57 protein-coding genes (2 of these 57 cut by a window edge) are annotated in these 55,582 nt (G+C 67.6%); 28 read left to right on the top strand and 29 right to left on the bottom strand.

The genetic code is table 11. The features are described from left to right. The 3 genes from J0J01_RS21335 to J0J01_RS21325 all read left to right on the top strand — a co-directional run. Positions 1–193, top strand: the final stretch of a protein-coding gene (locus J0J01_RS21335) for a hypothetical protein (RefSeq protein WP_296384341.1). Its footprint begins 725 nt before the window's first position; the window shows 193 of its 918 coding nt (coding positions 726–918); its start codon lies beyond the left edge, outside the window; its stop codon occupies positions 191–193. 111 nt (positions 194–304) lie between these two features. Beyond that, positions 305–478: a hypothetical protein gene (locus J0J01_RS21330; protein ID WP_296384339.1), complete on the top strand. Its 174-nt coding sequence runs from the start codon at positions 305–307 to the stop codon at positions 476–478. Between the two features lie 61 nt (positions 479–539). Next, complete coding sequence (locus J0J01_RS21325; RefSeq protein ID WP_296384337.1) at positions 540–740, top strand: hypothetical protein; 201 nt, start codon at positions 540–542, stop codon at positions 738–740. Here J0J01_RS21325 and J0J01_RS21320 read toward each other — a convergent pair. From J0J01_RS21320 to ugpC (J0J01_RS21305), 4 genes are all read right to left on the bottom strand, one after another. Then, positions 704–1,612: a carbohydrate ABC transporter permease gene (locus J0J01_RS21320; protein WP_296384335.1), complete on the bottom strand. Its 909-nt coding sequence runs from the start codon at positions 1,610–1,612 to the stop codon at positions 704–706. The genes J0J01_RS21325 and J0J01_RS21320 overlap by 37 nt on opposite strands. Then, positions 1,605–2,561 carry a sugar ABC transporter permease gene (locus tag J0J01_RS21315; protein ID WP_296384333.1) on the bottom strand — a complete coding sequence of 319 codons (957 nt, stop codon included), beginning with the start codon at positions 2,559–2,561 and terminating at the stop codon, positions 1,605–1,607. Before J0J01_RS21315 ends, J0J01_RS21320 begins: the two co-directional genes overlap by 8 nt. 12 nt (positions 2,562–2,573) lie before the next feature. After that, on the bottom strand, positions 2,574–3,902 hold the full coding sequence (locus J0J01_RS21310; RefSeq protein ID WP_296384331.1) for an extracellular solute-binding protein: 1,329 nt from the start codon (positions 3,900–3,902) through the stop codon (positions 2,574–2,576). Between the two features lie 158 nt (positions 3,903–4,060). Continuing rightward, positions 4,061–5,113 (bottom strand): sn-glycerol-3-phosphate ABC transporter ATP-binding protein UgpC, encoded by a 1,053-nt coding sequence (gene ugpC / locus J0J01_RS21305; RefSeq protein ID WP_296384329.1) that lies wholly within the window; start codon positions 5,111–5,113, stop codon positions 4,061–4,063. Between the two features lie 190 nt (positions 5,114–5,303). On the opposite strand from ugpC (J0J01_RS21305), the gene J0J01_RS21300 reads away from it, so the two are divergent. From J0J01_RS21300 to J0J01_RS21275, 6 genes are all read left to right on the top strand, one after another. Continuing rightward, positions 5,304–5,696, top strand: coding sequence for a DoxX family protein (locus tag J0J01_RS21300; protein WP_296384327.1), 393 nt, complete (start codon positions 5,304–5,306; stop codon positions 5,694–5,696). A 151-nt stretch (positions 5,697–5,847) separates the two neighbouring features. Next, positions 5,848–6,888: a tripartite tricarboxylate transporter substrate binding protein gene (locus J0J01_RS21295; protein ID WP_296384325.1), complete on the top strand. Its 1,041-nt coding sequence runs from the start codon at positions 5,848–5,850 to the stop codon at positions 6,886–6,888. Further along, positions 6,834–7,661 carry a tripartite tricarboxylate transporter substrate binding protein gene (locus J0J01_RS21290; RefSeq protein ID WP_296384413.1) on the top strand — a complete coding sequence of 276 codons (828 nt, stop codon included), beginning with the start codon at positions 6,834–6,836 and terminating at the stop codon, positions 7,659–7,661. Before J0J01_RS21295 ends, J0J01_RS21290 begins: the two co-directional genes overlap by 55 nt. An 11-nt stretch (positions 7,662–7,672) precedes the next feature. Beyond that, positions 7,673–8,011: a Lin0512 family protein gene (locus tag J0J01_RS21285; RefSeq protein ID WP_296384322.1), complete on the top strand. Its 339-nt coding sequence runs from the start codon at positions 7,673–7,675 to the stop codon at positions 8,009–8,011. A 10-nt stretch (positions 8,012–8,021) separates the two neighbouring features. Next, positions 8,022–8,366, top strand: coding sequence for a Lin0512 family protein (locus tag J0J01_RS21280; protein ID WP_296384320.1), 345 nt, complete (start codon positions 8,022–8,024; stop codon positions 8,364–8,366). Further along, positions 8,366–9,145 (top strand): glutathione S-transferase family protein, encoded by a 780-nt coding sequence (locus tag J0J01_RS21275; RefSeq protein ID WP_296384318.1) that lies wholly within the window; start codon positions 8,366–8,368, stop codon positions 9,143–9,145. Before J0J01_RS21280 ends, J0J01_RS21275 begins: the two co-directional genes overlap by 1 nt. A 125-nt stretch (positions 9,146–9,270) precedes the next feature. On the opposite strand, the gene J0J01_RS21270 is transcribed toward J0J01_RS21275, so the two are convergent. The 3 genes from J0J01_RS21270 to J0J01_RS21260 all read right to left on the bottom strand — a co-directional run bounded on the left by J0J01_RS21270 (position 9,271) and on the right by J0J01_RS21260 (position 12,120). Beyond that, a complete protein-coding gene (locus J0J01_RS21270; RefSeq protein WP_296384315.1) occupies positions 9,271–9,795 on the bottom strand; it encodes a UGSC family (seleno)protein in 525 nt (174 codons plus the stop codon). Positions 9,796–9,809: 14 nt separating this feature from the next. Then, on the bottom strand, positions 9,810–10,865 hold the full coding sequence (locus tag J0J01_RS21265) for a hypothetical protein (protein ID WP_296384313.1): 1,056 nt from the start codon (positions 10,863–10,865) through the stop codon (positions 9,810–9,812). Between the two features lie 178 nt (positions 10,866–11,043). Continuing rightward, positions 11,044–12,120 (bottom strand): LLM class flavin-dependent oxidoreductase, encoded by a 1,077-nt coding sequence (locus tag J0J01_RS21260; protein ID WP_296384311.1) that lies wholly within the window; start codon positions 12,118–12,120, stop codon positions 11,044–11,046. 56 nt (positions 12,121–12,176) lie between these two features. Here J0J01_RS21260 and J0J01_RS21255 point away from each other — a divergent pair, with 56 nt between their 5' ends. Continuing rightward, complete coding sequence (locus J0J01_RS21255; RefSeq protein ID WP_296384308.1) at positions 12,177–13,790, top strand: gamma-glutamyltransferase; 1,614 nt, start codon at positions 12,177–12,179, stop codon at positions 13,788–13,790. Between the two features lie 112 nt (positions 13,791–13,902). Next, positions 13,903–14,124, top strand: coding sequence for a hypothetical protein (locus tag J0J01_RS21250; protein WP_296384305.1), 222 nt, complete (start codon positions 13,903–13,905; stop codon positions 14,122–14,124). A 314-nt stretch (positions 14,125–14,438) separates the two neighbouring features. Here the strand turns inward: J0J01_RS21250 and J0J01_RS21245 are convergent, their stop codons facing one another. Continuing rightward, entirely contained in the window at positions 14,439–14,768 is a 330-nt protein-coding gene (locus tag J0J01_RS21245) for a DUF4286 family protein (protein WP_296384303.1), read from the bottom strand. A 75-nt stretch (positions 14,769–14,843) separates the two neighbouring features. Here J0J01_RS21245 and J0J01_RS21240 point away from each other — a divergent pair, with 75 nt between their 5' ends. The 11 genes from J0J01_RS21240 to ugpC (J0J01_RS21190) all read left to right on the top strand — a co-directional run bounded on the left by J0J01_RS21240 (position 14,844) and on the right by ugpC (J0J01_RS21190) (position 26,716). Then, entirely contained in the window at positions 14,844–16,454 is a 1,611-nt protein-coding gene (locus J0J01_RS21240) for an ABC transporter substrate-binding protein (protein ID WP_296384301.1), read from the top strand. Positions 16,455–16,580: 126 nt separating this feature from the next. Continuing rightward, positions 16,581–17,516, top strand: a complete 936-nt coding sequence (locus tag J0J01_RS21235) for an ABC transporter permease (RefSeq protein ID WP_296384411.1) — start codon at positions 16,581–16,583, stop codon at positions 17,514–17,516. Further along, positions 17,513–18,337 (top strand): ABC transporter permease, encoded by an 825-nt coding sequence (locus J0J01_RS21230; protein ID WP_296384299.1) that lies wholly within the window; start codon positions 17,513–17,515, stop codon positions 18,335–18,337. Before J0J01_RS21235 ends, J0J01_RS21230 begins: the two co-directional genes overlap by 4 nt. Continuing rightward, a complete protein-coding gene (locus tag J0J01_RS21225; RefSeq protein WP_296384297.1) occupies positions 18,334–19,314 on the top strand; it encodes an ABC transporter ATP-binding protein in 981 nt (326 codons plus the stop codon). The genes J0J01_RS21230 and J0J01_RS21225 overlap by 4 nt, the downstream gene beginning before the upstream one ends. After that, entirely contained in the window at positions 19,307–20,275 is a 969-nt protein-coding gene (locus J0J01_RS21220; RefSeq protein ID WP_296384295.1) for an oligopeptide/dipeptide ABC transporter ATP-binding protein, read from the top strand. Before J0J01_RS21225 ends, J0J01_RS21220 begins: the two co-directional genes overlap by 8 nt. Before the next feature lies 1 nt (position 20,276). Further along, positions 20,277–21,113: a serine hydrolase domain-containing protein gene (locus J0J01_RS21215; protein WP_296384293.1), complete on the top strand. Its 837-nt coding sequence runs from the start codon at positions 20,277–20,279 to the stop codon at positions 21,111–21,113. A 5-nt stretch (positions 21,114–21,118) separates the two neighbouring features. Then, positions 21,119–22,348: an adenylate/guanylate cyclase domain-containing protein gene (locus J0J01_RS21210; protein WP_296384291.1), complete on the top strand. Its 1,230-nt coding sequence runs from the start codon at positions 21,119–21,121 to the stop codon at positions 22,346–22,348. A gap of 122 nt (positions 22,349–22,470) precedes the next feature. Continuing rightward, the gene (locus tag J0J01_RS21205) at positions 22,471–23,769 is read left to right on the top strand and encodes an extracellular solute-binding protein (RefSeq protein ID WP_296384289.1); all 1,299 of its coding nucleotides are present in this window, start codon (positions 22,471–22,473) and stop codon (positions 23,767–23,769) included. A gap of 35 nt (positions 23,770–23,804) precedes the next feature. Beyond that, complete coding sequence (locus J0J01_RS21200; protein WP_296384287.1) at positions 23,805–24,731, top strand: sugar ABC transporter permease; 927 nt, start codon at positions 23,805–23,807, stop codon at positions 24,729–24,731. 25 nt (positions 24,732–24,756) lie between these two features. Beyond that, positions 24,757–25,608 carry a carbohydrate ABC transporter permease gene (locus J0J01_RS21195; protein ID WP_296384286.1) on the top strand — a complete coding sequence of 284 codons (852 nt, stop codon included), beginning with the start codon at positions 24,757–24,759 and terminating at the stop codon, positions 25,606–25,608. 7 nt (positions 25,609–25,615) lie between these two features. After that, positions 25,616–26,716, top strand: coding sequence for a sn-glycerol-3-phosphate ABC transporter ATP-binding protein UgpC (gene ugpC / locus J0J01_RS21190; protein ID WP_296384284.1), 1,101 nt, complete (start codon positions 25,616–25,618; stop codon positions 26,714–26,716). A 47-nt stretch (positions 26,717–26,763) separates the two neighbouring features. Here ugpC (J0J01_RS21190) and J0J01_RS21185 read toward each other — a convergent pair whose 3' ends face one another. Genes J0J01_RS21185 through J0J01_RS21140 form a run of 10 tightly spaced genes read right to left on the bottom strand, consistent with a single transcriptional unit; the run spans position 26,764 to position 36,426 of the window. Then, positions 26,764–27,624, bottom strand: a complete 861-nt coding sequence (locus J0J01_RS21185) for an HAD family acid phosphatase (protein WP_296384283.1) — start codon at positions 27,622–27,624, stop codon at positions 26,764–26,766. Next, positions 27,621–28,580, bottom strand: coding sequence for an adenosine deaminase (gene add, locus J0J01_RS21180; RefSeq protein ID WP_296384280.1), 960 nt, complete (start codon positions 28,578–28,580; stop codon positions 27,621–27,623). Before add ends, J0J01_RS21185 begins: the two co-directional genes overlap by 4 nt. Further along, positions 28,577–29,362 carry a phytanoyl-CoA dioxygenase family protein gene (locus J0J01_RS21175; RefSeq protein ID WP_296384277.1) on the bottom strand — a complete coding sequence of 262 codons (786 nt, stop codon included), beginning with the start codon at positions 29,360–29,362 and terminating at the stop codon, positions 28,577–28,579. The genes add and J0J01_RS21175 overlap by 4 nt, the downstream gene beginning before the upstream one ends. After that, a complete protein-coding gene (gene deoA, locus J0J01_RS21170) occupies positions 29,359–30,696 on the bottom strand; it encodes a thymidine phosphorylase (protein ID WP_296384275.1) in 1,338 nt (445 codons plus the stop codon). Before deoA ends, J0J01_RS21175 begins: the two co-directional genes overlap by 4 nt. A gap of 4 nt (positions 30,697–30,700) precedes the next feature. Further along, positions 30,701–31,507 (bottom strand): purine-nucleoside phosphorylase, encoded by an 807-nt coding sequence (locus J0J01_RS21165; RefSeq protein ID WP_296384273.1) that lies wholly within the window; start codon positions 31,505–31,507, stop codon positions 30,701–30,703. Further along, positions 31,504–31,893: a cytidine deaminase gene (locus J0J01_RS21160; RefSeq protein WP_296384271.1), complete on the bottom strand. Its 390-nt coding sequence runs from the start codon at positions 31,891–31,893 to the stop codon at positions 31,504–31,506. The genes J0J01_RS21165 and J0J01_RS21160 overlap by 4 nt, the downstream gene beginning before the upstream one ends. Position 31,894: 1 nt before the next feature. Further along, positions 31,895–32,818, bottom strand: a complete 924-nt coding sequence (locus tag J0J01_RS21155; protein ID WP_296384269.1) for an ABC transporter permease — start codon at positions 32,816–32,818, stop codon at positions 31,895–31,897. Between the two features lie 10 nt (positions 32,819–32,828). Beyond that, positions 32,829–33,899: an ABC transporter permease gene (locus J0J01_RS21150; RefSeq protein WP_296384267.1), complete on the bottom strand. Its 1,071-nt coding sequence runs from the start codon at positions 33,897–33,899 to the stop codon at positions 32,829–32,831. Then, a complete protein-coding gene (locus J0J01_RS21145; RefSeq protein WP_296384265.1) occupies positions 33,896–35,437 on the bottom strand; it encodes an ABC transporter ATP-binding protein in 1,542 nt (513 codons plus the stop codon). Before J0J01_RS21145 ends, J0J01_RS21150 begins: the two co-directional genes overlap by 4 nt. Continuing rightward, the gene (locus J0J01_RS21140) at positions 35,434–36,426 is read right to left on the bottom strand and encodes a BMP family ABC transporter substrate-binding protein (RefSeq protein WP_296384263.1); all 993 of its coding nucleotides are present in this window, start codon (positions 36,424–36,426) and stop codon (positions 35,434–35,436) included. The genes J0J01_RS21145 and J0J01_RS21140 overlap by 4 nt, the downstream gene beginning before the upstream one ends. A 104-nt stretch (positions 36,427–36,530) precedes the next feature. Here J0J01_RS21140 and hydA point away from each other — a divergent pair, with 104 nt between their 5' ends. After that, the gene (hydA, locus tag J0J01_RS21135) at positions 36,531–37,976 is read left to right on the top strand and encodes a dihydropyrimidinase (protein WP_296384261.1); all 1,446 of its coding nucleotides are present in this window, start codon (positions 36,531–36,533) and stop codon (positions 37,974–37,976) included. Position 37,977: 1 nt separating this feature from the next. Here the strand turns inward: hydA and J0J01_RS21130 are convergent, their stop codons facing one another. The 10 genes from J0J01_RS21130 to J0J01_RS21085 form a co-directional block, all read right to left on the bottom strand. Next, the gene (locus tag J0J01_RS21130; protein WP_296384259.1) at positions 37,978–38,649 is read right to left on the bottom strand and encodes an isochorismatase family protein; all 672 of its coding nucleotides are present in this window, start codon (positions 38,647–38,649) and stop codon (positions 37,978–37,980) included. Positions 38,650–38,829: 180 nt separating this feature from the next. Beyond that, positions 38,830–41,685 carry an FAD-dependent oxidoreductase gene (locus J0J01_RS21125; RefSeq protein WP_296384257.1) on the bottom strand — a complete coding sequence of 952 codons (2,856 nt, stop codon included), beginning with the start codon at positions 41,683–41,685 and terminating at the stop codon, positions 38,830–38,832. Between the two features lie 60 nt (positions 41,686–41,745). Continuing rightward, positions 41,746–42,039, bottom strand: a complete 294-nt coding sequence (locus J0J01_RS21120; RefSeq protein WP_296384255.1) for a helix-turn-helix transcriptional regulator — start codon at positions 42,037–42,039, stop codon at positions 41,746–41,748. A gap of 86 nt (positions 42,040–42,125) precedes the next feature. Next, complete coding sequence (locus J0J01_RS21115; RefSeq protein WP_296384254.1) at positions 42,126–43,619, bottom strand: amidohydrolase family protein; 1,494 nt, start codon at positions 43,617–43,619, stop codon at positions 42,126–42,128. 16 nt (positions 43,620–43,635) lie between these two features. Beyond that, positions 43,636–44,799: an LLM class flavin-dependent oxidoreductase gene (locus J0J01_RS21110; protein WP_296384252.1), complete on the bottom strand. Its 1,164-nt coding sequence runs from the start codon at positions 44,797–44,799 to the stop codon at positions 43,636–43,638. Between the two features lie 142 nt (positions 44,800–44,941). Then, on the bottom strand, positions 44,942–46,396 hold the full coding sequence (locus J0J01_RS21105; protein WP_296384250.1) for an amidase family protein: 1,455 nt from the start codon (positions 46,394–46,396) through the stop codon (positions 44,942–44,944). Beyond that, entirely contained in the window at positions 46,386–47,045 is a 660-nt protein-coding gene (nthB, locus tag J0J01_RS21100) for a nitrile hydratase subunit beta (RefSeq protein ID WP_296384248.1), read from the bottom strand. The genes J0J01_RS21105 and nthB overlap by 11 nt, the downstream gene beginning before the upstream one ends. Beyond that, positions 47,042–47,647 (bottom strand): nitrile hydratase subunit alpha, encoded by a 606-nt coding sequence (gene nthA, locus J0J01_RS21095; protein WP_296384246.1) that lies wholly within the window; start codon positions 47,645–47,647, stop codon positions 47,042–47,044. The genes nthB and nthA overlap by 4 nt, the downstream gene beginning before the upstream one ends. Before the next feature lie 9 nt (positions 47,648–47,656). Beyond that, positions 47,657–48,850: an MFS transporter gene (locus J0J01_RS21090; RefSeq protein ID WP_296384245.1), complete on the bottom strand. Its 1,194-nt coding sequence runs from the start codon at positions 48,848–48,850 to the stop codon at positions 47,657–47,659. Between the two features lie 43 nt (positions 48,851–48,893). Then, positions 48,894–51,122 (bottom strand): arylsulfatase, encoded by a 2,229-nt coding sequence (locus J0J01_RS21085; protein ID WP_296384244.1) that lies wholly within the window; start codon positions 51,120–51,122, stop codon positions 48,894–48,896. 38 nt (positions 51,123–51,160) lie between these two features. On the opposite strand from J0J01_RS21085, the gene J0J01_RS21080 reads away from it, so the two are divergent. From J0J01_RS21080 to J0J01_RS21060, 5 genes are all read left to right on the top strand, one after another. After that, positions 51,161–51,925: an alpha/beta hydrolase gene (locus J0J01_RS21080; protein WP_296384242.1), complete on the top strand. Its 765-nt coding sequence runs from the start codon at positions 51,161–51,163 to the stop codon at positions 51,923–51,925. 4 nt (positions 51,926–51,929) lie between these two features. Beyond that, a complete protein-coding gene (locus tag J0J01_RS21075) occupies positions 51,930–52,646 on the top strand; it encodes a DNA-3-methyladenine glycosylase I (RefSeq protein WP_296384240.1) in 717 nt (238 codons plus the stop codon). 55 nt (positions 52,647–52,701) lie between these two features. After that, positions 52,702–53,442, top strand: coding sequence for an aspartate/glutamate racemase family protein (locus tag J0J01_RS21070; RefSeq protein ID WP_296384238.1), 741 nt, complete (start codon positions 52,702–52,704; stop codon positions 53,440–53,442). A 79-nt stretch (positions 53,443–53,521) separates the two neighbouring features. Continuing rightward, the gene (locus tag J0J01_RS21065) at positions 53,522–54,166 is read left to right on the top strand and encodes a TetR/AcrR family transcriptional regulator (RefSeq protein ID WP_296384237.1); all 645 of its coding nucleotides are present in this window, start codon (positions 53,522–53,524) and stop codon (positions 54,164–54,166) included. Further along, a complete protein-coding gene (locus J0J01_RS21060; RefSeq protein ID WP_296384235.1) occupies positions 54,163–55,314 on the top strand; it encodes an aromatic ring-hydroxylating dioxygenase subunit alpha in 1,152 nt (383 codons plus the stop codon). Before J0J01_RS21065 ends, J0J01_RS21060 begins: the two co-directional genes overlap by 4 nt. A 59-nt stretch (positions 55,315–55,373) precedes the next feature. Here J0J01_RS21060 and J0J01_RS21055 read toward each other — a convergent pair whose 3' ends face one another. After that, positions 55,374–55,582, bottom strand: partial view of a group III truncated hemoglobin gene (locus tag J0J01_RS21055; RefSeq protein ID WP_296384234.1) — the final stretch only. Its footprint extends 229 nt past the window's final position; 209 of the gene's 438 nt are visible here — the last part of the coding sequence; its start codon lies off the right edge, out of view; the stop codon is at positions 55,374–55,376.

The following is a 55,582-nucleotide window of genomic DNA, read 5'->3' as shown; positions in this document are numbered from 1 at the left end:
GGCCTCGTTCGTCAATGACTGGCAGGGCCCCAAAGGCGCCCTGGTGCTCGGGCTGAAGCCCGCCAAGACTGCGGGCCTGTCGGACCTCGACAAGGTCATGGAGCCCAACGCCCTGGTCGATATTTTCGGCCTCAGCGCGAGCTATCCCGGGACACGCGACGGAGCGGCCAAGGCGGGCCCGGCGAGCAAGTAAAATCCGTTATTATTCAGCACGTTAGAGATCGCAACTCTCGTCCCTGCCCAATCGTTTTCTCTCCAGCGGCGGCCATTGGGGCCGCCGTCTTGCGCACGAGGAGAGGAAACCATGAACGACCGGAACAATCCGAACCAGAACCCGTCGCAACAGCCCCCGAGCGAGCAGCAGCGCGAACAGCCCCAGCGCGAGCAGCAGCAGCGCCAGAATCGCAAGCCAGGGAACAAGAAGGGCGAGGCACAGCAGCCGAACCCGAACCCCAATCAGGGCGATATGAACCACTGACGCCCTTCAGACGTTGGAATGCCCGCCCGGTGTGGCGGGCATTCCTCTTTGGAGCCGTTCCATGCCCGACAAGCCCGAGACGCCTGCCGACATTCCGCCGACGCCGCCGACGCCGGGCAAGATCCAGCCGATCCCGCCGGAGATGCCGCCCAACGAAGTGCCTTGGCCGGAGATCCAGCCGCCGATACCGCATCCCGGCGGGCCGCCAAGCCCGGCGGCTCGGCCCTACTCCTTCACGGCGCCGGTCAGCGACGAGACGTAGTAGTCGACGAAGAAGGAATAGAAGATCGCGACCGGCAGCGAGCCCAGCAGCGAGCCCGCCATCAGTGCGCCCCACTGGTAGACGTCGCCCGACACCAGCTCGGTCAGGATGGCCACCGGCACGGTCTTCTTCTCGCTGCTCTGGATGAAGGCCAGCGAGTAGATGAACTCGTTCCAGCTCAGGGTGAAGGAGAAGATGCCGGCCGAGATCAGGCCCGGCACCGCGAGCGGCAGAGTGATGCGGCGCAGGATCTGCAGCCGCGTCGCGCCGTCGATCAACGCGCACTCTTCCAGCTCGTACGGGATCGATTTGAAGTAGCCGATCAGCAGCCAGGTCGAGAACGGCACCAGGAAGGTCGGGAAGGTCAGGATCAGCGCCAGCGGCGAATCGAACAGGCCGAGCTGAAAGACCGTGGTGGCGAGCGGAATGAACAGGATCGAGGGCGGCACCAGGTAGGCGAGGTAGATGCCCAGGCCGACATACTGGCTGCCCTTGAAGCGCAGGCGCTGGATCGCATAGGCCGCCAGCACGCTGGAGAACAGCGACAGCACGGTCGAGCCGACCGCCACGCCCATCGTGGTCAGCAGCCAGCTCGGATAGGCCGTCTCGAACAGCAGGTGCTTGATGTGGCCCAGCGTCGGGCTGCCGATCCAGAAGGGATTGTACTTCTTGTAGTCGTAGAGCTCGGCGTTCGGCTTGAAGGCCGTGATCGTCATCCAATAGAACGGGAACAGCAGCACGATGACGAAGCAGGCGAGCGGCAGGTAGATCGTCACCATCCGCCGCGCCTTGTTGTCCCACGCCATCTGCTCGGGGACGACGGTCGCCTTGCCCGAGGGGGTCTCGGCCTCGACCTTCACGACGTCAGTCATTGGCCTCTCCCTGCTGCCACTTGCGGCGCGCCAGCGCGAAGTAGCTGAACAGAGTGGCGACCACCAGGAACGGGATCATCGACACCGCGATCGCCGCACCCTCGCCCAGCTCGCCGCCGGCGATGCCGCGCTGGAAGGCGAGCGTCGCCATCAAGTGCGTGCTGTTGATCGGGCCGCCGCGGGTGATGGCATAGACAAGCTGGAAGTCGGTGAAGGTGAAGATGATCGAGAAGGTCATGACGATCGCGAGGATCGGCAGGAGCAGCGGGAAGGTGATGTAGCGGAAGCGCTGCCAGGCGGTCGAGCCGTCGAGCAGCGCCGCCTCGTAGAGCGACGGCGAGATGGTCTGCAGGCCGGCGAGCAGCGAGATCGCCACGAAGGGGATGCCGCGCCAGATATTGGCCGCAATCAGCGACCACCGGGCAGGCCAAGTGGTGCTGAGGAAATCGAACGGCTTCTCCCGGATGCCGAGCACGTCGACCGCGAGATAGGAGAAGATCGAGAACTGCGGATCGTAGAGCCACCAGAAGGCCAGCGCCGACAGCACCGTCGGCACGATCCACGGCAGCAGGATGATGGCCCGCAGCAGGCTCTTGAACGGCACGTGGTTGTTCAGGAGCAGGGCGAGCCACAGCCCGAGCGCGAATTTTCCGAAGGTCGCCACCGCCGTGTAGAACACGCTGTAGAAGACCGCGCTCCAGAATTGCGGGTCCTCCATCAGGTATTCGAAGTTGTCCCAGCCGACCCACTGGCCGGTGCGGCCGATCTTGGTGTCGGTGAACGACAGCCAGAGGCCGAGGCCCAGCGGATAGGTCAGGAACACGGTCAAGAGCCCGATTGCCGGAAACAGGCAGGCCACGACCAGGAACGGCTTGTAGTCGAAAAGACGCGCGAGCCAGCCGGGCTGCGGCCGCGCGCGCGTCCAATCGGTCATGGTGGCGACGGTCATCGGTTCGCCGGATTAGCGGTAGTAGCGGCGGGTACGGCGCTCCGCTTCCTTGACCGCGTCCTCCGGCTTGACCTGGCCCGAGGCGACCGAGGAGCACATCTGCACCAGGATGTACTCGGCGGCGACGGTGCCGGCGGCCTGGGTGATCGGGCCCTTGTAGCCGGTCCAGAACTGGTTGTTCATGCCGTCCTTGTAGACCGCGATCTTCGGATCCGACGTCCACACCTTGCTCTCGCCGTAGGCCTTGAGCGGATGCGCCCAGTAGCCGAGGCAGCCGGTCAGCCACGGATCGTACTGCTCGGCCTCCATCATGAAGGTGAGGTACGCCTTGGCCGCGTTCTGGTACTTGGAGTGCTTGAACAGCATGGCGTTCAGCACCAGCGCCGACTGCGGCTGCTTGCCGATGATGCCCTGCATCAGCGGCGCATGGTCTGTGTCGTCGGCGATCGCCTTGGTCGCCGGGTCGTTCTTGAGCGCGAAGTACATCGACACGCCGTTGGCGGTCAGGAACAGCTCGTTCGCCGCATAGGCGCGGTTGTTGCTGACGTCGTTCCACGAGAGCGTGCCCGACACGAAGCTCGGATAGAGCTCCTTCAGGTAGTTCAGCGCGTTGAGGGTTTCCTTGCTGTTGATCGCGACCTTGCCGGCGTCGTCGACCAGGAAGCCGCCGTGGCTCCAGATCAGCCAGTTGGCGAAGCCGTTGGCGTCGCCGACCGCGTTGCCGAGCGCGAAGCCCGCCGGCTTGTTGTTCTTCTTGAGCGCCTGGCAGAGCTTGAGGAAGCCCGCGTGGTCGTTCGGGATCGCATCGAAGCCCGCTTCCTTGACCGCCGATTTGCGGTAGACGATCGGGCCGGTCGAGCCGCCGAACGGCAGGCCGATCCAGTTGTTGCCGCCGGCCTTCTTGCCGTACTTCTCGGCGAGGAACTGCCAGCCGCCGTACTTCTTGCCGAGATACTCGGCGACGTCGGAGAGCTCGGACACCTTGTCGGAATAGACGTGCGGATCCTCGGCCCAGCCCAGGATGACGTCGGGGCCGGCGCCGGTGTTGGCCGACACCGCCGCCTGCTGGCGCAGGTCTTCCCAGCCGACGAAGTCGACCTTGACCGAGATGCCGGTCGCCTTGGTGAACTTCTCGGTGTTGGCGCGGAAGATCACCTCGTCGGGCTCGACGAAACGGGCGGGACGCAGGACGCGCAGCGAGGCGCCGTTCTCCGGCGTCAGCTTGGGAGCGGCGACATTGGCCACCGGAATGCTCTGGCCCGTCGCCTGCCGCGCCAGCGCCAGAGCCGCCGCCATTGCGCCGAATGCCATCGCCTCGCGGCGCCGAATGATGAACACCATTTTAAGTTTCCTCCTCTTACTCTCCTCCCCCGTCTGCGGGGGAGGTGGCGCGGTAGTCCGCGACGGAGGGGTCATGGGCCTCAGTATTGGCGAGAGTCATGACCCCTCCGTCCGCGTAAGACGCGGACACCTCCCCATCAGAATGGGGAGGGTAATCACTACAACCTCATCCCGGACTGCTGGTCGAACAGATGCACCAGCGCCGTGTCGGGACGCACCGGCAGGATCTCGCCCGGCTTGGCCGAGACGCGCTCGCGGAAGGCGCCGATCACCGGCTGGCCGCCGATTCGCATCAGCACCTGGGTCTCCGAGCCGGTCGGCTCGACCACCTGCACGGTCGCCGGGATGCCGCCGCTGTCGAGCTGCAGATGCTCGGGCCGCACGCCGTAGATCGCCGGGCCTTCCTTGGGCTTCGAACCGTTGACCGGCAGCGGCCATTCGGTGCCGTCGTCCATGCGCAGCCTGCCGCCGGTGACGATGCCCTTGACCATGTTCATCGCCGGCGAGCCGATGAAGCCCGCGACGAACAGGTTGGCCGGCTTGTCGTAGAGGTCGAGCGGCCGACCGGCCTGCTCGATATGGCCGTTGTTCATCACCACGATCTTGTCGGCCATGGTCATGGCCTCGATCTGGTCGTGGGTGACGTAGACGGTCGTGACCTTGAGCCGCTGGTGCAGCTCCTTGATCTCGGCCCTCATCTGCACGCGCAGCTTGGCGTCGAGGTTGGAGAGCGGCTCGTCGAACAGGAAGACCTGCGGGTTGCGCACGATGGCGCGGCCCATGGCGACGCGCTGACGCTGGCCGCCGGAGAGCTGGCGCGGGAAGCGGTGCAGGAGCTGCTCGAGGCCGAGAATCTTCGCGGCGCGGCCGACTTCCTGCTCCATCACCGACCGCGGCGCCTTCGCCAAGGTCAGCGAGAAGGCCATGTTGTCGAACACGGTCATGTGTGGATAGAGCGCGTAGTTCTGGAACACCATCGCGATGTCGCGATCCTTGGGCGGCACGGCGTTGACCACCTTGCCGCCGATCGCGATCTCGCCTGCGGTGATGTTCTCCAGCCCCGCCAGCATGCGCAGCAACGTGGATTTGCCGCAGCCTGAGGGGCCGACCAGGACCACGAACTCGCCATCGGCGATGTCGACGCTGACTCCGTGAAGGACTTCTACCGGACCAAACGCCTTCCGCACGTTGCGGATCTCGACCGTCGCCAATCACGCCTCCCACACACGCTCACGCAAACAGCATCGGTCTTCGCGCCGACTTTCACGCACCGATGATAGCAAGCCTCAGCGCGTGTGCGAGATACTGCTAACACATTGGTGACCGCTTCGCACAAGGGTGACCTGATAGACTGTTCGCATCGCGGATCGGAACGTTCCGCCAAACACTGACGGAGTTGTAATGGAAGCTCTTGCTCAATCCTGGGCGCCGCGGTTGCTCAGCGTGCTGCGAATCATGTCGGGCCTGCTGCTGCTGCAGCACGGCACCGGCAAATGGCTGAAATTCCCGGCCGGCGCCTATCCGCCTACCTTCAACGTGAACTCGATGCCCGGTTATGCTGGCATCATCGAACTGGTCTGCGGCATCCTGCTGGTGGTCGGCCTGTTCACCCGGCCGGTCGCTTTCATCGTTTCGGGCATGTGCGCCGTAGGTTACTTCTTGGTGCATGCACCTCAGGGCTTCTTCCCCATCCTCAACAAGGGCGAGCTCATCGCCCTCTACTGCTTCGTCTTCCTCTATATCGCCACCGCGGGCCCCGGCCCGTGGAGCCTCGACGCGCGGCGCCGGAAGTAGCGTCAACCGCCGCCGCTTCGCGGCGATCGCGGCGTCGGCGCTGGTTGCGCCGGCGCTGGCGCGCGGCCAGGCGAACTGGAAGGCCGACAAGCCGATCACGATCTACAATCCGTTCGCGGCCGGCGGCGGCACCGACATTCATATCCGCCTGATGGGCGAGACCGCCGGCCCGAAGCTCGGCCAGCCGATCATCGTCGAAGCCAAGCCGGGCGCGGCCGGCACGCTGGCGCCGGCGATGCTGCTCAACGCCAGGCCGGACGGGCACCAGCTCGCCTGCATGAGCATCAACAGCCTGCGCTATCCGCACTACCAGCCGACCAACTGGAACCCGATCCGCGACTTCACCTACATCATCGGGCTGTCGGGCTACACGATCGGCATCGTCGTGCGCGCCGACGCGCCGTGGCAGACGCTGGAGGAGCTGGTCGCCGCGGCGAAGAAAGAGCCCGACAAGTACAACTACGCCACCTCGGGCATCGGCGGCACCGGCCAGCTCACCATGATCGAGGTCGAGCAGACCACCGGCGCGAAATTCACCCACGTCCCCTACAAGGGCACGGCGGAATGGACCCAGGCGCTGCTGGGCGGCGAGGTCCATTTCATCTGCGACGGCGCGCAATGGGCGCCGATGGTCGATGCGGCCAAGTTCCGCATCCTGGCCATGGCCACCGAGCAACGCATTGCGAAGTACAAGGACGTGCCGACGCTCAAGGAGCGCGGCATCGACGTCGTCGGCCAGAGCCCCTACGGCCTGGTCGGACCGAAGGACCTTCCGCCGAACATCGTCGAGTCCGTGCATCAGGCCTTCAAGGCGGCGATGGCCGATCCGCGGGTCGACGCGCTTCTCGATTCCTACATTCAGGCCCCGTGGTACAAGAGTCCGGGGGAGTATCGAGCGTACGCCGAAAGATACTTCGTCGAGGTGAAGCCGTTGCTGATCAAGGCGGGCCTCGCGAGGAGCTTGTCGGCGGGAAGGAAAGTGTCGTGTCCAAAGTCTTCGTTCGTCGCCGTCAGTTTGGCGCCTTGTTGGGTGCCTCCGTGCTTGCGGCACCTGCAGTCGTGCGCGGCCAGGCCAAGTGGAAGCCCGAGAAGCCGGTCACGATCTACAATCCGTTCGCCGCGGGCGGCGTCACCGACGTGCATGTCCGGCTGCTCGGCGAATCGGTCGGCAAGACTTTCGGCCAGCAGGTGATCGTCGACATCAAGCCGGGCGCCGCCGGCACGCTGGCGCCGGCGATGCTGATGAACGCCAAGCCGGACGGCCATCAGCTCGCGGTGATGAGCATCAACAGCCTGCGCTATCCGCACTACCAGCAGACCAACTGGGATCCGCTGAAGGACTTCACCTATATCTGCGGCCTGTCGGGCTACACCATGGGCATCGTGGTGCGCAGCGATTCGCCATGGAAGACCTTCGAGGACATGATCGCCGCCGGCAAGGCCAACCCCGACAAGGCCAACTTCGGCACCTCGGGCGTCGGCGGCACCGGCCAGCTCATGATGATCGAGGTCGAGCAGGTCACCGGCGCCAAGTTCACCCACGTCCCCTACAAGGGCGGCGCGGAGTGGATGCAGGCGCTGATGGGCGGCGAGATCCAGTTCATCGCCGACGCCGCGCAATGGGCGCCGTTCGTCGACGACGGCAAGTGCCGCATCCTGGCCTTCGCCACCGAGCAGCGCATCGAGCGCTACAAGGACATCCCGACCATGATCGAGCGCGGCGTCAACGTGGTCGGCCAGAGCCCGTACGGCCTGGTCGGCCCGAAGAACATGGCGCCGGAGACGGTCGACGCGATCTACCGGGCGTTCAGGCAGGCGATGGCCGAGCCCAAGGTGAACGAGTATCTCGCCAAGTTCATCCAGGGGCCGTGGCACAAGGATCCGGCCGAGTACCGCGCCTTCGCGGAGAAGTACTATGGCGAGGTGAAGCCGCTGCTGGTGAAGGCCGGCCTGGCCAAGAGCTAACGGAGGAAAACATGGCGCTGAAACGCGTGGCCCTCGAGATCGGGATGGGCACCGACATCCGCGGCGGCGACTACACCAAGGCCGCCGTGCGGGCGCTGCGCGATGCGCTGTGGCACAACTCGCTCACCGTCGCCGGCGCCGTCGGCAAGTCGAGCGACGACATGCAGGTCGAGGTGCTGATCGGCGTGCCGCAGCCCGACAAGGTCGACACCGCCGAGGTGCTGAAGATCCTGCCGCACGGCACCGGCACGGTGAAGGTCTTCCAGGGCGGCCTCGAGATCGCCAACGAGGCCGGCACCGACAAGACCGTCATCGCCCAGGCCGCCGCCATCGTGCGGCTCGACCTGTAGGAGACGCCCCATGGCCCAAAAGCGCGTCATCCTCGAGCTCGGCACCGGCAACGACCTGCATGGCGGCGACTACACCAAGGCCGCCCTGCGCGCGGTGCAGGATGCCCTGCACCACTCCTCGCTCACCATGCTGCGGGCGCTGAAGGTGAACCCGAAGACCAGCATGTTCGTGAACGTCACGATCGGCGTGCAGCAGCCCGACAAGGTCGATGCCGAGAAGGTCCGTGCCTCGCTGCCGCACGGCATCGTCACGGTGAAGGTCGTGAAGGGCGGCCTCGACGTCGCCGATCCCGAGAACAACGACCCGGCGGTGATCGCCAGCGCGGCCGTCGAGGTGAAGCTGGAGTTGCCGTGATGCTGCTCTACGAACACCCGCTCTCGTCCTACGCCCAGAAGGTCAAGATCGCGCTGCGCGAGAAGGGCCTGAAGTTCGACCTCGAGACGCCGAACGCGCTCGGTTCGGGCAAGGCCGCCGGTCCGTTCGCCGTGGCCAGCCCGCGCAACGAGGTGCCGGCGCTGATCGACGGCGAGGCGCGCATCTTCGATTCGACCATCATCCTCGAATATCTCGAGGACAAGCATCCCTCGCCGCCCTTGCTGCCGCGCGATCCGGCGGCGCGGGCCGAGGCGCGCATGATCGAGGACGTGTGCGACACGCTCTACGAGGCGATCAACTGGGGCCTGAGCGAGATCCGCTGGTTCAAAAGAGCCGAGGGCGCCAAGGCCGAGGAGCTGAAGGCCGTGGCGGCGCGCCAGACCGCCGAGTTGCAGGCCTGGCTGACCGACAGGCTCGGCGGCCGCGACTGGTTCAACGGCGACAGCTTCGGCTGGGCCGATCTCAGTGTCGCGCCCTACGTCAATCGCTCGTTCCATTACGGCCTCGGCACGCCCGACGGCTCGCCGCTGGCGCGCTGGCGCGACCGCATCCGCCAGCGCCCCTCGGTCGCCCAGACCTTCAAGGAGTTCGAGGCCGCCGCCGGCAGCATGAGCGGCGCGGCCGAGCGCGTCGCTTCCGGCCAGATCCGCCGCGAGTACCGCGATCACCGGCTGGAATGGATGATGAAGTCGGGCGGCGTGCAGATCGTGCTCGAAGGTATGGCCCGCAACACGATTCGCTTCACCTGGCCGCTCTGAAGTCCTCCCCCGCAGGGGGAGGAAGCATGACTAGGCGCTCTCGCGACCCAACGAAGACCAGACCGAGACCGACCACGACCGCGACGACGCCGGCGATGGTCGGGATCGGCACGACCCTCTGCTCGTCAGCTCCGAACCAGCAGCTTGCAGCCCTGCTCGATGGCGGCCCGGGCGCGGGCCTTCAGCTCATCGTCAGTGGCGCTGCTGACCGGATGCTCGATGGTCGAGAAGGCATAGCCGGGCATGCCCAGCACCCGGCCCATCGTCTCGGCGGCGCTGACGAAGCGCTCCGTCATGACCCCGAAGGCGGGGACCCCTTCTTTCTCGGCGGTGACGGCGTCGTGCAGACTGCACGATGAGCAGCTGCCTCAATCTCCTATGCCGGAGACGACGGCGTCCCACTGCCTGATCTCGGCGACGATATGGGCGTCGGCCGGCGCGCTGTAGTTGGACTTGGTGCGGCTCACGACCTTGGCGACGCCGTACTCCTCGCGCAGCATCTTCTCGAGATGGCCGAAGAAGCCCTTGGTGCCTTCCTTGCCGTTGGAGATGAAGCCAACGGTCTTGCCCTTGAGCGTGTCGAGGCGCGGCGCACGCTGGCCCGTGGCGGGCGGCTCGCCGGCGGTCGGATCGAGGACTCGGAAGGTCATGCGATCTCCTTAGGCTACTTCTTGGCCGGTTCGCAATCGATGCAGGCGCCGATCGGAACGGTCACGGCGTGGCTTTTGTTGCCGAGCCACGGCGGGATGACCGCGCCGAAGCCGCCGGCCGGCCCGCCGGCCGCGATCACCAGCAACTGGTCGGGCGATTCCATCGCCGGATAGACGCTGTCGCCGCGATCGCGCACCACCGCGCCCTTGCCGACATCGGCCCATTCGCGGCGATGGATGCGGGCGCGCTGGTGGATGAACTCGGCGATGTCCGATTTGCTCCACTGCGCCGCCTGCAGATGCTCGCGAAGCTGCTTGGGGATGACGATCGCGTAGTTGCCGGGATGGATCGAATAGTGCCGCAGGTTGGCGCGCATCTCGGCGGCGAAGGTCTCGAGGATCTCCTCTGGCCTGGTCGTCCATTCGTTCATGATCTGCCGCGGCGCGCCCGCCGCCATCACGGTGACCGCCGACGCCGCGCGCTCGATGCCGCGCTGCTCGCTGAGCGACTTCCAGGACGAGTCCTCCTCGTCCTCGGCGAGGCAGTAGCTGAACTTGCCGGGATGCCCCAGGGTCGAGCGGTCGATCACGCCCGGCCGCACGTCCATCAGGTTGATCAGGCACAAGCGGATGGCGCGGCCGATCGCCGCCGTCGCGCGATCGCTGTTGCCCAGCGCATTGAAGGTGCCTGACGCGCCGATCTCCTGCCGGATCGGCCCGTTCAGCACGACCAGGACGGCGCAGCCGCCGGTGCTGGCGGTGGCGCCGTGCATCAGGAACGGCTCCTGCATCATCGCCGTCCAGGCGGTGACCACGACCGGGAAATGCATCGGCAGGCAGCCCGCCATCACGGCGTTGATCGCGAGCTTCTCGGCGGTGACCGCGAGCCCGCGCACCGGCTCGATGCCGATCAGCTGGTCCGGCGGCATCATCACCCAGTCGAGGCAGGCGCGGACGGCGTCCTCGGTCGGCGGCACGATCGGCAGGCCGTCGGTCCAGCCGTTGAAGTGATAGAGCTCCTGGACGGCGGAGACCGAGTCGGCCTCATAGATCTTCGACTGAAGCTGCATCGCCAGACTCTACCTCCTCCCCATTCATATGGGGAGGTGCCCCTGTAATCAGGGGCGGAGGGGTCATAGGCAGCATAGATGCGGCTTATGACCCCTCCGTCGCGGATAGGGCACTTTCGCACGAAGTGCGAAAGTGCCGACGCGCCACCTCCCCATATGAATGGGGAGGAATTTTTCTCTACGCCGCCAACATCCTCTCGAGATTGCGTTCGCGCAGGATCGGCATCACCCATTTGCCGAAGCGCTCGGCTTCCTCGTCGTGCAGGTAGCCCGACAGGCAGAAGGAGTGGCAGCCGAGATCGATGAAGTCCTGCAGCGTGTCGGCGCATTGCTCGGGCGTGCCGACCACGGCGATGCCGGCGCCTGGCCGCACCCTGGTGATGCCGGTGAACAGGTTGCGCTCGATCACCTCGCCGGTCGCTGCCAGCTCGCGCACGCGGCGATTGGCTTCCGAGGTGGCGAAACGCTCCTTCACGAAGGCCTTCTGCGCCTCGCTGGCATGCCCGACCAGCTCGTGCGCGAACGCCCACGCCTCCTGCTCGGTCTCGCGGCAGACGATCTGCAGGCGCATGCCGAAGCCGATCTTGTCCTCGCGGCCGTGCTTCGCCGCCATCTGACGGATCACGGCCATGTTGTCGCGAATGCGATCATAGGTGTCGCCCCAGAACAGATGCACGTCGGAATGCTTGGCCGAGATCTCCCACGCCTGCTGGCTGCCGCCGCCGAGATAGAACGGCGGATGCGGCTGCTGGAACGGCCGCGGCCGGACCTGCGCGCCCTTGAGCTGATGGAACTTGCCGTCGAAGGTCACAGCCGGCTGCGTCCACAAGAGCTTCAGCAGCGAGACCTCCTCCTCCATGATCTCGTAGCGCTCTTCCTTGCCCCACTTGATGCCTTCGGAGGCGTTCTCCTGCTCGCTCTGGCCGGCGATCAGGTTGATGCAGATGCGGCCGCCCGAGAGCTGGTCGAACGCCGCGATCATTTTCGCCAGGAGGACCGGATTGATGTAGCTGGGCCGCGCCGCGACCAGCATGCGGACCCGCTTCGAGCGCGCGACCATCATCGCCGAGGAGATCCACGCCTCCCAGCAGGCGGTCTGCACCGGCACCAGCATGTATTCGAAGCCCGCCGCTTCCGCGGCCGCCGTCACCTTGTCGAACAGCGCGAGCGACGGCGCGATCTGCGCGCTCGCAACGCCGTACGCCGTGGTGTCGCCGGCGGTCGGCAGGAACCAGCCGAATTCGAGTTTGCGCATGGCCGCAGTCTAGTGCCTATTTCGGAGCAACACAGTATCCGGGTTCGGGGGATCACATGCTTCAGCACGGCAAGCGGCCAACCATCGCATCGCGGCACGGCATGGTCGCCGCCGCGCACCCCCTCGCCGCGGCTGCCGGCGCACGCGTGCTGTCGAACGGCGGCAACGCCTTCGACGCGGCGGCGGCGACGGCCGCGACGCTGAACGTCGTCGAGCCCTACATGTCCGGCCTCGGCGGCCAGGGTTATGCGACCTGCTACGTCGCCTCCGAGCGCCGCGTTCGCTCGCTGAACTTCATGGCGCGCATCCCGCGCCGCTTCCCGCTCGACAAGCTGAGCCGCCGCGAGCAGATCCTGCGCGGCCCGACCGCCGTCGGTGCGCCGGGCAACTTCGGCGGCTGGTGCGAGATGGTGAGCCGCTACGGCAAGAAGAAGCTGCCCGAGCTGTTCGCGCCGGCGATCCGCATCGCCCGCGACGGCTTCGGCATGATCGAGTTCAACGTCGAGGAGTATCGCGGCGTCACCGGCGAGCTGCGCGGGCATGCGGCGCTCTATCCCGAATGGTCGCGCAACTACATCGAGGGCATCGAGGGCGGCCAGCCGAAGCTCGGCGCCGTGCTGAAGCAGCCCAACCTCGCCGACACCCTCGAAGCGCTGGGCACCGAAGGCCCCGGCCTGCTCTATGGCGGCGCGCTCGGCAAGAAGGTCATCGAGCGCCTGGCCGAATTGGGCGGCTGCCTCACCATGGACGACCTCGCCGACTTCAAACCGGAGTGGGTCGATCCGGTGGCGGTGACCTATCGCGGCCGCACCATCCATGTGCCGCCGCCGCCCTGCGAGGCGTTCCAGTACCTGGTGACCCTGCGCATCCTTGAAGGCTTCGATCTCGGCAGGATGGAGCGCAACGGCGTCGAGCATGTCGACACGGTGCTGCGCGCCATCCGCATCGCCGCCGGCGTGCGCATCGCCAACGGCGTGCCCACGGCGCAGCAGCTCGCCGAGCTGCTGTCCGACAGCCACATCGAGTCCTTGCGCGCGCGGGTGCGCGACGGCAAGCCGGTCACCGGCGCGACCGAGCAATGGACGCCGCTGCCGAAGGACGGCTCAGGTGAAGGCCACACCACCTCGTTCTCGATCGCCGACGCCGACGGCAACGTCGTCTGCGTGACCCAGAGCCTCGGCAGCGTCTTTGGTTCTGGCGTCGTCGTGCCGGGCACCGGCGTCTGCCTGAACAACTTCCTCTATTGGGCCGACGTCACGCCGGACAGCCCGAACCGCGTCAAGCACGGCGACCTGATGCCGGTCTGCGTCGCGCCGTCGATCGTCACCCAGGACGACAAGCCGGTGATGGCGCTCGGCACGCCCGGCAGCTACGGCATCCTGCAGACCCAGCCGCAGGCCTTCGTTCAGTACGTCGATTTCGGCATGCCGCTGCAGCAGGCGATCGAAGCGCCGCGCGGCCGCCTGACCGACGGTCGCGACGTGCTGCTCGAGGGGCGGCTGGCGGCCGACGTGCAGGCCGAGCTGCGCGAGCGCGGCCACAACGTCACGACCGGTCCCGACTGGACGATGAAGGTCGGCGGCATGCAGGGCGTCGCGATCGATCCCGCGACCGGCGTGATGACCGGCGGCTGCGACCCGCGGCGCGACGGCTACGTCGTGCCGGCCTGATCGCAAACCCTCCCCATATGAATGGGGGAGGGTTAGCTCTTCGTCACCGTCACTACTCCGCGCTTCGGCTCGTTCGTCAACCACGACCTCGCCGGCTACCACGTGCCGGTCCATGCCGACATCCGGCGATCGAGGCGATCATGCTGGCGGGCTTCGACGACAAGTCGAACGAGCTCGGTTCCAAGGCGCCGGCGAGCTCGGCATCTGCGCCGCCGGCGCGGCGGTCGCCAACACGATCTACAACGCCTGCGGCGTGCGGATGCGCGACTACCCGATCACGCCGGACAAGATCCTGAGCAGCTTCGCGCGGCCGAGCTTGGCGCAGCGGCGCTGATGCTTTGTGGATAAGCCTTGCGGCACACGCCGCATTATGGGCAATGGAACCCGAGTCGATCCCTGATTTCCTTGCTCAAAGATCGCAGCCAATGCCCAAAATAGGTATTGGCGCCGGCTTGATGCAGAATCGCGCCCATGATGCCGATACCCTGTCTGCACCCGTTTTTGTCGCTTCGCTCGAGCGGGGGCGGAAGAAAGAGTCATTTCGAGGGGGGAGTCCCGTGGATTCGCGGACTTTCGGGCGAAAAGGCTGATCCGGCAAAGGGTTGCGAGTCCAACAGGGTTGGACGGTTCCGGACTTCACCTGCAGCTCTAGCGCAGCGCAGCCACAACGCGCGTCTGCGAGCGGACGCGCGGCGCGAACGGACCCCAGCCGCGCATGGCGGCGAACTCTTTCGTCGCGACGGCGGCCGGCGCGTCGAGCTCGTAGACGGTGGTCCACAGCTTGACCTTCGTGCGGCGGCCTTGGCCGCGGTCGCTTTCGGAAACCTCGCCGACCGAGCAATAGCGCCGTCCCGCGAGCACGCCGGGACAGGCGAGCGCATCGGGCAGATGGACCTCGTCGTACCAGCGGCTCCACTCGGTTTCGACATCGGCATCGACCTCGGCGGTGACGATCAGGAGGCAATTCGGCAGGCTCATCGGCATTCCCCTTGCACGCGCACATCAAGCGATGATGGAATGCCGCCGGCTAGGATTGTTCAAGGGGAGACCTTCATGCGCACACTGCTTTCGGCGCTGGCCGCCTTCGCGCTGCTGGGCGCGGGCGTCGCCGACGCGCAACAGGCGCAGACGCCTCAGGCCCAAACCCCGAGGAAGGGCGGCACGATCCGCATGACCGCGCCCTACGCCGCGAGCTTCGGCAGCCTCGATCCGCAGGTCACGCCGCGCGCCCAGGACCAGATCGTCAACCAGGCGATCCATCGCCCGCTCTACACCTGGGACACCGCCAACAACAAGCTGGCGCTCGAGCTGGCGACCGAGGTCAAGACCTCGGCCGACGGCCTGACGCACACCTACAAGCTGCGCGACGACGTCACCTTCCACAACGGCCGCAAGATGACGGCCGACGACGTCATCTGGTCCTACACGCGCATCATGGACGGCAGCAAAGGCTATCCCGGCGCGCGCTACATCCGCGTGATCAAGGGTGCCACCGAGGTCGAGAAGGGCGAGGCCAAGGCGATTTCCGGCCTCAAGAAGATCGACGACCTAACGCTCGAGATGACCCTGACCGAGCGGGTCGAGCCCGGCTACTACCTGTTCGCCGGCACGACCGCGATCCTGCCCAGGGAGGAGGTCGAGAAGGCCAACTTCGCCGCCAATCCGGTCGGCCTCGGGCCGTTCAAGTTCAAGGAGCACATCCCGGGCAGCCGCGTCGTGATGGAGCGCTTCGACAAGTTCTACAAGCCGGGCAAGCCCTACGCCGACAAGCTCGAAGTGCTGATCATGGCCGAGGCGGCGGCGCGCGACGTCGCCTTCCGCAACAAGGAGATCGACACCTCGATCCTCGGCCCGGCGCAGTACGTCGCCTATCGCGCCGATCCCGAGCTGTCGAAGGGCATCCTCGAGGTGGCCGAGATGTTCACCCGCGCCATCACCTTCAACAACGACGTCAAGCCGTTCAACGACAAGCGGGTGCGGCAGGCGATCAACTACGCCATCGACACCGACCTGATCATCAAGCGGCTGGTCAAGGACAAGGCCTATCGCGCGACGAGCTGGCTGCCGCCGTCGTCGGCGGCGTTCGACAAGACCGTGAAGCCCTACCCGTTCGACCAGGCCAAGGCGAAGAAGCTGCTGGCCGAGGCCGGGCTGCCCAACGGCTTCGAATGGGAGCTGACGACCAGCCAGAACGAGAGCTGGGGCCTGCCGATCGTCGAGGCGATCATCCCGATGCTCGACAAGGTCGGCATCAAGATCAAGCCGAAGCTGGTCGAGGCGACGGTGCTGACCGAGATCCTGATGAAGGGCGAGCACACCGGCTTGATCAGCTCGAACCTGACCGGCCCGGACTCGCTCGCGGTGCTGCGCAGCTTCTATTCCAAGACGCCGCGCACGGCCGGCCACTACACCAACTTCAGCAATCCCGAGTTCGACAAGCTGCTCGACACGGCGGCGCAGGAAGGCGACACCGGCAAGCGCAACGACCTCCTGAAGCAGGCCAACAACCTCTTGTTCGAGGAAGCGCCGGTGTGGTTCTTCAACTACAACAAGGCGGTGCTGGCCTATCAGCCGTGGATCCACGGCCTGCAGGCCAACCCGACCGAGATCACGCACCAGTATCCCGAGGACATCTGGGTCGATACGCGCCCGCCGGCAAAATGACTTTGTGCGTCCCCTCATTCTCCTCTCCCCCGATCGGGGGAGAGGCAGGGAGAGGGGGTTTCAAACGATGTGCGCAACCCCCTCTCCTCACCTCTTGCCCGATCGGGCGAGAGGAATGCTGACGTGATGCTGTTCGTCCTTGCCCGTCGGGTCGCCAACATCGTCCCGACGCTCGCCGCGGTGATCGCGGTCGTCTTCCTGCTGTTCAGCGTCCTGCCGGGCAGCTTCGTCTCCGCCATGAACGAGGACGGCCGCACCACCATCGATCCGGCGGTGATGGAGCGCATGCGCAAGGAGATGGGGCTCGACGATCCCCTGCCCGAGCGCTTCGCCAAATACGTGGCGCACACCGTGGTCGGCGATCTCGGCACGTCTTTTCGCACCAAGGAGCCAGTGACCAAGCTGATCGGCGCCCGGCTGTGGCCGTCGCTCAAGCTGGTGTTCGCCGCCATGAGCATCGCCATCGCGATCGGCGTGCCGCTCGGCTTCATCGCCGCGCTCCGGCCGGGCAGCGCCGTCGACACCGTGTCGATGGTCGGCGCCATCTCCGGCCTGTCGCTGTCGCAGTTCTGGCTCGGCCTGATGATGATGTACCTGTTCGCGCTGACGCTGAAATGGCTGCCGAGCTTCGGCTACGGCGACGGCGGCATCCGCTACCTGATCCTGCCGGCGGTGGCGCTGGGCGTCGGCCCGATGGCGCTGCTCGCCCGCACCACGCGCGCCGCCGTGCTCGACGTGCTCAACGCCGACTTCGTGCGCACCGCCCGCAGCAAGGGCATGAGCGAGCGCCGGGTCGTCGAATGGCACGTCATGCGCAACGCTTTGGTGCTGGTGATCACCACCATCGGCCTGCAATTCGGGTCGCTGATGGGCGCGGCGGTGGTGGTCGAGAAGCTGTTCTCCTGGCCCGGCGTCGGCTCGCTGCTGGTCGATTCGGTGTTCCAGCGCGACATCCCGACGGTGCAAGGCTGCATCCTGCTGATCGTCATCTTCTTCCTGGTCATCAACACCCTGGTCGACATGGCCTACGTCGCCATCGATCCGCGCATCCGTTACCGATGAGAAAAGGCGGTCTTTCCCTGTGGGTCGGCGGCGGGCTGGTCGCGCTCGCGCTGGCCGTGGCGATCTTCGCGCCGCTGATCGCGCTCACCGATCCGGTGATGGGCGCCAACCTGATGAACGCCGAGATCCCGCCGGGGCTCGAGTTCCCGTTCGGCACCGACGCGCAGGGTCGCGACATCTACTCGCGCATCTGCTACGGCGCGCGTATCTCGCTCACCGTCGGCATCGTCAGCCAGATCTTGAACAGCCTGATCGGCGTCACGCTCGGCCTCACCGCCGGCTACTGGGGCGGCCTGTGGGACGACTTGGTGAGCGGCCTCACCAACCTGATGCTGGCCATCCCGTCGCTGATCTTCGCGCTCGCGATCATGGCGATCCTCGGCCCCGGCCTGGTCAGCCTCCTGATCGCGCTCGGCCTCACGAGCTGGTCCTATTCCTGCCGCATCGCCCGCGCCCAGGTGCTGTCGCTCAAGAGCCAGGGCTACATCCAGGCCGCGCGCATCCTGGGCTACGGCGACCTGCGCATCATGTTCACCCAGGTGCTGCCCAACATCCTGGGCCCGCTGATCGTGATCGCCACGCTCGGCATGGGCGGCGCGATCCTGGCCGAGGCGGCGCTGAGCTTCCTCGGCCTCGGCATCCGCCCGCCCTTCCCGAGCTGGGGCAGCATGCTTTCGGAGGCGCGCGACCAGATCAACACCGCGCCCTGGCTCTCGGTCTTCCCGGGCCTGGCGATCTTCCTCACCGTGCTCGGTCTCAACCTGCTGGGCGACGGCCTGCGCGACATCCTCGACCCGCAATCGACGACGCGCCGCACATGACGACCGATCCGCTCCTGAAAGTCGACGGTCTGCGCATCGCGCTCTCGGGCAGCAAGACCACCTACAACGCCGTCGAGGAGGTCTCGTTCGATATAGGCCGCGGCGAGGCCTTCGGGCTGGTCGGCGAATCGGGCTGCGGCAAGAGCATCACCGCATTGGCCGTCATGGGCCTGCTCAAGCGGCCCTTGTCGCTCGGCGGCGGCCGGATCGTGCTCGACGGCGAGGAGATCCAGGACGCCTCGCCGGCCGAGATGCGCGAGCTGCGCGGCAGCCGCATCGGCATGATCTTCCAGGAGCCGATGACGGCGCTCAATCCGCTGTCGCCGGTCGGCCGCCAGATCGCCGAGATGTTCGTGCTGCACCAGAAGGCTGGATGGAGCGAGGCGATGGACCGCGCCGAGGAGGCGCTGCGCCAGGTCCGCGTGCCCTCGCCCGAGCGGCGCATCAAGGACTATCCGCACCAGCTCTCCGGCGGCATGCGCCAGCGCGTGATGATCGCCATCGCGCTCGCCTGCAGTCCCGAGCTCTTGATCGCCGACGAGCCGACCACCGCGCTCGACGTCACGGTGCAGGCCGAGATCATCGACCTGATGGCCGAGCTCTGCGCCGCCAAGGGCACCGCCATCCTGATGATCAGCCACGACCTCGGCCTGGTCGCCAACATGTGCAAGCGGGTGGCCGTGATGTATGCCGGCCGCATCGTCGAGGCGCAACCCGCCGAGGCGATCTTCGCCGACCCCCAGCATCCCTACACGCAGGGGCTGGTGAGCTCCCTGCCGCGGCTCGGCGAGCGGTCGAGGCGCGGCCGCCAGCGGCTGCGCGAGATCTCCGGCGTGGTGCCCTCGATCCAGGCCTATCCCCCGGGCTGCCGCTTCAATCCGCGCTGCCCGCGGGCGACCGATGTCTGCCTGTCGGTGCCGCCGGACATCACGCCCCTGCCGGCCGACAGTCTCGTGCGGTGCCACCATCATGGCTGAGTCGTTGCTCCAGCTCGACGACCTCGCCGTTCATTTCAAGGTCGGCAGCACCTTCGCGGGCGGCATCCACACGCTGAAGGCGGTCGACGGCGTGACGATCGACGTCAAACCCGGCGAATGCCTGGGCCTGGTGGGCGAATCGGGCTGCGGCAAGTCCACGCTCGCGCTCGCCATCATGGGGCTGATCCCGCCGACGCGCGGCCACGTCGCCCTCGACGGGCGCGACCTCAGCGAGCGCGAGCGGCTGGAAACCGCGCGCACCGTCCAGATGGTCTTCCAGGACCCTTACGCCTCGCTCAATCCGCGCCAGACGGTGCGCCGCACGCTGGCCGATCCGCTGCGCATCCACGGCGTCACCGACAAGGCCGAGGTCGAGGCGCGCGTCGCCGACATGCTCGCCCGGGTGGGCCTGCGGCCCGAGCATGCCGACCGCTACCCGCACGAATTCTCCGGCGGCCAGCGCCAGCGCATCGGCATCGCCCGCGCGCTGATCCTGAAGCCCAAGCTGGTGATCTGCGACGAGCCGGTTTCGGCGCTCGACGTGTCGATCCGCGCCCAGATCATCAACCTGTTGCTCGAGCTCAAGGACGAGCTCGGGCTCGCCTACATCATGATCAGCCACGACCTCGGCGTGGTCGAGCACGTCAGCGACCGCGTGGCGGTGATGTACCTCGGCCGCATCGTCGAGCAGGGCGGCTGGCAGGAGATCTTCGAGGATCCGCGCCATCCCTACACGCGCGCCCTGATCGCCGCGATCCCCGACCCGTTCCAACGCGCCGCCGTGCCGGCGCGCGCCAAGGCCAAGGGCGAGATCGCGAGCGCGCTCGCCCCGCCGCCGGGCTGCCATTTCCATCCGCGCTGCCCGCTGAAGGCCGACATCTGCGTCTCCCAGGATCCGCCGCTCGAGGCGATCGCGGCAGGCCATCGCGCCGCCTGTCATTTCCGCGACCGCAGCGGCTGACATGCTCGCGCGCGTCGTCGTCGAAGGCGGTGCGATCGTCCACGAGGAAGGCGACCGGTCCGACGTGCCGTGGTGGAGCGTCACCAAGACGGTGATCGCCGCCGCCGCCCTGGTGCTGGTCGGCGAAGGCCGGCTCGATCTCGACGCGCCCCTGCCCGGCCGTCCCTACACGCTGCGCCTGCTGCTGCAACACCGCGCCGGCCTGCGCGACTATGGCGGCGTGGTCGCCTACAAGCAGGCCGTGGCACGGCACGAGGCGGCCTGGCCGCCCGAGGTGATGCTCGAGCGCGCCAGGGCCGATCAGCCGGCCGGCGAACCCGGCACGGCGTTCGGCTACTCGAACATCGGCTACTTCTTCGTCCGCGAGATCGTCGAGCGCGCGGCCGGCGCGCCGCTGGGCCCGGCGCTCGACCGGCTGGTGTTGCAGCCGCTGGGCATTGCCGGCGTGCGGCTGGCGACCGGCCGCGGCGAGCTCGCCCCCGACTACGATTCTCGCTGGGTGTATCACGGCTCCCTGATCGGTCCGCTGGCCCGGGCCGCGCTGTTCATGGATGGCCTGCTGTCCGGCCGGCTGCTGCGGCCCGACCTGCTGACGGCGATGCTCGAGCGCGTGCCGATCGGCGACCTGCCCGAGGGACTGTTCTGGAAGAGCGCCGCTTACGGCCTGGGCATCGCCGGTGGCCGGGCCGAGGCCGGGCCCGAGCTCATCGGCCATACCGGCGGCGGTCCGGGCAGCACCGTCGCGGTCTATCGCGGCAGCCGCCGGACTGCAGCTACCTTCGGCCGCGATGAAGATCAGATGACCGTCGAGCAAAGCTGCGAGGCAATGCTTATCTAACCGCCATGACCCCCGCCGAAACCGATCGCCTCGTCGCCTGGCTTGTCCGCCGCGGACTGGAAGGAACCGGAGAGTCCGACCTGCTGCGGCTGTTCTGCGAGAAATGCGGCGCCGCCGGCCTGCCGGTCAATCGCGGGCTGATGTTCATGGACACGCTGCATCCGGTCCACGAGGGCCGCATCTTCTTCTGGCGCAACGACGGCGGCGAGGACGCGGGCCCCGTGCGCGACTACGGCCCCAGCAACCAGGGCGAGATGGCGGCCGCCTGGCAGCGCAGCCCGTTCTTCCATCTGCTGCAGACCGGCGGCGAGGAGCTGCGGCGGCGCATCGGCTTCGGCGATGCCGCCGACTACGTGATCATCCAGGAGATGAAGGACGCCGGCCACACCGACTACGTGCTGTTCGTCCATCGCTTCGCGGCCGAGGGCACGATCGGCGAGATGGACTGCTTCTATTCGGCATGGTCGACCAAGCATGCCGACGGCTTCACCGAGGCCAACATCGAGGCGTTGCGCAGGCTCGCACCGGCGCTGGGGCTCGCGGCCAAGAGCGCGTCGCTCGCGCGCATCGCCGGCACGCTGGTCGACGTCTATCTCGGCCGCGACGCCGGCCAGCGCGTCCTGCAGGGCCGCATCCAGCGCGGCATCGCCGACCGCATCGAGGCGGTGCTGTGGTTCTCCGACCTGCGCAGCTTCACCGCCATCACCGACACCGCGCGGCCGGTCGAGATCATCCCGCTGCTGAACGACTATGCCGAGGCGGTGATCACCTCGATCCACCAGGAAGGCGGCGACGTGCTGAAGCTGATCGGCGACGGCACGCTGGCGATCTTTCGCGCCGACGACCGCGGTACCGCCTGCGTCAGCGCGTTGCGCGCCGAGGCGGAGATGCGCCGCCGCGTCGCCGAGCTCAACGACCGCCGCAAGGCGGCGGAGCGGCCGACCACCTCGGTCTATGTCGGCCTGCATGTCGGCGCGGTGTTCTACGGCAATATTGGCAGCGTCGATCGACTCGACTTCACGGTGGTGGGACCGGCGGTCAACGAGACCAGCCGCATCGCCTCGATGTGCCGCTCGGTCGACCGGCCCCTGCTGATCTCCTCCGCCTTCGCTTCGGCCCTGCCGGAGGCCGAGCGCGCGACCCTCGTGTCGGTCGGGCGTTTCGCACTACGCGGCGTCGGGCGGGCTCAGGAGCTTTACACTCTCGATCCGGAAAACCTCTTGAATCGCCGGTAAAAATTCCGCGTCCCGGCTTGCCCTGCATCGCGGCACATGCCTACGATGCCGCATAAGAAAATGCTTGCCCAAAGCGGCAGCGTCCTCGGGAGGAAATGATGGCTCACACTAAGCGTCGTAGCGTGATTAAGCTTGCCGGCAGCGCGGCTGCCGTGGCGTCCACCGGCATGGCGGGCATCCTCGCTTCCGGTCGGACACCGGCCTTTGCGCAGCAGAAGACAGTCCATTGGTTGAAGTGGGTCGATTTCGTTCCCGCGACCGATCAGATGTTCAACAAGGAGATGATGCCGGCGGCCGAGAAGGCGCTGGGGATCAAGATCAAGCTCGAGACCGTGAACGGCAACGACCTGCAGCCGCGCATCACCTCGGGTATCCAGTCGGGCGCCGGGCCCGACATCATCATGTCGTTCAACAGCTACACCCATCTCTACGCCAACAGCGTGGTCGACCTCAGCGATCTCGCCGAGGACGTCGGCAAGCGCGAGGGCGGCCTCTACAAGTATGCCCGCGCCATCTGCTCCGACGGCAAGATGTTCATGGGCATGCCCTGGGCGGTGATCGGCGGCATGATCGCCTATCGCAAGTCGTGGCTCGACGAGGTCGGCGCCACCAAGTTTCCCGACACCTGGGAAGGCTATCGCGACGTCGCCAAGAAGCTGAAGGCCAAGGGCCGGCCGTTCGGCCAGACGCTCGGCCACACCTTCGGCGACGCGCCGGGCTTCACCTATCCCTACCTGTGGTCGTGGGGCGGCAAGGAGGTCGAGGCCGACGGCAAGACCGTGGTGATCAACACCAAGGACACCGTCGAATCGGTGAAGTTCATGCAAGGCCTCTGGAAGGACGGCATGGACGAAGGCGGCCTCGCCTGGGACGACACCAACAACAACCGCGCCTTCCTGTCACAAACCATCTCGGCGACCCTGAACGGCGCCTCGATCTACATCGAGACGCTGCGCAAGCCCGACCAGTACCAGACCGCCTCGGGCAAGCCGATGAACACCGACATCCTGCACGCGCCGCTGCCCAAAGGCCCGGCCGGGCAGTTCGGCTTCCATCTGCTGCAGTCCAACATGATCATGAAATACTCGAAGAACCAGGATGCGGCGAAAGAGTTCCTGAAGTACCTCCACACCGAGGCCAACTACCGCAAGTTCTTCGAATCGCAGAAAGGCTTCGCGACGCCGTGCACGGCGAAGTGGGAAACCGACAAGCTCTGGGACGTCGATCCAGTGATGACGCCTTACAAGGTTGCGGCCAAGCTCGGCCAGGCGCCGGGCTTCGCCGGCCCGCCGAATGCCAAGGCCCAGGAAGGCCTCAGCAAGTACATCATTACCGACATGTACGCCAAGGCGGTCCAGGGCATGCCGGCCGAGGAGGCCGTCAAGTGGGCCGAGACGGAACTCAAGAAGGTCTACACCTGAGCCGCCGGTCGTCGCGTAGCTGAAAAGGAGCGTCTATGGCAGTGACCGCCGTCGCGGGCGTGGGCGCCCGCCCAACGCCGCGACTGCGGCGCCTGGAGGACGAGCGTTGGCTCGCCATGGCGCTGCTCTTCCCGACCGCCCTGCTGCTCGGGCTGTTCATCGCCTACCCGTTCATCGAAGGCGTGCTGCTGTCGCTGACCAGCCAGCGGGTGGGCATCCCCGGCAAGTGGGTCGGGCTCGATAACTTCGTCAAGGTGTGGAACGACTCGATCTTCCGCACCTCCGTCTGGAATACCTTCTGGTACACAGCCGTCACGACGGTGTTCAAGCTGGCGCTCGGCCTGTGGCTGGCGCTGCTGCTCAACCGGCACTTCAGGGGCAAGGCGATCGTCCGCGCCTTCATCCTGCTGCCGTTCATCATCCCGACGGTGCTCAGCACCTTCGCCTGGAAGTGGATGTTCGACCCGACCTTCAGCGTCATCAACTGGGCGCTGTTCCACATGGGCATCATCACCCAGCGCATCAACTGGCTGGGCGATCCCGACCTCGCCATGACCTCGATCATCGTGGTCAATATCTGGCGCGGCGTGCCGTTCTTCGCCATCAGCCTGCTGGCCGGCCTGCAGACCATCAGCCCCGAGCTGAACGAGGCGGCGGCGATCGACGGCGCGCGGCCGTGGAAGCGATTCTGGTACGTCACCTGGCCGCTGCTGCTACCCGTCACCATGGTGGTGATGCTGTTCTCGGTGATCCAGACCTTCGCCGACTTCCAGCTGGTCTACGTCATGACCGGCGGCGGCCCGGCCAACGCCACCCACCTGTTCGCGACCTACGCCTACCAGATCGGCATCGGCACCGGGCTGCTCTCGGAGGGTGCGGCGATCTCGCTCGCCATGTTCCCGTTCCTGTTCCTGATCGTGGTGGTGCAGCTCTTGTACATCCGCCGTGTGGAGACACGCTGATGATCGGCCGTGCGGAGATGGGCAAATGATTGAAGGTGCGCTTTGGCGGAAGTGGGTGTTCTACAACATCCCGCTGATCCTGTTCGTCTTCGTGCTGCTCTTCCCGTTCTACTGGATGATCATTACGACCTTCCGGCCCGACGGCGAGCTCTACCGGCCGTGGAACGCGGTCAACTACATGCCGTTCTGGACCAACAATCCGACGCTCGAGCACATCAAGTACCTGTTCGAGGAGACCAACTTCGGCCGCTGGATGATGAACACCATGTTCATCGCCACCATCTCGACGCTGATCTCGCTGTTCTGCGGCGTGCTGGCGGGCTACGCCCTGGCGCGGCTCAACTTTCCCTATGCCGGCAGCCTCGGCACCGTGATCTTCGTCACCTACCTGGTGCCGCAGACCCTGCTGTTCATCCCGCTCGCCCAGATCATCCGCAACTTCGAGCTCGGCGACACGCCGTGGTCGCTGATCCTCACCTATCCGACCTTCCTGATACCGTTCTGTACCTGGTTGATGATGGGCTACTTCAAGGCGATCCCGAAGGAGCTCGAGGAATGCGCCCGCATCGACGGCGCCTCGCGCTGGAAGGCGATGGTCTACATCATCATCCCGGTCGCGGTGCCGGGCATCCTTTCCTCCGGCATCATCGCCTTCACGCTGAGCTGGAACGAGTTCATCTACGCCCTGGTCTTCCTGTCGTCGCCCGACCAGAAGACCGTGCCGGTCGGCGTGACGTCGGAGCTGATCCGCGGCGACGTCTTCTTCTGGGGGCCGCTGATGGCGGGCGCGCTGCTGGGCTCGATCCCGGTGGCGATCGTCTATTCGTTCTTCGTCGAACATTACGTCTCGGGCCTCACCGGCTCGGTCAAGGGGTAGCGCAGTCATGGCCGAGGTCACCCTCAGCAAACTCAACAAGTTCTTCGACACCACGCACGTGGTGAAGGACGTCGATCTGCAGATTCGCGACAAGGAGTTCATGGTTTTCGTCGGGCCGTCGGGCTGCGGCAAGACCACCACGCTCCGCATGATCGCCGGCCTCGAGGCGGTGAGCAGCGGCGACATCCGCATCGAGGACAACCTGGTGAACGAGGTCCCGCCGATGGACCGCGACATCGCCATGGTGTTCCAGAACTACGCGCTCTACCCGCACATGAGCGTCGCCTCCAACATGGCTTTCGGCCTGAAGATGCGGAAGTTTCCGCGCGACCAGATCGAGGAGCGCATCAAGCGCGCCGCCACGATCCTGGGCATCGAGAACCTGCTCGCTCGAAAGCCGCGCCAGCTCTCGGGCGGCCAGCGCCAGCGCGTGGCGCTCGGCCGCGCGATCGTGCGCGATCCCAAGGTGTTCCTGTTCGACGAGCCGCTCAGCAATCTCGACGCCAAGCTGCGCGTCCAGATGCGGGTCGAGCTCAAGAAGCTGCATGAGCGGCTGGCCGTGACGTCGATCTACGTCACCCACGACCAGGTCGAGGCGATGACGCTCGGCGACCGCGTGGTGGTGATGAAGGACGGCTGGGTACAGCAGGTCGGCGAGCCGCTCGAACTCTACAACCAGCCGGCCAACCGCTTCGTCGCGGGTTTCATCGGCTCGCCGGCGATGAACTTCGCCGAGGTCACGCTGGCCGACCAGGGCGGCAAGGTCGTGGCCGAAGCGCAGGGCCTCAGGATCGTCCTGCCCGACGAGCTCGCCGCCCGCGCCCGCACCAAGATGAACGGCGCCGGCACCCCGGCCACGCTCGGCATCCGGCCGGAGGACCTCCATGTCGCCGGCGCGGCCGATTCAGCCGACCATTGCTTCGACGTCAATGTCGAGGTGGTCGAGCAGCTCGGCTCGGAGATCCTGCTCGACAGCCGCGTCGGCTCCGCGTTGATGGTGGCGAGCATCGATCCGGCCGTGAAGGTGCGCGCCCACGACAAGCTTCGCCTGGCGCTCAAACCCGAGCGCCTGCATCTGTTCGATCCCCAGACCGAGATGGCGTACTGATGCTTTTCCTCACCTTCGCGGATTCCGCGAAGGTGAGGAAGTGATCACTATTTCGGGCCGGCCCAGCCTTCCAGTACGTCCCACTTGGCCTTGCGCTGCTCCTCGGCCGGCTTCTTGAAGTCGTGGCCGAACGGCGCGGTGTCGAACGAGCCGTAGGTCGGGTTGGCGATCACCAGCCATTCGCGGCCCCAGCGCTCCTTGCTCTCGTCGAACGCCTTCAGCCGCTCGGCCTCGCTGGTGCGGTAGCGGTCGTCGAAGTCTCCGAAATTGTCGCCGAAGCTCAGCAGGATGCGATAGTCCTTGGCGATCACCGTGCGGCGGGTGCCCTTGGCGCTGCCCCAGTCCGGCTTCTCGTTCTGCATCAGGAAGGTGTCGACGTTGCCGCCCATCGGGAAGCCGAGCTTCTCCATGTTCTCGCGCGTCGACTTCTCGACCTCGGCGCCGCGATTGGTGATGTAGAACACCTTCACGCCCTTGGACTCGGCGTACTTGGTGAACTCGACCGCGCCCGGGATCGCGCGCGACACCTGGGCGTCGCAGAACTCGTTCCAGGTCTTGGTGCTGAAGGTCTTGCCGTTCTTCATCATCCAGACCTGGTAGAGCGAGTTGTCGAGCACCGTCTCGTCGATGTCGAGCACGATGGCCGGCGGCAGAGCAGCGAAGTCGCCCTTCTGCTCGACCGGTGCCGCGGTCCACTTGCTGTCGGCCAGCGCCTGGTCGAGCCGCAGCCGGCCCAGCGCATAGACCGTCATTGCATTGCCCCTGTATTCGACCGCGCGCTGGGTCCACAGCGTCGCCAGCAGCATGTCGCTGGGCTGCGGGTCCTGCGCCCATGCTTGAAATGGGGCGACGCCCGTCGCGAGCGCGATGGTGATGGCGCCGAGCGCCAGCGTCCGTGTGATGATCATGCTGTCATCCCCTTCAACAGCTTTTCCTTGAGTGGCTCGTCGGCGAACGAGGTCTCGATCGCCGTGCGCGTGATCGTACGCAACGCTGCCGCGTCGAGACCGGCCTCGTCGTACTCGGTCCCGAGCGTAGTATGGAAAAAGGGCGGGTCGTCGGAATTCAGCGTGACGCGCACGCCCGCCGCGATCAAGCGATGCAGCGGATGGGCGTCGCGATTCCGGTACAGGCCGAGCGCCAGGTTGCTGCCGGGGCAGACCTCGAGCGCGATGCCTCGCCGGATCAGCTCATCGACCAGGCCGGGATCCTCGACCGAGCGCACGCCATGGCCGATGCGGCTCACCGGCAGGTCGCGAATCGCCGCCCGGACGCTCTCGGGCCCGCGCACCTCGCCGGCATGGACGGTGCAGCCGAGGCCCTTGTCGTGGGCGAGGCGATAGGCCGGTGCGAAGTCCGCCGGGCTGAATTTTCCCTCGTCGCCGCCCATGCCCAGCGCGACCACGTAAGGATGCGGCTCGGCCACGATCTGCTGCGCCAGCGCCAGCGCCCGGTCGGGGCCGAGGTGGCGGATGCAGACCGCGATGATGCGGCCTTCGATGCCGAAGTCGCGGCGCGCCCGGTCGATCGCCTCGACCAGGGCGCCCAGCCATACGGCATAGGCAATGCCCAGCGCCTTGGGCCGCTCGGGCGAGCAGAACATCTCGACATAGACCGCGCCCTCGGCGGCGGTGCGCTGCAGGTAGGAATAGAAGATGTCGCCGAAATCGCGCGCCGTGCGCAGCACGCCGCACACCCGGTCGTAGGCGTCGAGGAAGCTCAGAAAGTCGGTCCAGGCGTAATGACCGTCCTTGCCGAACAGGCCGGCCGGCAGGTCGAGCCCGTTGCGCGCCGCCAGCTCGCGCGCGAGCTCCGGCGGCACGGAGCCCTCGAGATGGCAATGAAGCTCGGCCTTGGGGATCACGAGAAACCTCTCAACGGAAAGTCCGGCCGTTGCAACCAGTTGTCGGCACTATACGCGGCGCGGCGGTCGATCAGATGCAGCGCATAGGCGTGCCGCGGCCGCGCCGAGCGGTTGGCGCTGCTGGCATGCGGCAGCAGACCATGCAGCACCACCAGGGTGCCGCGGCGGACCTCGATCGGCGTCGGCGGGGTCGTGGGCCACGGCGTCGAATCGACGGTCTCCATCGCCGTCCCCTCGCCTGCGCGCCGAAAGCGCTGGCGCAGGGGTCCGCGATGGGCGCCGGCCAGCGCCATCAGGCAGCCGTTCTCGCGGTCGGCATCGTCCAAGGCGATCCAGAAGCCGGTGACGGTGATGGGCGTGGTGTGCAGGAAGGTCGCATCCTGATGCCAGCCGACCTCGCCGCCGATGCCCGGATTCTTGAAGATGTACATCGACTGCAGCAGCAGCGGATCGGCCAGGCCGATCTCGCGCGCCAGCGCGGCGAGCTTCGGCTGGCGCGACACGCGCGCGAACACAGGATCGAGGTCATGCAGCGCGTGGCCGATCTTGTTGAGCTGGTCCGGCGCCTCCGCCTCGAAGAAGAAGCGGACGGCGCCGCCCGACTCGAGGAAGTAGCGGTCGCGCGCATGCCCCTGGTCGCGCGTCGAGAAGATGGTGCGCGTCCGTCGGGGATCGACGCCCGCGGCCAGCTCGGCCGCCCGCGCCTGCAACGCGTCGCAGTCCGCCGCCGGCAGGAAGTCCGGCACCGCCAGGAAGCCGTCGCGCGCATAGTCGGCGTTCATCCGGCCAGCTCTTCGATGACGACACGATCGATCACCGCCGGCTTGGCCGGCGGCGGCAGGTTGCCGATACGAATGGCCCGCCGCACGCGCGCGATCGCCTCGTCGGCGTCCGCCTCGCTCGCCGCATGGACCACGCAGAGCGGGCTGCCCGGGCGCACGGCGGTGCCGATCTCGATCATCTCGGAGAGGCCGACCGACGGATTGATGGCATCGTCGGCATGGGCGCGGCCGCCGCCCAGCGCCACGACGGCGATGCCGACGTCGCGCGCGTTCATGCCGACGACGAAGCCCGGATGCTCGGCGGTGCAGGGCCTGATCGCCGGCGCCCGCTCCAGATAGCGCGCCGGCTGGTCCATGAAATCGTTCGCCCCGCCCAACGCGGAAACCATCTGCGCGAACTTCTCCGCGGCGCGGCCGTCTTCGAGGGCCGCCTCGGCGCGCGCCCGGCCGGCGGCGGCGCTCGGCGCGAGATCGCCAAGGGCCAGCATCTCGCCGGCCAGCGCCATCACCACCTCGTGCAGCCGGGGGTCGCGCACGCCCTCTCCCTTGAGATAGGCGACCGTCTCCATCACCTCGAGCGCATTGCCGACCTCCCGGCCCAGCACGCGGTCCATGTCGGTGATCAGCGCCGCGGTCGAGAGCCCGGCCTGGTTGGCGGTGTAGACCAGGCCAGCCGCCAGGGTGTCGGCCATCGGCTGGGTGTCGCAGAAGGCGCCCGAGCCGCACTTCACGTCCATCACCAGCCCGTCGAGGCCGGCGGCGATCTTCTTGGACAGAATCGAGCTCACGATCAGGGGAATCGATTCGACGGTCGCGGTGACGTCGCGCACGCCGTAGAGCCGCCGGTCGGCCGGTGCGAGATCGTTGGTCTGGCCGATGATGGCGCAGCCGACCTCGCGCACGACCTTGCGGAAGGTCGCGATGTCGGGCTGCACGTCGTAGCCCGAGATGGCGGAGAGCTTGTCGAGGGTGCCGCCGGTATGACCCAGCCCGCGGCCGGAGATCATCGGCACGAAGCCGCCGCAGGCGGCGACGATCGGGGCCAGCATCAGGCTCACCTTGTCGCCGACGCCGCCGGTCGAATGCTTGTCGAGGATCGGTCCTGGCAGATCTGTTTCGTTCCAGTCGAGCGTGACGCCGGATGTCGCCAGGCCCAGGGTCATCGCCGTAAGCTCGGCCGACGTCATGTTGCGGAAGAACACCGCCATGGCGAAGGCCGCGACCTGGCCCTCGCTCAGGCTGCCGTCGGTGATGCCGCGGGTGATGAAGGCGATCTCCTGGGCTGAAAGCTCGGCGCCGTCGCGCTTCTTGCGGATGATCTCCTGCGGCAGCATGCGCTCAAGAGTAGCCTTCGAGGAAGCGCCGCAACAGCCGGCTCAAGTCCGCCGAGGCTGAATTGGCCGTGGTGATCGTCTGCTCGTGGCCGATGCCGCCCGGCACCATGCCGGCGGCGTAGTTGGTCATCACCGAGACGCCGGCGACTTTCATCCCGGCATGGCGGGCCACGATGGTCTCGGGCGCGGTCGACATGCCGACGGCGTCGGCGCCCAGCGTGCGGGCGGCGCGGATCTCGGCCGGCGTCTCGAAGCTCGGGCCGTTGAACCAGATATACACGCCGGTGTGCAGGGTAATGCCGAGCGCCTTCGCCGCCGCTGCGAGCTGCTGCAGCAGCGCCGGGTCGTAGGCATCCACCATGTCGACGAAGCGGCGGTTGGGATGGCCGAACAAGGGGTTGACGCCGGTGAAGTTGATGTGGTCGGCGATGCCCATCAGCGCGCCGGGCGGCATGTCCATCCGCAGGCTGCCGGCGGCGTTGGTCAGCACCAGCGTCTCGCAGCCCAGCGCGGCCATGGTCTCGACGGGCAGCCGCATGCCGTCGGCCTTGCCGAACTCGTAGTAGTGGGTGCGGCCGCGCAGCACGGCGACCGGCAGCGCCCCGACCTTGCCGAGCCGCAGTTGGCCGGCATGGCCGCGCACCGTCGGCTGAGGGAAGCCCGGCAGCTCGGCATAGGGGATGTCGGCCACCGGCTCGACCTCGTCGGCGAAGCTGCCGAGGCCGGTGCCGAGCACGACCGCGACCCGGGGTCTGAAGCCCGGCGCTCGGGCAGCGATGGCGTCGACCGGGTTCATCCGAGGGGGGCTCATGCGAGATGGTGCGGGCCGAAGGACATCGGCAGCAGCGTGCCGAGCGTGACGGTGCGATGCACGCCGTCGGGGCCGCAGAGATGAATCCTGAGGTCGTCGTCGGCGAACTCGCGCAGCTTCTGTCGGCAGCCGCCGCAGGGCGTGACGACCTCGGGACCGGGGCCGATCACGGCGCATTCCAGGACGCGGCGTTTCCCGGCCGCGACGAGGGCGGCGATGGCCACCGCCTCGGCGCAAAGGCCCTGCGGGTAGGCGGCGTTCTCGACATTGCAGCCGCCGTGGATGCCGCCGTCCTCGTCGCGCACCGCGGCGCCGACATGGAACTTCGAGTAGGGCGCATAGGCACGCACCATCATGGTGCGGGCGAGCCGCACGAGGTCGTCCATCTCAATGCTCCTTCTCGTAGGGCTGGCCGATCGCCTTGGGCGCCACGGCGCGGCCGATGAAGCCGGCCAGCAGGAACACCGTGAGAAGATACGGCAAAGCCTGGATCAGCTGCACCGGCACTTCGCCGACACCCGGCACGCGCACCCCCTGCAGGCGGATCGCCACGGCATCGAGCAGGCCGAACATCAGGCAGGCGCCTAATGCCGGGAACGGCCGCCACTTGCCGAAGATCACCGCCGCCAGCGCGATGAAGCCCTGCCCCGCCGTCATGTCGCGGCTGAAGCCGGCATTCTGGGCGATCGCGATGTAGGCGCCGGCCAACCCCGTGAACAGGCCGCAGATCAGCACCGCGCGGTAGCGCAGCCAGGGCACCGAGATGCCGGCGGTGTCGACCGCCAGCGGCACCTCGCCGACCGCGCGCAGCCGCAGGCCGAAGCGGGTGCGGCTGACGATCCACCAGGTCAGCGGCACGGAGAGCAGCGCGGCATAGACCAGGATGTTGTCGCCGGCGTTGGGGAAGAACAGCGGCAGCAGGCGCTCGCTCCTGGCGTCGAGCGCCGGCGTCTGGCCGCCGCGCTGGAACCAGGCATTGCCCCAGACGATGGTGAGGCCGGCGGCGATGATGTTGATGGCGACACCGCTCACCACCTGGTTGCCGCGATAGGTGATGCAGGCGAGGCCGTGCAGCAGCGCCATCACCTCGGCCGCAGCGATCGCGGCGGCGACGCCCCACCACGCCGAATGGGTGACCGCGGCGACGGCGGCGGCGAAGAAGGCCGCCATCAGCATCTTGCCCTCGAGCCCGACATCGATGATGCCGCTGCGCTCGGAGAACAGCCCGCCCATCGCGGCGAGGATCAACGGTGTCGCCACGCGCAAGGTCGCGGCGGCGGTGGGGAACAGGAGCGCGAACGGATCGTCCATCACGCCCGCCTCATGAGGGGCGCCGCAACGCGAACAGCATCTGCAGCCACGGCCGCGGCAGCTGCACCAGGGCGCCGGAGAACAGGATCACCAGGCCCTGGATCACCACCACCATCTCGCGGGTGATGGTCGGGATCTCGAAGGCGAGCTCCGCCCCGCCCTGCTGCAGGATGCCGAACAGCAGCGCGGCCAGCGCGATGCCGAGCGGATGGTTGCGCCCCATCAGGGCAACCGCGATGCCGGCGAAACCGTAGCCGGCCGGGAAGTCGAGCACGATGCGATGATGCACGCCCATCAGCTCGTTGACGCCGACGAAGCCCGCCAGCCCGCCGCTGATGCCCATCGCCACCATGGTCATGCGGCGCAGGTCGGTGCCGGCATAGACCGCCGCCTCGGGATTGTGCCCCATGGTGCGCAGCGCATAACCCCACGGCGTGCGCCACAGGAAGATCCAGACCGCAAGGCAGCAGACGAGCGCCAGCCCGAGCGACAGGTTGAGCGCATTGCCCTGCATCGCCGGCAGGAAGGACGACGGCTCGAAGTTGCGGCTCTGCGGCGTCATCGAGCCCGGCGCGATCAGCACGTTCACCATCAGGTAGACCATCAGCGCCGCGGCGACGAAGTTGAACATGATGGTGGTGATGACGATGTGGCTGCCGCGCCAGGCCTGCAGCCAGGCCGGCACCGCCGCCCAGGCCGCGCCGAACAGCGCCGCGGCGAGGATGGCGATCGGGATCATCGCCCAGGCCGGCAGGTACCGGTCGAGCGCGAGGATGGCCAGGCCACAGCCCAAGCCGCCGATATAGGCCTGCCCCTCGCCGCCGATGTTGAACAGCCCGCCATGGAACGCCACCGCCACCGCCAGCCCGGTGAAGATGAAATTGGTGGCGTAGTAGAGCGTGTAACCGATCGATTCCGGCGAGCCGAGCGCGCCCACGACCAGAAGACGGAGCGCATGGAACGGATCGACGCCGTTGATCCGCACGATGATGCTGACGGTCACGAAGGCGAGCGCGATGTTGATCAGCGGCAGCAGGACGATGTCGGCCCAGGCGGGCAACGGGCGCCGCGGGTTCCTCACCCTTCGGCTCCGCTCAGGGCGGGCGCGGCCTTGGCTCCCGCCATCATCAGGCCGAGCGTGCGCTCGTCGGCGCCGCCCTCGACCTCGCCGACGATGCGGCCGGCGAACATCACCAGGATGCGGTCGGCCAGCGACAGGATCTCGTCGAGCTCGACCGACACCGCCAGCACGGCGCAGCCGGCGTCGCGGCTCCTGACCAGCTCGCGATGGATGAACTCGATGGCGCCGATATCGACGCCGCGCGTCGGCTGCCCGACCAGCAGCACCTTGGGCTCCTGCGCCATCTCGCGCGCCAGCACCAGCTTCTGCTGGTTGCCGCCGGAGAAGCTCGACGAGCGCAGGCCGGGCACCTGCGGCCGCACGTCGAAGCGCTCCATCAGCCGGGCACAATGGGCGCCGACCGCGGGCACGCTCAGCAGGAACCGGCGATTGAACTGCGGCTGCTCGTGATAGCCCAGGATCGCCGTCTCGGACGCGCGGAAGGCTGCGACCATGCCCTGGCGCAGGCGGTCCTCCGGCACGTGGGCGAGGCCGAGATCGCGCATCTCCGCGGGATCGCCGGGATGCCGGGCATCGATGGTGCGGCCGCAGACGGTGAGCGTGCCGGTCGAGGGCGGGCGGATGCCGGCCAGCACCTGCAGCAGCTCGGTCTGGCCGTTGCCGGAGACGCCGGCGATGCCGACGATCTCGCCGGCGCGCAATTCGAGGCTGACGTCGTCGAGCAGGCGCACGCCGCGCGCGTCGACCAGGCCGAGATGCCCGGCCTCGAGCCGCACCTCGCCGCGCCGCGGCGGCGCCTTTTCGAGCTGCAGACGGACCTTGCGGCCGACCATCAGCTCGGCCAGCTCCTCGGCGTCGGTGTCAGGCGTCGCACGCTCGGCCACCATCCGGCCCTGGCGCATGACGTAGACGCGGTCGGTCGCCGCCATGATCTCGCGCAGCTTGTGGGTGATCAGCACGATGGTGACGCCGCGCGCCTTGAGCGTGGCGAGGATGCGGAAAAGCCGGTCGGTCTCCTGCGGCGTCAGCACGGCCGACGGCTCGTCGAGGATCAGGATGCGGGCGCCGCGGAACAGCACCTTCAGGATCTCGACCCGCTGCTGCTCGCCGACCGACAGGTCGGCCACCCGCGCATCGGGATCGACGGCGAGGCCGTAGTCGCGCTCGAGCCGCTCGAGCTCGGCCCGCGCCGCCGCCAGGCCCCCAGCCAGCAATGGCCCGCCCTCGGCGCCCAGCACCACGTTCTCCAGCACGGTGAAGCCGTCGATCAGCATGAAGTGCTGGTGCACCATGCCGATGCCATGGGCGATCGCGGCATGCGGGCTGTCCATGCGCACCGGCTGGCCGTCGACGCGGATCGTCCCGGCATCGGCGTGATAGAGCCCGTAGAGGATGCTCATCAGCGTCGACTTGCCGGCGCCGTTCTCGCCGATGATGCCGGTGATGGCGCCCTTCTCGATCGCCAGCGACACGCCGCGCACGGCGTGGACGCTGCCGAACGACTTGTCGATGCCCTCGAGCGCGATCGCCGCGGTCACTTGCAGGCGTTGTTGCTCATGTAGTCGTGGACGGTGATCTTGCCGGCGATGATATCGGCCTTGGCCGCCTCGACCTTGGCCTTCATCTCGGGCGGGACCAGCTTCTCGTTGTACTGGTCGTACGCCCAGTCGACGCCGCCTTCCTTGAGGCCCAGCACCGAGACGTCGCCGCGCCAGGAGCCGCCCTGCATCGCCTTGAAGCTGTTGTAGGCGGCGACATCGACCCGCTTGATCATCGAGGTCAGCATCGTGCCGGGATGCAAGTAGTTCTGGTTGGAATCGACGCCGATCGCGAGCTTGCCACGATCCTTGGCGGCCTGCAGCACGCCGGTGCCGGTGTTGCCGGCGGCGGCATAGACCACGTCGACGCCGCGGTCGAATTGCCCCTTGGCAAGCTCGGCGCCACGGCCAGGATCGTTCCAGGCGGCGGGCGTGGTGCCGGTCATGTTGGCGATCACCTCGGCCGAGGGGTTGGCGTACTTCACGCCCTGCTCGTAGCCGCACTGGAAGCGGCGGATCAGCGGGATGTCCATGCCGCCGACGAAGCCGATCTTGCCGCTCTTGGAGGCCAGCGCCGCCAGCACGCCGACCAGGAACGAGCCTTCATGCTCCTTGAACACCACCGACTGTACGTTGGGCAGCTTCACCACCGAATCGATGATGGTGAAATGGGTGTTGGGGAACTCCTTGCCGACCTTCTCCAGGGCGACGGCCTGGGAGAAGCCCACGGCGATGATCGGGTCGTTGCCGCGCTGGGCGAAGCGGCGCAAGGCCTGCTCGAACTGGGTCTCGTTGCTGGGCTCGAAGTCGACGACGGCGATCTTGATCTCGTCGGTGAACTTCTTTGCGCCGTTGGAGACGCCCTCGTTGAAGGATTTGTCGAACTTGCCGCCATTGGCATAGACGATCGCCGGCTTGAGGGTAGTCTGCGCCTGGGCAATGGAGCCCATGGCGACCAGCGCGATCAGCGAAACCAGCAACCCTTTCATGAGGCCCCCTTTGGTTGTTGCGCCAAGTGTGGACCGGCCCGGCCTGCCGGTCTAGCCATCGTAGGACCGGCACGCGCCTTGCAGCCGCCGGCCCGGGAGGAACCATGGCCGACTACGACCTCGTCATTCGCAACACCACCATCGCCACGGCCGCAGATGTCGTGAAGGGCGATATCGGCATCACCGGCGGCCGGGTCGTGGCCCTCGGCGAGCGGCTGGACAGGGGCAGGGAGGAGATCGACGCGACCGGCCTGATCGCCGTCCCGGGCGGCATCGACGCCCATGTCCATTTCGACCAGGACACCGCCGACGGCTCGGTGTTCTGCGACGATTTCGAGAGCGGCAGCCGGGCCGCCGCGGCCGGCGGCACCACCACCATCATTCCCTTCGCCTACCAGAACAAGGGCCAGTCCCTGCGCGATGCGGTCAACAAGTATCACCGGCGCGCCGAGAACAAGAGCCTGATCGACTACGCCTTCCATGTGATCCTGAGCGACCCCAGCGAGAAGATCATGGGCCAGGATTTCCCCGCCCTGGTCGCCGACGGCTACACCTCGTTCAAGGTCTACATGACCTACGACGACGTGAAGCTCAGCGACCGCGAGATGCTCGACGCGCTCGCCGCCGCCCGCCGCGAGCAGGCGATGCTGATGATCCATGCCGAGAATTCCGACTGCATCGGCTGGCTGACCGAGCGGCTGGAATGGAAGGGCATGACGGCGGCCAAGTTCCACGCCGCCTCGCGGCCCTTCGTGGTCGAGCGCGAGGCGACGCACCGGGCGATCTCGCTGGCCGAGCTGCTCGACGTGCCGATGCTGCTGGTCCATGTCTCGGCCAAGGAGGCGATGCACGAGATCCAGCGGGCGCAGGCGCGCGGGCTCAAGGTCTACGGCGAGACCTGCCCGCAATACCTGTTCCTGAGCGAGGAGGACTTCGACAAGCCGGGCGACGAGGGCGCCAAGTGCGTCTGCTCGCCGCCGCCCCGGGCCGCGGACAACCAGGAGCACATCTGGACCGGCCTCAGCGCCGACACTTTCCATGTGCTGTCGTCCGACCATGCTGCCTTCAAGTACGACGACCCGCGCGGCAAGAAGCTGCCCGGCGCCGCCCAGAGCTTCCGCAAGATCCCCAACGGCGTGCCCGGCGTCGAGACCCGCCTGCCCCTGCTGTTCTCCGAGGGCGTCAACACGGGTCGCATCACCCTGCAGCAGTTCGTGGCCCTGAGCTCGACCAACGCGGCGAAGATCTACGGCCTGCATCCGCGCAAGGGCACCATCGCGGTCGGCGCCGACGCCGACATCGTGCTGTGGGATCCCAAGCGCAAGGTCAGCCTCACCAACTCCATCCTGCACCACAATTGCGACTACACGCCCTACGAGGGCCGCGAGCTGACCGGCTATCCGGTGATGACCCTGTCGCGCGGCGAGGTGGTGATGGAGGAGGCCAGGATGAGCGGCTCCGCCGGCCGCGGCCTGTTCCAGAAGTGCGACCGACCCGAGGCCGCCCGCCCGCGCGGCAAGCCGCTGATCGATCCCTCGATCTTCAGTTGAGCTAGTTCGCGGGCTGGTACTGCTCCATGAAGGCCAGCACCTCGGCCACCGGCAGGACATCGGCGTATTTCAGCGCCATATCGTAGAGGTTGGCGTAGTGCGGGCTTTCATGCTTGTCGGCCACGCACTCCTCCGGCACGACGGTGCGGTAGCTGCGCGACAGGCTGTCGAGCGCCGTCGCGCGCACGCAACCCGAGGTCGAGCCGCCGGTCACCACGACTGTATCGATCCGGTGGAATGTAAAAAGCGACGAAAGATTTGTTTCGAAGAAAGCGGAAGCCATTCGCTTGTTGATCACGATGTCGCCCGGCTCGATCTCGCAACGATCGTCGATCGCGGCGCGGCGCGAGTTGGCCTTGATGTTCTGCAGCGAATCGGGCGTGTTCGTCCGGGTGCCCCAGACGCCGCAATCCTCGCCCGACTCGAGATAGGACACGTAGGTCCAGACCACCGGGCAGCGATGGGTGCGGAACAGCCGGGCGAGCGCATTCACGTAGGCGATCTGGCGCGGGTCGGTTTCGTAGGCGGTGCCGAACTCCTCCGGCCGGGTATAGGCGTTCTGGAGGTCGACGTTGACCAGCGCCGGCTTGCGGCCGAAGCCGAAGCGGGCGCGCGTCGGGTTGGCCTTGAGCGCCTCGTAGAGCTCGCGGGCCGACAGGTTTGACCGCTCCATGAACCGCACCTCCGGATCGTCGACCGGCCCAGATGCGAATAGCGTGCCTCAGCCCGGGCCGTTCCCGACTGTCGTCCAGAAACCGGAGGCTGGCCAGCGCCGGCCGGCGCCGCGACCGGCATGGCGAGGTACGCATAGAGACGGGCGCCCGCCTCGTAGACGTCGCGCGCGGGCGTCACCTCAGCCGAACCGGCGGATCGAGTAGGGCTCCACCGGCAGACTGGTCGACTGGCCGGCGATCAGCTCGGCGGTGAGCTTTGACAGCACCGGTGCCAGCGTGAAGCCGTTGGAGCTGACGCAATTGTAGAAGCCCGGCCGGCCGGGCACCTCGCCCAGGATCGGCGCACGGTCGATGTTGACGTTCATGCCGGCCCAGATGCGGACCGCATGCAGGTCCTTGAGCGCCGGCACCGCGCGCGCCGCGATCCAGAGATTGCCCTCGATGCTGGCCCTGAGCGCCCGCGACAGCTTGTGCTTCTCGTCCAGCCCTGCCGTCCAGCCGCCGCCGATCATGAAGGCGCCCGACGCCATCTGCTTCAGGGTCAGATGCCGGCCGGCATAGGCGACCAGCCGCGTCAGCGTCGGCGGCGTCGGCTCGGTCACGATCATCTGGAGCGGCGCGCCGCGCACCGGGATGTCGACGCCGACCAGCTTCGCCACCTGGGCGGCCCACGGCCCGGCGGCATTGACGATCCGGCGGCAACGGATCTCGCCGCGGCTGGTCGTGACCTTCCACTCGTTGCCCTCGCGCTCGATCGCGGCCACGTCGGTGCCGCGCTGGAAGCGCGCGCCCAGCTCCTGGGCGCGGGTGACCACCGCATAGCTGGCGCGCAGGGGATTGATCTTGCCCTCGCCCGGGCACCATTCGGCGGCGATCGCCGTCTCGCCGATCGCCGGCTCCAGGCGGCGCAGCTCGTTGCCGTCGATCAGCTCGGCCTCGATGCCGCGGCTCTTCTCCAGCGCGATCTTGCCCTTGAGGAACGCGATGTCGCGCTCGCTCTCGCCCAGCATCAGGCCGCCGGTGATCATGATCTCGAGCTTGTCGCCGGTGTCGCGCTCGATTTCCTGCCATAGCTTCACCGAGGCCGGCCCCAGCGGCAGCGTGTCGGCGGCGCGGTTGCCGGCCGGCGGCGCGCCATCGACGAAGTCGAACGCCAGCAGCTGGACATGCAGGCTGCCGGCATTGGCACCGGAGGCCTGCAGGTTCAGGTCGTCGCGCTCGACGACCAGCGTGTCGATGCCTTCGTGCGCCAGCCAGTAGGCGACGCACGAGCCTGCGATGCCGCCGCCGATCACCAGGGTATCGACGGTCTCGCGCGACAGGGTACCAGTGTCGCGCGGCCGGGCCATGTCCGGCGGTACGAAGTCGGTGTGGCCGAGCCACTCCGGCTGCTCGACCGCCAGCGCGCGAATCGGCACCGGCTTGATCGGCGGGCGGGGCGCGAAGAAGTCGAACTCGCCCGGGTCGCCCGAGCAGATACGCGCCAGTACCGGCGCGCAGTAGCGGCCCTGGCAGCGGCCCATCCCGGCGCGGGTCGCGCGCTTCAGCGCCGCCGGCGTGTTGTAGCCGACGCGCACGTAAGCCCGCAGATCGCTCGCATTCACCTCCTCGCAGCGACAGACGAGCGTCGCATGGTCGATCGCACCGGCCTGCTGCGGCGCCGCCTCGAAGAGGTTCCACAGCGCGGTCTGGAACCGCTCGGCGCGCGCCAGCCGACGCCGGGCGCGGTTCGGCAGCGATGCCGCGAGCCCGAGGTCGCCGGCCACCGCCGCGGCCGCGATCGATCCGGCCGCCATCGCCGCCTGCGCGCCGCCGAAGCGCGCGCCGTCGCCGATCGCGAAGACCTCCGGCACGCTGGTGCGGCCGTCGGCATCGGTCACCGTCTCCATCGAGCCGTTGCCGCGCGCGACGAAGCGATGGGAGCAGCCCAACGAACGCGCCAGCTCGCTCGACGAGGTGAAGCCGTAGCCCAGCGCCACGATGTCGGCGTCGATGCCGAGATCGGCCGCCTCGACCCGCTGCACGCGGTCGTCGCCCAGGAGGCGCGTGACGCGGCGGCGCCAGTGGATCAGCGGCTTCAGCCGTGACACCAGGGACGCGCCCTGGACCAGCAGCCGCGGCCCGGCCCAGCCGGCGCGCAGGATGTCGGGCAGGCTGGACAGGGTCGGGGCGCGGGCCGATTCGAGCACCGCCACGACGTTGGCGCCGCCGTCGATCAGCTCGGCCGCGGTCTGCAGGCAGAGCGGCCCGTTGCCGGCGATCACGATGCGCCCGCCCGGCGCCACGCGATAGGAGCGCGCCAGGGTCTGCAGCGCGCCGACGGTCATCACGCCCGGCAGGGTCCAGCCGGGCACCGGCAGCGACTGCTCGTAGGCGCCGGTCGCCAGGACCAGGCGCTTGGGCCGGAACAGGGTCGAGCGGCCGCCGACGAGGGCGGCGACCTCGGTCGGCGAGAAGGCAGCCCATACCGTGGTGTCGTTCAGGATGTGGGCGCCCGCGCGCAGGGTCGCTTCATGCAAGGCGAAGCCCTGGCGGAACTGGCGGTCGAGCCGCTGGCGCTCGGCCACCTGCGAGGGCGCCAGCGGCTTGAAGTATTGGCCGCCGGCATGCGGCCGCTCGTCGGCGACGATGACGTTGGCGCCGGTCAGCGCCAGGTCGCGCGCTGCGGACAGACCGGCCGGCCCGGCGCCGACCACCAGCACGTCGCACGCCACTTCCTCGGCCGCGACGGCGTCGGCGCTATCGGAGGCGCCCGCAACCGGCTCCGACAGTATCTCCATGCCGGGCACGATCTTGGTCAGGCAGGCGCGCTGGCTGGGCCGGCCGTTGACCGTGACCAGACAGTCGAAGCAGGCGCCCATGCCGCAATACGGCCCGCGCGGCGCACCCGAGCGGGTGTGGCGCACCGTCACGATGTCGTTGGCGGCCAGGGCGGCGGCGACGGTCTCGCCGGGCAGCGCCTCGATCTCGGCGCCGTCGAAGCGGATACGAACCGGCGCGCCGGCCGGCCGCATGTCGGGATGCTTCAGGCGCATGGCGGATGGTTTACAACGCCCGGCCCGATCGCAACAGCCTCGGGCGAAGCGCCCGAACGATCAGCCGAGGTCCGGCACGACCCGCAGGCGGCCGCTGCGGCTCTTCGGCTTGGGCGTGATCACGATCTCGACGTCGTGGCCGAGCATGATCAGGAAGCGCATCAGCCGCTCGCTGGAGAAATGGACCAGCCGGTTGCTCATGATGGCCGACACCTTCGGCTGGTCGACGCCGATGATGCGCGCCGCGGCGTACTGGCTGAGGCCCTGCTGCTTGATCACCTTGCGCATCAGGGCGGCCAGCTCTTCCTTCGCCTGCTTCTCTTCCGGCGTGCCGTATACCGTACGTCTGGCCATCGTCCGCTCCCCCTCGCGTCACCATGCCTGACCCGGCATGGGCGTACAAGCCGCCGTCAACTGGGCCGCCGTCAATTGGGCCACCGTCAGCCGGGAAGCACGTAGCTGTAGCGCAGGTTCGACGGATCGCGGCCCGACCGCTCGTATTGCGACTTGATGGCAGCGAAGCGGTCGTCGCGCCACGCCGCCTTCTTCACGTCGTAGCGGTACATCTTCGCCGAGTTGCCGCCGAAGATCGCCTGCTTCACCGGCCCGTCGGCCGGGCCGAGCTCGGCATAGCCGTACTTCTTTCGCATCTCCTCGGGGATCTCGAGCCGGCGCAGACCCTCGATCTGCCATTGCGGCGCGCCGGTCCACAGTGCGTCGGTGCCCCACACGACGTGGTCGGTGCCGAGGCCCTTGATCAAGGTGCCCATCAGCGCCGCACAGAGTCGCGGCTCGACTACCGCGGTCATGGCGAACAGCTGGCCGAGATCGCCGTAGACGTTGCTGACGCCGTACTTGGCCGGGATGTCGGCGAGATCGCTGGTCCAGGCGATGCGGCCGGTGCGCTCGAACTCGGCCCAGGCATCCTCGGGCTTGCCGCCGACCCAGCGATAGGCCGAGTGGTAGATCACGAAGCGGATCTGCGGCCAGTCCTTCGCGGCCTTGCCGACGTCGTCGACGTTGGCGTAGGGCGTGAGATGCGGGAAGCGCTGCTCGACCGAGGGCGGATAGAGGCCCTTGTGGACGCAGACGATGTCGTAGCCTGCCTTCACGATCTTCTCGTAGAAGGGGTAGACCAGCTTCTCGTCGTCCATGCGCCACGGATGCTTCGACAGCTCCTTGTTGGTGTTGTCGCCGACCGTGTAGCCCTTCCAGGAATCGGGCTTCAGCGTGGCGATGGCGCGGTCGACCTCGTCCATCCAACCGTCATAGCCGGGCGTGAAGATCGCGTGGCTGAGGCAGCGGCGCGAGCCGGCGGCGTTGTTCACGCGGGTGCGGGCGTCGAGCTTCATGTCGTTGGTCAGGAACCAGTCGCGTGTGTCCTCCGACGGCGCACCGCTGATCAGCGCGACCTTGGTGTCGCTATCGAGATAGATCTCCTTGAACCAGTTCGGGTACTTGAGGTCGTCGACGGTCTGCGGCTTGCCGACCAGCTCGGGATTCCAGCCGGCCTTGCCGACCGTCTCGCGCATGCGCGCGAAGCCCGCCAGCCGCGTGTCGTCGCGCAGGAAGTGCGTGTGCACGTCCATGATGAACTGGTCCTTGAGACCATCGGCGCGCGCTTGCGCAAGATCGACGCTCTTGGCCTCGGCTTGCGAGACGCCGAACAGCGGGCCGTAGACCTCGTTCATCGCCGCGAAGGCCGCGGTCATTCCGGCGGCAGTCTGGAAGAAGCGGCGGCGCGACAGGCCGTTGCACCGGCCGTACTCGTCGCCGAGCGCGTTCATGCGCGCCTCGACCTGCTTCTGCCGCGCGGTCTGCGGGATCGGCAGGTACTCGTCGCTCGAGACCAGTCGGGTCGGAATGGGCGTGCCGCTGTCGACCTCGTGTGCGGGAACGAGCTGCTCGAGTTCCTCGTCGCTCAACAGGCCCATGATCGACCTCCGGTCTCTAGCGGAAGCGCGGCATCACCTTGGTCCAGAACGCCTCGATCGACTTCATCAGCACGGGATGCGGCACCAGGCTGTTGTAAGTGTAGCAGAACACCCAATCGACCGGCTGCCGCTTTTGCTGGGTTTCCATCGCCTTCAGCACGGTATCGACGGTGCCGACGTAGGCGTAGCCCAGGGCGATCACCTCCTCGGGCGTGGGAAACTTGCCGGTCTGCGGGTCCATCATGCCGCGCCGGAAGCCGAATGGCTCGAACCAGGCGCGGCCGGAGAACTGGCCGGAATCGCGCCACAGCGCCATCGCCTCAGCGTCCGATTCAGCGATGATGACATCGCGCAGCACGCCGACGCCCTGCCCCTTGGGCTTGCCCGACACCTCTGCATAGACGCTGTAGAGCTTCTCCTCGTAGACCGGGAGCATCGGCGGCAGGATCGGCGTGATTCCTTCCTGGGCACAGAAGCGCACCGTGTTCTCGGAGCTGGCGAAGGGCTGGAACAGCGGCGGATGCGGCTTCTGCAGCGGCTTCGGCACCACGCCGACTGAAGTGAGGATGCCGTTCTCGACGCCCCTGCCCCACTTGGCGGTGGTGTCGAGCGTCCATGGCGTCGGGCCGGCCGGCACCTTCCAGAACTTGCCGTCGAAGGTCAGCATCTCCTCGGTCCAGCACTTCTTGACGATGCGGAAGTTCTCCTCGAAGGCGAGCCGGTTGGCGTTGTCGATCTCGTCGTGCTGGTTGGGCAGCGCGCCGTGGATGCCATGGGTCTGCTGCGCCATGACATCGACCCAACGGCGCTGATAGCCGCGGGCAAAGCCGGCATTGGCGCGGCCGCCGGTCATGTGGTCGAGCATGGCGATGTCTTCGGCGACGCGGATAGGGTTCGACGCTGGCAGCACGATGCCGAGCTGGCCGACGCGGATGCGCTTGGTCTGCATCGCGAAGTAGAGGTCGAGCAGCACCGGGTTGTTGGAGAGCTCGAAGCCCTCGATGTGGAAGTGGTGTTCGGTGAAGGAGACCGAGTCGTAGCCGAGCGCGTCGCCGAGCTTTATCTGCTCCGTCAGCTCGCCCAGCATGCGCTGGTAGAAGTGCGGGTTCATGCCCGCCATGCCCTGCTCGATCTCCGCCCGGCTGGCGATGCTCGGCAGATAGAAAAGTGACGCCTTCACGCTCTATCTCCTCCCCATTGCGCAAGCCTCACCCTGAGGAGCGGCGCGAAGCGACGCGTCTCGAAGGGTGGGAACCCGCACCTTGCCTGTTGCCCATCCTTCGAGACGGCCGCTGCGCGACCTCCTCAGGATGAGGTGGTCCTTATGCCGATGGTGGCACGGTCCCGGGCTTTGGGTCGATGGGCAGGAGCTTGGAGAGGCCGAGCATCCTTTCGAACAGCGATGCGGCCTGCAGGAGCGCCGCTTCGCCGCGCGGCTTGCCGACGAGTTGTAGGCCGGTCGGGCGGCCCCACTGGTCGAAGCCGCAGGGGATGGCCAGCGCCGGGCTGCCGGTCACGGTGATGCCCGAGTTGAGCGTCGAACCCGACATGTAGTTGTCGAGCTTCTTGCCGTTGATCGTCGGGGGCGCCCGCAGGTTGACGTCGAACGCCGCGGTCGGCGCACTCGGCGTCACCAGCAGGTCGTACTTCTGGAAGAACTCGACCATGCGCCGGAACAGGGCGGCGCGCTCGCGCTCGGCCCAGGCGAGCTGGCTGGTGGTCTGCTTCAGGCCGAGCTCGGTGTTCCAGATGATGTCGGGCTTGATCTTGTCGCGCTGGTCCTTGAGCTGCAGCTCGCGGTCGACCACGAACTGCTGGCTGCGCAGCGCCATGAACACTTCGTCGACCGGACCGAAGTCGGGCGACTCCTCCTCGACGATGCAGCCCAGATCCTCGAATCGGCGCGCCGCCTTGGTGCAGATCTCGCGGATGTCGGCATCGAGCTCGAAGCGGCCGCCGAAGTCGGCCGTCCAGGCGACGCGCTTGGGCGCCACCGGATCGGCGACGGCGGCGCTGAACGACATGGCCGGCGCATCGAAGGTCATCGGGTCCTGCAGGCAGAGGCCCGACATGGTGTCGAGGAACAGCGCCAGGTCGGGGACGTTGCGCGCCATCGGCCCCTGGACGGACTGCGGCGACCAGAGATTGTTCGAGGTGCCGCGCGTCACGCGGCCGGGCGACGGGCGGATGCCGACGGTCGAGCAGTAGGTGCCCGGCCGGCGCAGCGAGCCGCCATGGTCCGAGCCGTGCGCCAGCCAGACCTCGCCGGTCGCCACCGACACCGAGCCGCCGCCGGTCGAGCCGCCGCAGGTCAGCGAGGTGTTCCAGGGATTGCGCGTGCGGCCGAACACCTCGTTGAAGGTGCTGCCGCCGGCGCCGAACTCGGGCGTGTTGGACTTGCCCATCACGATGCCGCCCTTGCGCTCGATGCGCTCGACCAGCGGATGCGACTTGGCCGGCACGTGGTTGGCGAAGATCGGCGAGCCGTAGGTGGTGCGTACGCCCGCGACGTCGGTGAGGTCCTTGATCGAGACGGGCAGGCCCGCGAGCCAGCCTGCTTCGCCGGAAGCTTCGCAAGCTGCGCCGCCCGCCATGATGCGTTTCGCGTGGTCGCGCGCGCGGTCGAGGCAGAGCGTCGGCATGGCGTTCACCGCAGGCTCGACCTCTGCCATGCGCTTGGCGGAGGCCTCGACGAGGTCGAGAGGGCTGATCTCCTTCTTCTTCAGTCGCGCGACAGCCTCGCCGGCGGTCATCTTCCAGAGCTCGTCACGCGACATCGAGATAGTCCTCCCACAGATCGAGATAGACGGCGTCGCCCGGATTGGCCGCCTCGCCCCACAGCTCGCGCGCCGAGAAGCGCACGGTGTACAGATACTGCGGATTCTCGCCCAGGAACCTGGCATTGGAATCGGGAAAGACGTGCGCGCCGTGGTCGCGCTCGATCATGCCCCGCCGGCCTCGCACGTAGCGCGGCAGCCGCGTGTGGCCGGTCGGATTGATCTCGCGGGCGCGCACCGCCTGGCCCGCCGCGAAGCGCGGCGTCGCGGCGGTCTCGCGATGCGTCGGGCCGCCCTTCAGGATCGCCGGCAGCACCTTGTCGGCGGTGAGCGGCGGCGTCGCCACCGGCACCGACGGGTCGCGCTTACCGGTCTCGAGCTCGCGCTGCGTGATCAGGCCGGCACCGAGCGCCAGCTTGATCGCCGAGGCCAGCCACTTCTCGTAGTAGCTCAGGCGCAGGTAGTCGGCCGGCGGCAGAGTCTCGATGCTGTGGCGGCCGGCATCGATGTTCCACTTGCGCCACGCTCCCAACGCGCGGCGCAGCGCCAGGACTCGACCTTCCCAGGGCGCGTGGAAGACGGGCTCGTTGGCCTCGGGCTCGACCGGACCGAAGCCGTGCATGCCGCCCATGTCGTGCACGCCGTTCATGGCATCACCTTGGCAGTGCCGATCATGGTGTCGCGCGTGACCAGGGCCTCCAGCGCCTCGGCGCCGAGGCCCTCGGTACCGGCCGGCCGCTCGGGCAGGACGAGGTAACGGATCTCTGCGGTCGAATCCCAGACGCGCACGGCGACGTCGTCCGGCACGGTGAGGCCGAAGTCCTTCAGGACGCCGCGCGGATCGATCACGGCGCGCGAGCGATAGGCCGAGGACTTGTACCAGACCGGCGGCAGGCCGAGGACCGGCCACGGGTAGCAGGAGCAGAGCGTGCAGACGACGAGGTTATGGACGGTCGGCGTGTTCTCCACGACCACCATGTGCTCGCCCTGCGCGCCGGAATAGCCCAGCTCGGCGATCGCGGCGGTGGCGTCCGCCATCAGCCGCGCCTTGTAGGCGGGATCGGTCCACGCCTTGGCGACGACCTTGGCGCCGTTGCGCGGGCCGATCTTGTTCTCGTAGACGTCGACCATCGCGTCGAGCGCCGCCGGATCGACAAGCCCCTTCTCCACCAGCAGCGATTCGAGGGCCTTCACCCGTAGCACGGTCTCGGAGAGATGGTTGTCGTGGTCATGGTCATGTTCGTCGGCCATGACCCGATCCTATACCGTGAGGCCCGCCATTGTCCGCCGCCGGCCGACAAAGAGAAGTCCGAGCAGCATGAAATTCAGGAGGTCGAAGGCTAATGCGAGCTGGAAGGCCGGGCGGTAGCTCAACGTCGCGTCGAAGACGGCGCCGCCGATCCAGCCGCCCGCCGCCATGCCGGCCATGGCGAACAGCATCACCACGCCCAGCCGCCAGCCGGCGATGTTCGATCCGTAGAGCCGGCGCAGGATCAGCGCATAGCCCTGCACGATCGCGATGTAGGGAATGCCGTGGATCATCGCGAGGATGTAGATGCCGGCGAGCCCCTGCACGAAGACGTAACCGGTCAACGACACGACCTGCACCGCCGAGCACAGCAGGCTGACCTTGAGCGGCCCGATGTGGTCGCTGAGCCGGCCCATGGCGAAGGTCGCGGCGACCGCGCTCAGCAGGATCAGCGAGATCGCCTCCGAGCCGCGCGCCGGCGACAGGCCGAGATCGCCGCAGAATGCCACCATGTGCACGAACGGCACCGCCATGGCGGCGCAGCAGCAGAAGGCGGCGGCCGACAGCATGCCCATCAGGAACGACGACGGCATCGGCAGGATCGACAGGTCTTCCTTGGGTCGCGCAGCCTTGGCGCGCGCGACCGGCGAGGGCCGCACATAGAAGGCGCAGAGGAACAGCAGCACGCCGGCGGTCACGCCGTAGATGATCAGCGACTGGCGCCAGCCATGATCGGGCAGCAGCCAGCGATAGACCTGCGGCCAGGTGAAGCCCGAGATCGCGGGCCCCACCGAGATGATCGACACGGCGGTGCTGCGCCGCTTCTCGAACCAGCCCTGGATGTTGTTCATCGCCGGCGTGAAGGTCGCGGCATTGCCAAGGAAGCCCAACGGCAGGGCATAGCCCGCGTAGAGCAGCAGCTCGTCGCCGCTCGCAGCCAGCCAGCCGCCGAGGAAGATCGAGACGCCCGCTATCAAGAGCGGCACGCGCGGGCTGGTGCGGTCGGCCAGCCAACCCATGAACACGCCGCCCAGGCCCATGGCGAAGAAGCCCAGCATGTAGGCCATCGACGGCACGGCGCGGCGGTCGCCGAACTCGGCGGCGATCTCCTTCAGCGCCACCACCGGCAGATAGATCGCGCCGCCGCCCAGGCCGATGCAGAACATCGACAGGAAGGCCAATCGCCAGGCGTAGGGACTGTCCACGCCCGGCCGACGATCGAGGACTGGTGTCATTCGATAGTCGGGGTCATTCGCGCGCCAGGGTCGCGTTGGCGGCGGCGGTGGCGTCGAGCGCCTGGTCGTCGTCCATCAGCACGGTCACCTTGCGCAGCTTGCCGGTGAACGCGAACGGCGCCTCGTAGTGCGACACCGGGCTGCCGCGGTCGCGGCCGATATCGAGGCCCGACCACGAGATGAAGCTGATGAAGCCGTTCTGCTCATCGAAGCCGCCGACCGCCTCGCCGTCAATCAGCAACGTCGCGACGTTGCGGCCGGCCTTGCGCCGCATGCGAAGCCCGAGCCGGCGGTTGCCCGGCGGCACCGGCCGGTCGGAGACGACGATGTGGTGCTGGCCGCCGACATTCATGTCGTAGGTCAGATGCCGGTCCTTGATGTAGAGCGAATACCCGCACGTCATGTCGCCGTGGGCGATCAGCACGCCCTGACTCGCCTCGTCGACCCGCGCATCGGCCTCGATGGTGTAGGTGCGGCTGCGCACGTCGGGTGCCACGTCGGTCGGCACGTGGCCCATGCCGGTATGGAAGACGAAGCGCTTGCGCGGCCCGTGGAAGCGCTTGGCATTGTCGGCGAAGCGTGGGCCGAAGCGGTCGTCGAGCGGCAACACCTGGTGCGCCGCGGCCTGCTTCCACCACTCCTCGATCATCGCCTTCAGCCGAGCCGGCTCCCTGGCGGCAAGATCGTCGGTCTCGCTGAAATCCTTGTCGAGATGGAACAGCTCCCATTTGTCCTGGTCGAAGCTCGAGCCCATGGGATGGAACGCGACCGCCTTCCAGCCGTCCTGCACCAGCCCGCGATGGCCGAACATCTCGAAATACTGGGCGCCCTTCTTCGACGGCGCCTTGGCATCCTTCAGGCTCGCCGCGAAGCTGGTGCCCTCGGTGGGCATCTGCTCGACGCCGTTGATCGTCTTGGGCGGCGTGACGCCGACGATGTCGAGCAGCGTCGGCGCAAGATCCGACGCGTGGCAGAACTGGTGACGCAGCTCGCCGCGCGCCGGCAGGCCCTTGGGCCAGGAGATCACCAGCGGATCGCGGATGCCGCCGCCATGCGTGTTCTGCTTGTAGCGGCGCAGCGGCGTGTTGGCCGCCATCGCCCAGCCGAGCGGAAAGTTGGAATGGGTGTCCGGCCCGCCGATGTCGGAGAGGCGCGCGATCTTCTCCTCGATCGGCTCGCGGCGCAGATTGTACGGGCCCATCGCGTTGACCATGCCGAACGGTCCGCCCTCCTGGCTGGCGCCGTTGTCGGACATCACGATGATCAGCGTGTCGTCGAGCTGGCCCGCCTTGTCGAGGAAAGCGACCAGCCGCGCCAGATGCCGGTCGGCATGTTCCAGCATCGCCGCATAGGCCGCCTGGAGCCGCGTGTAGAGCCGCCGCTCGGGCTCCGGCAGATCGGCCCACGGCTTCACCAGATCGTTGCGCGGCGGCAGGCGCGTGTTGTCGGGCACCACGCCCATCTTCTTCTGGCGCAAGAGGCGCTGGTCGCGCTCGTCGTCCCAGCCCGACGAGAACAGCGCATCGTACTTGCGAATCAGATCGGCCGGCGCCTGGTGCGGCGCGTGGCAGGCGCCGAGCGCCACCCAGGTCAGCCACGGGATCTCCGCATCGTCGGCGATGTGGTCGGCAAGATAGCGGATCGCCTGATCGACCAGGTCAGCCGTCAGGTGATAGCCGGTCTCGTAGGTGCCGGGCGGATCGCACGGCGTGTTGTCGCGCACCAGCTCGGGCGCGTATTGATCGGTCTCGGCATCGAGGAAGCCGTAGAAGCGATCGAAGCCGCGGCCCAGCGGCCAGCCGTCGAACGGCCCGGTCGCGCCCGATTCGGTGAGCGGCGTGACGTGCCACTTGCCCAGCATGTAGTTGCGGTAGCCGTGCGGCCGCAGCATCTCGGCCAAAGTGCCGGCCTCGCGCGCGATCTTGCCGCGATAGCCGGGATAGCCCGAATCGAAATTGGCGAGGCAGCCGACGCCGACCGAATGATGGTTGCGACCCGTCAGAAGCGCGGCGCGCGTGGTCGAGCACATCGACGTCGTGTGGAAGCCGGTGTAGCGCAGGCCGCGCCCGGCCAGCGCGTCGATGGTCGGCGTCGAAATCGGCGAGCCGTAGCAGCCGAAGTCGGAGAAGCCGACATCGTCGAACAGCACGATCAGGATGTTGGGCGCGCCTTTTGGCCGCTTGGGCGCGGTGGGCCAGTACGGCTGGGACTCGCCCACCGTCTTCCCGATCCTGGCCGCCATTGCAATTCCTCCCTTTGCGGGGTCTTCTAACATGCGCCATGCCCCAATTCACATCCGACGGCCTTGACCTTGCCTATGATGAGTTCGGTCCCAGCGACGCCCGCAAGGCGGTCGTCCTGGTGCACGGCTTCTCCGCCAACAAGTACGAGAACTGGAAGCGCATGGGCTGGTACGACGCCATCGCCGCCAAGGGCATGCGCGGCCTGGCGCTCGACAATCGCGGCCATGGCGAAAGCGCCAAACCGCACGAGCCCGAGAAGTACGCTCGCGAGGCGATGGCGCGCGATGTCTTTGCATTGATGGACCATGCCAGCCTCTCACGCGCGCACATTGTTGGCTTCTCGATGGGCTCGCACATTGCGCTGACCGCGGCGCTGCTCGACGGCGGCCGCGTCGACCATCTGGTGGTGAGCGGCGTCGGCGCCCGCCTGTTCGAGTTGCCACGCGATCCCGACGGCATGGCCAAGGCGATGGAAGCGCCGACGCCCGACGAGATCGCCGACCCGATGCTGAAGAGCTTCCGCCACTTCGCGGACGAGCAGAAGGAAGACCGCCTCGCCCTCGCCGCGTGCTCGCGCGGCCCGCGCATGCCGCTCACGCCCGACTCGCTGATGGGCGTCCGCCGGCCGACCCTGGTGATCGCCGGCATGCGCGACCAGCTTGCCGGCCCGCCGCAGGGCCTGGCCGACGCCATTCCCGGCGCCAGGGCAGTGACGGTGCCGGGCTGCGACCACTTCTCCCTGATCAGCCACGGCCTGTTCAAGGCGAGCGTCTTCGACTTTTTCGACGGCTGGCTGGAGTAGCCGAATGGCGAAGGTCTCCTTCAAGTCGATCCGCGAGCGCGCCGCCAGGCGCAAGGGCGGCGACAAGGTGCTGGCCAGCCTGATGCCCAAGAAGCCCAACAACAAGGCGCTGGCCAAGCTGCCGGACGACCGTGTGCTGTCGGAGATGGCGGCGCGTGTCTTCTCAGCGGGCTTCGTGTGGGACGTGATCGACAAGAAATGGCCCGGCTTCGAGGAGGCCTTCCTCGAGTTCAATCCCAAGCGGCTGCTGTTCCAGCCGGCCGAGTTCTGGGACAAGCTCGCCCGCGACACGCGCATCGTGCGCAACGCGCAGAAGATCAAGTCGGTGCGCGAGAACGCGAAGTTCGTCATCGAGATCGCGGCCGAGCACGGCAGCTTCGGCAAGTTCCTCGCCACCTGGCCGGCCGATGACCAGGTCGGGCTGCTCGACCTGCTGGGCAAGCGCGGCTCGCGGCTGGGCGGCTTCAGCGGCCAGTACCTGCTGCGCTTCCTCGGCTGGGATGCGTTCGTCTTATCGGGCGACGTATTGCTTTGCTTGCGCGATGCGGGAGTGCCGATTGGCAGCGGCACCTCCAGGAAGGACCTCAAGCTCGCGCAGGCGCAGCTCAACGCCTGGGCGAAGGAGAGCGGCCTGCCGATCACCCACATCTCGCGCACCTGCGCTCTGTCGATCGGCAACAACTACGACGTGGCGCGCCTCAAGGAGATCATGCAGCTTTAGCCCCGTCGCCCCGAGCGAAGCCGAGGGGCCTCCTCATGCGGCCGACGGAAAAGCCATGACCGAGATCCTTCTGATCAATCCCAACACGACGCAATCGATCACCGATCTCGTGCTCAGGACCGCGAAGACTTTCGCCTCGAAAGGCACGACCCTGCGCGCCGTTTCGGGCGCGTTCGGGCCGCGCTACATCGCCTCGCGCGTCGGCTACGCCATCGCGGGCCACGCTGCCGTCGATGCCTTCGCCAACGACGAGGGCCGCAAGGACGCCGTCGTGCTCGCCTGCTTCGGCGATCCGGGCCTCGCCGCGCTGAAGGAGATCAGCCCGGTGCCGGTGGTCGGCATGGCCGATTCGTCGATCCTGCAGGCCTGCGCCCTGGGCGGCCGCTTCTCGATCGTCACCGGCGGCGCGCGCTGGCAGTCGATGCTGGAGGAGTTCGTCGCCGGCATGGGCCTCGCCTCGCGGCTCGCCTCGGTGCGCACCGTCGCGCCGACCGGCGCCGACATCGCGCGCAACCCGAAGGCCGCCATGGCGCTGCTGGCCAAGGGCTGCCAGGCCTGCGTGAAGGAGGATCGCGCCGACGTCGTCATCCTGGGCGGCGCGGGACTGGCCGGCCTCGCCGCCAAGCTTGCGAACAAGGTCGACGTGCCGCTGCTCGACGGCGTCGCCTGCGCCATCTCGATGGCCGAATGCCTGGCGGCGCAGAATCCGGCGAAGTCGCGCGCCGGCCGGCTCGCCAAAGCGCCTCCCGTCGACAGTATCGGCCTGTCCAAGGCGCTCGCGCGGCTGATCGGTTAGCGCCACATCTAACGCGCCGTTGACATGATATGAATTTGGGTTCATTTCTTTGTCCAAAGACTGAACCGAGATTCAGATCATGGCCTACCGGCGAACCGAACGCGTCGAGGAGCAGCTTCAGGACAAGCGCGACCGCATCCTGCAGGCCGTGCGCCAGGTCGTGAGCGAAGTGGGATTCCGCGGCGCGCAGGTCGCGATGGTGGCCGAGGCCGCCGGCGTCGCCACCGGCACGGTCTATCGCCACTTCCCGTCCAAGGGAGAGCTATTCGCCAAGGCGCTGGCGCTGAACGCCCAGCACGAAGTCGATGTCGTCGCCGCGGTGGCTGCGTGCGAGGGATCGGCTGCATCGCGCCTCTCCGACGCCGTGCGCGTCTTCGCGCGGCGTGCGGTGCAGGCGCGGCGCCTCGCCTGGGCAATGATCGCCGAGCCGGCGGAAGCCGAAGTGGATGCCGCCCGCCTCGTCTATCGCCGCGCCTTCGCCGACGTGTTCGAGAAGGTGATCCGCGACGGGACCGCTGCCGGCGAATTTCCGGCACAGAACGCGGCGGCGTCGGCCGCCTGCGTGATCGGCGCCCTCAACGAGGGCCTGATCGGACCACTCGCACCTGAGGCGCCGGACCTTTCCAACACCCGCGCCCTGATCGAGTCCATCACCGCCTTCTGCCTGCAGGCGGTGTCGGCCAAGCCGTACCCCTCCCTTCGCCTGGTGGAGAGCACGTCATGACAACCGCCACCGTTTGGCAGCCGCTGTTCGAGCGCCTGATGGCAGAGATGGATCGTCGCAGTTCGCCGGACTGGCAGGCGCCGCAGGTCACGCTCGATCCTGCGATCTACCAGGCGCCCGAGCGCTTCGCGGCCGAGCGGCAGCACCTGTTCGCACGGCTGCCGCTCTGCCTCGGTCACGCCGACCAGCTCGAGCCAGGCTCGGTGCTGGCCTTCGAATTGTGCGGCGTGCCGATCCTGATGGCGCGCGGCCGGGACGGCACGTTCGGCGTGTTCCTCAATGTCTGCCGCCACCGCGGAGCGCGGCTGGTCGGCGAGCAGGGCGAGGTTTGCCGCAAGCAGAGTCTGGTGTGCCCTTATCACGGCTGGGCCTATCGCCTCGACGGGTCGCTGGCCGGCGTGCCGCGCGCCGAGGCGTTTCCCGATCTCGACAAGGGCCTCCGGGGCCTGCGACGCCTGCCCTCGACGGTGCGCCACGGGCTTGTCTGGGCGATGCTCGACCCCGACGCGGAGCTGCCCGAGATGGCCGCCTATCTCGGCGAGCTCGACCGCGAGCTGGAGGCCATCGGCATCGCCGACCATCGCTTCTACCGCCAGCATGCCGTAACGCGCGCCGCCAACTGGAAGCTGATCGTCGACGCCTTCCTCGAGGTCTATCACGTGACGCGCCTGCACGCGGGCACCATCGGGCCCTTCTTCAGCGACGCGGTTGCGGTGAACGACGGCGTCGGCCGGCACGTGCGGGCGTTGATCGCGCGCGAAGACACGCCTGAGATACTCAGCCTGCCGCCGCAGCAGTGGAGCCCGCAGCAGCACGCCACGCTGGTGCATTTCGTGTTCCCCAACAGCATCTTCATCTACCATCCCGACTACATCAGCCATCTCGGGCTGTTCCCAAATGCGGCCGACCAGACGCTGTTCGTTCACACCATGTTGATTCCCGAGAAGCCGGCGGATGAAAAGGCAGAGGCGCACTGGCGCCGCTCGTTCGATTTGATCGATGACGGCGTATTCAACAGGGAGGATCTCGTGATCTGCGAGCAGATCCAGCGCGGGCTCAAGAGCGGCGCCAACGACGCCCTGATCGTCGGCCGCCTAGAGCACAACCTGCACCGCTTCCACGCCAGCATCGATGCAGCACTGCCGTAGCTAGCCGCAGCAGCCTTCGATCCCGCCGATGGTGGCGCGGCGGGCCGGCAATTCGTTCGTCATGATGCTTGTCGATGAAAGCGCTCGCCCACGCGGAGCCGCGCGCCGGCATTGAGGGCGACGCCGAGCTCGAGACTCTGGGCGATGCGGCGCGCGCGGACGATGAAGTGCTCGGCGGCGACCGGCGGGCAGAGCTCGTTCGCTGTCTCTTCGAACAGCGCCAGCCAGCGATCGAAATGCGCAGCATCGATCGGCAGCACCATGTGCT

This window comes from Reyranella sp. (genome assembly GCF_017305915.1).
In the GTDB taxonomy this organism is placed as follows: Bacteria; Pseudomonadota; Alphaproteobacteria; order Reyranellales; family Reyranellaceae; genus Reyranella.
This window is presented reverse-complemented; position numbering and strand designations above follow the sequence as displayed.

Bases quoted from the DNA above. Each gene is read 5' to 3' on its own strand.
- J0J01_RS21330 (WP_296384339.1), top strand. From the start codon at position 305: ATGAACGACCGGAACAATCCGAACCAGAACCCGTCGCAACAGCCCCCG.
- J0J01_RS21325 (WP_296384337.1), top strand. From the start codon at position 540: ATGCCCGACAAGCCCGAGACGCCTGCCGACATTCCGCCGACGCCGCCG.
- J0J01_RS21320 (WP_296384335.1), bottom strand. From the start codon at position 1,612: ATGACTGACGTCGTGAAGGTCGAGGCCGAGACCCCCTCGGGCAAGGCG.
- J0J01_RS21315 (WP_296384333.1), bottom strand. From the start codon at position 2,561: ATGACCGTCGCCACCATGACCGATTGGACGCGCGCGCGGCCGCAGCCC.
- J0J01_RS21310 (WP_296384331.1), bottom strand. From the start codon at position 3,902: ATGGTGTTCATCATTCGGCGCCGCGAGGCGATGGCATTCGGCGCAATG.
- J0J01_RS21300 (WP_296384327.1), top strand. From the start codon at position 5,304: ATGGAAGCTCTTGCTCAATCCTGGGCGCCGCGGTTGCTCAGCGTGCTG.
- J0J01_RS21295 (WP_296384325.1), top strand. From the start codon at position 5,848: ATGGGCGAGACCGCCGGCCCGAAGCTCGGCCAGCCGATCATCGTCGAA.
- J0J01_RS21285 (WP_296384322.1), top strand. From the start codon at position 7,673: ATGGCGCTGAAACGCGTGGCCCTCGAGATCGGGATGGGCACCGACATC.
- J0J01_RS21280 (WP_296384320.1), top strand. From the start codon at position 8,022: ATGGCCCAAAAGCGCGTCATCCTCGAGCTCGGCACCGGCAACGACCTG.
- J0J01_RS21275 (WP_296384318.1), top strand. From the start codon at position 8,366: ATGCTGCTCTACGAACACCCGCTCTCGTCCTACGCCCAGAAGGTCAAG.
- J0J01_RS21265 (WP_296384313.1), bottom strand. From the start codon at position 10,865: ATGCAGCTTCAGTCGAAGATCTATGAGGCCGACTCGGTCTCCGCCGTC.
- J0J01_RS21260 (WP_296384311.1), bottom strand. From the start codon at position 12,120: ATGCGCAAACTCGAATTCGGCTGGTTCCTGCCGACCGCCGGCGACACC.
- J0J01_RS21255 (WP_296384308.1), top strand. From the start codon at position 12,177: ATGCTTCAGCACGGCAAGCGGCCAACCATCGCATCGCGGCACGGCATG.
- J0J01_RS21250 (WP_296384305.1), top strand. From the start codon at position 13,903: ATGCCGACATCCGGCGATCGAGGCGATCATGCTGGCGGGCTTCGACGA.
- J0J01_RS21245 (WP_296384303.1), bottom strand. From the start codon at position 14,768: ATGAGCCTGCCGAATTGCCTCCTGATCGTCACCGCCGAGGTCGATGCC.
- J0J01_RS21240 (WP_296384301.1), top strand. From the start codon at position 14,844: ATGCGCACACTGCTTTCGGCGCTGGCCGCCTTCGCGCTGCTGGGCGCG.
- J0J01_RS21235 (WP_296384411.1), top strand. From the start codon at position 16,581: ATGCTGTTCGTCCTTGCCCGTCGGGTCGCCAACATCGTCCCGACGCTC.
- J0J01_RS21230 (WP_296384299.1), top strand. From the start codon at position 17,513: ATGAGAAAAGGCGGTCTTTCCCTGTGGGTCGGCGGCGGGCTGGTCGCG.
- J0J01_RS21225 (WP_296384297.1), top strand. From the start codon at position 18,334: ATGACGACCGATCCGCTCCTGAAAGTCGACGGTCTGCGCATCGCGCTC.
- J0J01_RS21220 (WP_296384295.1), top strand. From the start codon at position 19,307: ATGGCTGAGTCGTTGCTCCAGCTCGACGACCTCGCCGTTCATTTCAAG.
- J0J01_RS21215 (WP_296384293.1), top strand. From the start codon at position 20,277: ATGCTCGCGCGCGTCGTCGTCGAAGGCGGTGCGATCGTCCACGAGGAA.
- J0J01_RS21210 (WP_296384291.1), top strand. From the start codon at position 21,119: ATGACCCCCGCCGAAACCGATCGCCTCGTCGCCTGGCTTGTCCGCCGC.
- J0J01_RS21200 (WP_296384287.1), top strand. From the start codon at position 23,805: ATGGCAGTGACCGCCGTCGCGGGCGTGGGCGCCCGCCCAACGCCGCGA.
- J0J01_RS21195 (WP_296384286.1), top strand. From the start codon at position 24,757: ATGATTGAAGGTGCGCTTTGGCGGAAGTGGGTGTTCTACAACATCCCG.
- ugpC (WP_296384284.1), top strand. From the start codon at position 25,616: ATGGCCGAGGTCACCCTCAGCAAACTCAACAAGTTCTTCGACACCACG.
- J0J01_RS21185 (WP_296384283.1), bottom strand. From the start codon at position 27,624: ATGATCATCACACGGACGCTGGCGCTCGGCGCCATCACCATCGCGCTC.
- J0J01_RS21175 (WP_296384277.1), bottom strand. From the start codon at position 29,362: ATGAACGCCGACTATGCGCGCGACGGCTTCCTGGCGGTGCCGGACTTC.
- deoA (WP_296384275.1), bottom strand. From the start codon at position 30,696: ATGCTGCCGCAGGAGATCATCCGCAAGAAGCGCGACGGCGCCGAGCTT.
- J0J01_RS21165 (WP_296384273.1), bottom strand. From the start codon at position 31,507: ATGAGCCCCCCTCGGATGAACCCGGTCGACGCCATCGCTGCCCGAGCG.
- J0J01_RS21160 (WP_296384271.1), bottom strand. From the start codon at position 31,893: ATGGACGACCTCGTGCGGCTCGCCCGCACCATGATGGTGCGTGCCTAT.
- J0J01_RS21155 (WP_296384269.1), bottom strand. From the start codon at position 32,818: ATGGACGATCCGTTCGCGCTCCTGTTCCCCACCGCCGCCGCGACCTTG.
- J0J01_RS21140 (WP_296384263.1), bottom strand. From the start codon at position 36,426: ATGAAAGGGTTGCTGGTTTCGCTGATCGCGCTGGTCGCCATGGGCTCC.
- hydA (WP_296384261.1), top strand. From the start codon at position 36,531: ATGGCCGACTACGACCTCGTCATTCGCAACACCACCATCGCCACGGCC.
- J0J01_RS21130 (WP_296384259.1), bottom strand. From the start codon at position 38,649: ATGGAGCGGTCAAACCTGTCGGCCCGCGAGCTCTACGAGGCGCTCAAG.
- J0J01_RS21125 (WP_296384257.1), bottom strand. From the start codon at position 41,685: ATGCGCCTGAAGCATCCCGACATGCGGCCGGCCGGCGCGCCGGTTCGT.
- J0J01_RS21120 (WP_296384255.1), bottom strand. From the start codon at position 42,039: ATGGCCAGACGTACGGTATACGGCACGCCGGAAGAGAAGCAGGCGAAG.
- J0J01_RS21115 (WP_296384254.1), bottom strand. From the start codon at position 43,619: ATGGGCCTGTTGAGCGACGAGGAACTCGAGCAGCTCGTTCCCGCACAC.
- J0J01_RS21105 (WP_296384250.1), bottom strand. From the start codon at position 46,396: ATGTCGCGTGACGAGCTCTGGAAGATGACCGCCGGCGAGGCTGTCGCG.
- nthB (WP_296384248.1), bottom strand. From the start codon at position 47,045: ATGAACGGCGTGCACGACATGGGCGGCATGCACGGCTTCGGTCCGGTC.
- nthA (WP_296384246.1), bottom strand. From the start codon at position 47,647: ATGGCCGACGAACATGACCATGACCACGACAACCATCTCTCCGAGACC.
- J0J01_RS21085 (WP_296384244.1), bottom strand. From the start codon at position 51,122: ATGGCGGCCAGGATCGGGAAGACGGTGGGCGAGTCCCAGCCGTACTGG.
- J0J01_RS21080 (WP_296384242.1), top strand. From the start codon at position 51,161: ATGCCCCAATTCACATCCGACGGCCTTGACCTTGCCTATGATGAGTTC.
- J0J01_RS21075 (WP_296384240.1), top strand. From the start codon at position 51,930: ATGGCGAAGGTCTCCTTCAAGTCGATCCGCGAGCGCGCCGCCAGGCGC.
- J0J01_RS21070 (WP_296384238.1), top strand. From the start codon at position 52,702: ATGACCGAGATCCTTCTGATCAATCCCAACACGACGCAATCGATCACC.
- J0J01_RS21065 (WP_296384237.1), top strand. From the start codon at position 53,522: ATGGCCTACCGGCGAACCGAACGCGTCGAGGAGCAGCTTCAGGACAAG.
- J0J01_RS21060 (WP_296384235.1), top strand. From the start codon at position 54,163: ATGACAACCGCCACCGTTTGGCAGCCGCTGTTCGAGCGCCTGATGGCA.